Raw genomic sequence first — 57,671 nt, forward strand, 5'->3', positions numbered from 1 at the left:
GGCATTTATTGTAAAGTCACGACGGTTTTGGTCGTCTTCCAACGTGCCGTTCTCAACCACCGGCTTGCGTGAATCGTGACTATAGCTTTCTTTTCTGGCACCGACAAACTCTATTTCCATATCACGGAATTTAACCTGAGCAGTTCCGAAATTGCGGAAAACAGAAAGATGGGCCTTGCGTCCAAGCTTGTTTTTCAGCTCTGAGGCCATCTGAATACCGCTTCCCACCACCACAACATCAATGTCATTCGACGGGCGTTCAAGAAACAGATCCCTTACATATCCGCCAACGACATAGCACTCAATCCCCAATTTATCGGCACATTCCGATATAAGACGGAAAATTTCCTTATCCAATACCAAGGCAAGCTCTTCATTAGAAAGTATTTTCATACAATGCTTTGTTTTCTTTGAATTTAAGAATGCAAAGGTAATTCTTTTTTTTCAGAAAGCAGGCCCCATTCAATCTAACCTGAGAATTTATTTAATCTATTTGCTTTTTCTCAACAAACCCAATATTCCATTATCGGATTTATTTGGCAGAGCCTCCTGCATGCAATGAGTACAGAGAGAAGATTTGTCGCAAAGTTGCTGATAAAGCAAATCCCTCATATCGGACTCGCCCCGAATCAGCAGACATGACACAAGAAAAGCAGATGTTAAAAGTGTATTTAGGCTAAAAACACAGTGTATGTAGGCTGAATACACAGTGTATGTAGGCCAAAAACACAGTGTATGCAGGCCAAATACACTTTTAACACTTGCTGTTTGCTTTCTGCAAGCATGACAGCTTCAGCAAACAGAGGACATGTCCTTGGGGCGCCTGACAAGAAAGCCGCATAATCCCTGCCCCTCGTCACGTTTGTTAAATTAGCCTAAACAAACATTCAAACAATCTGTTAATACAGCATTAATAAGTACTTTTGCCGAAAATATGCCGATAACACATCCGGCTGCAACAACAAATATCCTGTTTTATGAAATATATTTTATTGTCATCAATCACCGCAGTCGTGACATTGTTCTGCTCATGCGGCAATGATACACGCAAAGAAGCGGAAAAACTGTTGGAAACGGCCAACGCCCAATATGTCAACGGACAATACGATAAGGCGTTAAGCATCATCGACTCACTGCGTAGCATGTTCCCGAATTCTGTGGAAACACGTAAACGGGCACTTGAACTATACCAAAGCATTTCCCTGAAGAAAGCCCAGGACGATCTCGCGCGCACTGACAGCATGCTGCAGGCTGTAACCAACGATTACAACTATATGAAGACAAAGGTTGAGAAAGACAGGGCAGAGTTGCGGGCCACAGCCGAAGAGCTTCGAAAACTAAACGAAATGAAAGTCAGGCTCGACTCTCTAAAGGTACGGTTCGATACCGAATGTGCAAAAATAAAATACATACACAAGAAGCAGAAAGAAAAGTAAGCCTAAGACATACATGCCTCTCTTTTTTGGCTATATCATAAATAATGCTTAATTTTGCAGCGTAATTTAATTAAATTATGACAACAGAGAGACTTTCAACCGAAGAACAGTTTGAGAAAGTTATAGAGGAATGCCGCTCACTGTTTGAGAAAAAGCTTCATGACTACGGTGCGTCATGGCGCATTTTGCGCCCGTCATCTCTCACGGACCAGCTTTTCATCAAGGCCAAGCGCATAAGAAGCCTGGAGATAAAGAAGCATTCACTTGTGGGTGACGGCATAAGACAGGAGTTTGTCGCATTGATAAACTATGGCATTATAGGATTAATACAGATAAGCATGGGTTTTGCAGACACTGCGGACATAAGCAACGAGGACGCGATGAAACTTTACGACTGCCATGCCGCAAAATCGCTTGAACTGATGAAGCGCAAAAACCACGACTATGACGAAGCATGGAGAGACATGCGTGTAAGCAGCTATACCGATTTCATTCTTACCAAGATAGAACGCATAAAGGAAATAGAGAACCTTGACGGAAACACATTGGTAAGCGAAGGCATAGACTCCAATTACATGGATATAATCAACTATGCGGTGTTCGGTGCGATAAAACTTAGTTAGATATCTGCAGTATATAATATAGGTGGAAACTTTAAAGAAAGCGGCAGTAAACATTTCCCGTATAGTCATAGCCCTGACATTCATAATATCGGGATTCGTGAAAGCCGTTGACCCGTCAGGCACACAATACAAGATTACAGACTATCTTGAAGCATTCGGCATGCAGGGACTTTTCCCCGACATGCTGATACTCGGTTGTGCGGTGATACTCTCCGCCATTGAATTTGTAACAGGATGCTGCCTGCTTTTCGCCATAAGGCGGAGACTAATATCAAGGCTCCTTCTTCTGGTCATGTCAGGGTTTACACTGCTCACAATATGGCTGGCCATAGCAGACCCCATCAGCGACTGCGGATGCTTCGGTGATGCGGTCAAACTGACGAACTGGCAGACTGTATGGAAAAACATTGTACTGCTCATCGCCACGCTGATTGTATGGCGATGGCCTATGGAGCAAATGCGCTTCATAAGCAAAAGCAACCAATGGATTGTCCTCAACTACGCTTCTGTCTATATCATATTCGTTTCCCTGCACAGCCTGTATGCCCTTCCGCTGTTCGATTTCCGGCCATACCATATAGGTGCAAATATTAAAAAGGGCATGGAGATACCACCGGGGGCACCGCAACCGCAATTCATCACTACCTTCATAATGGAGAAAAACGGTGAACAAAAAGAATTCACCATTGACAACTATCCGGATTCCACATGGACTTTCATAAGCAGCCGCACTATACAGACCGGAGAAGGATATGTACCGCCGATTCACGACTTCTCCATTACAAGACGTGACAATAACGAGGATATCACCGAAAGCGTACTTGACTCACAGGGATACACTTTCCTGCTGATCGCACCGTTCTTGGAACAGGCTGACGACAGTAACCTCGACCGTATCAACGCTGTATATGACTACGCCCAGGAAAACAACTACCCGTTTTATTGTCTGACGGCAAGCAACATGCAGGGTATTGAACGATGGAAAGAAATTACCGGGGCGGAATATCCATTCTGTCTTACAGACGACATTACACTGAAAACCATCGTAAGAAGCAATCCCGGACTCATACTGATAAAAGACGGAACCATTATAAGAAAATGGGGAAACAACAGGTTGCCGGGTGAGGAAACTTTAAACGGCAGGCTTGAAACAATAGAAACCGGAAAATTGCCGGAAGCCAACACAGCAGAAAAGATCTTGTCTATTATATTATGGTTCATAATGCCTCTGACAGTGCTTACTATAGCAGACCGTCTGTGGGCATGGACAAAATGGTTGAAAAACAAAGAAAGATCTAACGGATTATATCAACTTTTAAAAAGAAAAAAAATGAGAAAGAAAATTGTAGCAGGTAACTGGAAGATGAACATGAACCTGCAAGAAGGCATTGCCCTGGCAAAAGAACTTAACGAAACACTGACAGCAGAGAAACCTAATTGTGATGTTGTCATCTGCACTCCTTTCATTCATCTGGCAAGCATCGCGGCATTCCTTAATCAGGATGTTATCGGTCTTGGTGCGGAAAACTGCGCCGACAAGGCCTCCGGTGCCTATACTGGTGAGGTTTCTGCGGAAATGGTAAAGAGCACAGGTGCACAGTATGTAATCCTCGGCCACTCCGAGCGTCGCGGATATTATGGCGAGACTCCTGAAATCCTTAAAGAGAAAGTTTTGCTCGCACTGAAAAACGGTCTGAAAGTTATTTTCTGTATCGGTGAAAGCCTTGAAGAACGTGAGGCAAACAAGCAGAACGATGTTGTAAAGGCAGAGCTGGAAGGCAGCGTGTTCAACCTTACGGCAGAAGAGTTCAAGAATGTAATCATTGCTTACGAGCCTATCTGGGCTATAGGCACAGGTAAAACCGCAACCGCAGAACAGGCAGAAGAAATACACGCATTCATACGCAGTGCCGTTGCCGGGAAATATGGCAATGACGTTGCTGAGGAGACAAGCATCCTCTACGGTGGAAGCTGCAAGGCAAGCAATGCACCCGAGTTGTTCGCAAAACCCGACATCGACGGAGGTCTCATCGGAGGCGCGTCACTGAAAGCCGCTGACTTCAAGGGTATTATTGACGCCTGGAAATAATATTCCGCACAATAGCGAAAATAAGGAAATAAGGCATCCGTATGCCAGACGCATACGGATGCCTGTTTAATAATAACGACAATGAGACAATTCGCCGCGACTATACTATTGACATTATGTGCGGCAGTAAGCACAAATGCACAATCGTTCACTTCACGCCTGCAAAAACCTGTGAAGGGACAAGGTACCGTTACAATACATCACAGTGCCGCAATCGACGAATTGATTAACGGCACCTCAAAAAACAACACTCCGCAAACAACGGCAAGGCAACAGACATCCGCCAACAAACAGGACATTGCAGTAAAGCAGGATGCCGCAGAAAAAAACAAGCACGCCGTATCATCAGATAAGGATGATACGCTGAGAAACAACCGGCAGAAGAATACAGACGGTGAAAAGCCGGACAGCAATACCGGAACGGGCACACCTGACATTCGCAAGAAAGTGATGGCAAACAGCAGGAAGGTAAACGGATACAGGGTGCAGGTATATGCCGGAGGCAATAAAAGAGAAGACCGGCAACGCGCCCAACAGGCCGGTAATGACATTAAGACAAATTTCCCCGATGAGCCTGTATACGTACATTTCTATTCTCCGCGTTGGATATGCCGTGTAGGCAATTACCGCACTTACGAAGAAGCCCACCGCATGCTCACAGAAATACGGAAATTAGGATACAAACAAGCTTCAATAGTTAAAGGGAAAATTAGCATACAATACTAAATGAATCCAGAAACAGAATATCGTGACGGCCTTGATGAACTGGCCTCACACTACAAACACATTCTCACATTATTAGGTGAAGACGCCGGTCGTGAAGGACTGATAAAAACTCCCATGCGTGTGGCAAAGGCCATGCAGGTGCTCACAAGAGGCTACGGCATGGACGCGCATAAGGTACTTACCGACGCATTGTTCAAGGAAGATTACAATCAGATGGTGATAGTCAAGGATATCGACTTCTTCTCATTGTGCGAGCATCACATGCTGCCTTTCTACGGGAAAGTGCATGTAGCCTATATTCCCAACGGATATATCACAGGACTGAGCAAGATTGCACGCGTGGTTGATATATTTTCCCACCGCCTGCAGGTTCAGGAGCGCATGACCCTACAGATAAAGGAGTGTATCGAACAGACTCTGCATCCGCTCGGAGTGATGGTTGTAGTAGAAGCAAAACACATGTGCATGCAGATGAGGGGTGTGGAGAAACAAAACTCCATAACCACCACAAGCGACTTCTCCGGGGCCTTCAATCAGGCAAAGACCCGACAGGAATTCATGAATCTGATAAACAACAAGGCATAAATCCTCACACCACACACATACAGCCGGCTCTATCTTTTTCCTTTGAAAAAGTCTTTCATGAGCTGTGCACACTCCTCCTCAAGCACTCCCTCCACAACCACAGCCTTTGGATGGAGTGCATGAGGAGCATATTTTTTATACCCCCTCTTGGCATCTGAGGCTCCATATACGATTCTCGGAACCTGAGCCCAGCCCAGTGCCCCGGCACACATCGGACAAGGCTCCACTGTGACATAGAGCGTACAACCGGTCAGATACTTTCCTCCAAGCATGTCCGCAGCAGAAGTTATAGCCTGCATTTCGGCATGAGCCGTCACATCACATAAAGTCTCGGTCATATTGTGCGCACGCGCGATAATCCTGTCTCCGCAAACTACAACAGCCCCAATGGGAATCTCGCCTTTCCTGAAAGCTTCCCCCGCCTCGACAAGAGCCTTACGCATATACTGTTCGTCTTTAAGACGCTGTTCATTCATATCCATTTTGCTGATACATCTAAAAATACTATAATAAATACAATACCGGCCAAAGCAATGAAGCTTGGCTGAGATGACGCCTATCTTATGCAAAGATAGTGCAAACCGAACGCAATGAAGCTTGCTTTAAATTGCTGAGGTGACGCCTATCTTATGCAAAGATACAACAAAAACACATCAATACACATTCATGAGGCATAAGTTGTATATATTTTTATTCCACGACTCCATGTTATTTAAATAAATATAGTACCTTTGCTAATAAATAACTATTAAATGTAAGTATCTATGGCCGAACACAATATTCTCGGACATTGGGGAGAAGACAAAGCAGCCGATTATCTGGAGGCAAACGGATACGGTATAGTAAGACGCAACTGGACATCCGGCCACCGCGACATTGATATCATTGCCCACAAGAACGGCACACTTGTGTTTATCGAAGTAAAGACAAGGCGCAACAATCTTTTCACAGAACCCCAAGATGCCGTCAACCACCGCAAGATACGTTCCATCACACTTGCCGCCAATGCTTTTATAAACAGTCAGGATATAGATCCACGGACGCAGATAAGGTTCGATATAATAACAATAACGGGAACTCCTGAAACAGGATTCGCAATAAACCATATAGAGGATGCCTTCATCCCTCTGCCTTATTAACTGTCCGCATATTATTATATGGAAAAGATAAAAATATTAAGAATAGACAGCACAGACTCGACAAACCGCTACCTCCATGACCACACCGGTGAGGAAGGGACGCTTATGACTGTCGTGTCGGCAGATTTCCAGACTGCAGGACGCGGGCAAGGCTCAAACACATGGGAAAGCGAACGTGGCGCCAATCTCATTTTCAGCATAAAGACACACCCTGTAGGAATACCGGCCAACAGACAATTTGTAATGCTTGAGGCCAAGGCTCTCGCCATTAAGGAAACACTCGAGGAACATCTGGCCTCCAGCGCATCCGCACCACTGCAGGATGTTACCATTAAATGGCCTAACGACATATATTATGGCAACAATAAGATTAGCGGCACACTGTCGGAATGTTCAATTCAAGGAGGACTTGTCAAAAGCTGCATAACTGGCAGCGGGATAAACATCAATCAAAAAGAATTCATAAGTGACGCACCGAACCCGATATCAATCCGGCAAATAACCGGCAGGGATACCGACAGGGAGAAGTTTATGGAATCCCTGCTCAACAGATTTGAGAAATACCTGGACCTGGTGAACAGTCATGATTTCGAAACAATAGACAGCCTTTATACACGTTCCCTTTACCGCAACAGCGGAATATTCAGATATGAAGACCGCGATGGAGTGTTTCAAGCAGAAATATGCGGAATAACCCCTGAAGGACACCTGTTGTTGCAGCCTGACCGCGGAACAATAAGAGAATACGAATTCAAAGAAGTAAAATTCATCATATAACAAAACATATTATTATGGCAAAGTATAAAAGAATACTATTGAAACTAAGCGGCGAAAGCCTGATGGGAAAACAGAAATTCGGAATCGATGCAGAACGTCTTGCCGACTATGCCCGGCAGATTAAGGAAGTGAGCGACATGGGAGTACAAATCGGTATCGTAATAGGCGGAGGCAACATATTCCGCGGACTGAGCGGTGCATCGGAAGGATTCGACCGCGTGAAAGGCGACCAGATGGGCATGTGCGCCACCGTGATAAACTCACTTGCACTCAGCTCTGCGCTCGGTGCCATAGGCGTCAAGACGAAAGTTCTAACAGCAATACGGATGGAACCTATCGGTGAATTCTACACGAAATGGCGTGCCATCGAAGCCATGGAGGCCGGATATGTATGTATTTTCTCCGCCGGAACCGGAAGTCCGTATTTCACTACCGACACAGGCTCGTCACTCAGAGGCATTGAAATCGAAGCTGACGTTATGCTGAAAGGCACACGTGTGGACGGCATTTACACTGCAGATCCGGAAAAAGATCCCAGCGCAACAAAATTCAACGAAATCACTTACGACGAGATTTACACACGAGGACTTAAGGTAATGGATCTCACAGCCACCACAATGTGTAAGGAAAACAACTTGCCTATATATGTGTTCAACATGGACGTTGTAGGAAATCTGAAGAAAGTGATGGACGGTGAGGAAATCGGAACGCTTGTACATAACTGATTGAAAATCACTGAAAATGCACATCCATAAGGGAAGAATGCAATAACGAACTTTATAAGCAAGATGGGCAATGTCAAACTTGCTTTAGCATTGTCTCATGGCGAGAAAAGAAATAATAATAAGCGAGCCCTAAAAGTTTCAATGCTTTTAGGGCTCGCTTTATTATTGCCATACACATAAATTTCACAGGAGATTACAATCATCCAAATACAGGCACGAATACTGCTGTTTCTTTTTTCACGCCTTAACTGTAAACCGTTACTTTTTTATTATTATTTTCTTACCGTTACGTATATAAAGACCTGCAGGCAAACTTCCAGTCACCTTCTGTCCGGAAACGGTGTAATAGACTCCGTCTTCCGCACCGTTGCTGTCAACACCGAGGGATTCTATTCCCGAACCGTCCGACTTACGGTATATCTGCACGGCCTTCTCGGCAGCCGGAGAGCATGTGAAGTTTATATTGTCAGCAGTATATCCTATTGTTCCGCCATAATTACCCTGGAATGTAATTGCGGCATTACCGTCAGTAATCGTTATAACGGCAAGAGAATTGGCATCAGCCTTCTTCTGGGTTTTCAAAGTTTTGCCAGAACCACCGCTAAGATATCCGGCAGGAACGACAAAGCCCCAGTTCCGTCCGTTTACTGTCTTCTGGAGCTTAAACACCTGGACATCATCATTGCCGGTCGCCACGCCGTTTTCCACTTCAATATTCACAGCTCCGCGGAACGCCGAGGTCTGTATCATATTTATAGCCATCTTGTCCTCCTCACAAACTATTATGATACTGTCACCCGTTGCCAAAGCATCCACATCTGTCACCTTACTGTATTTCTTTCCATTCACTTCCGCAACAGTAGGCAATGTCCTGTCGATATAATTAAAAGTAATGGTTCCGCCACTATGCTTTATAATCTTATATACCGGAGATGACGTAAGTGTAGTTTTGTCGAACAGCGTAAACGAAGGAATCTGAAACATTCCATTTCCAAACAAATGATCTTCCCTCACATTACGATCTATTTTTGAATTGTCTGCAGTAACAGCCATGGCACGCTTCTGGTTCTGATTAACATTCACCCGATTATACATCCATGATGAAGACGAATACGAGAACCGTGTAAGCAACAGCCCCGACCCGTTTGCCGAAGGATACCATGTACCCGGCTGTCTGTTTTCAAGAATGAAATACTCGTTCCTGTTCTTTGGGTTACGTATCATCACAGCCATCTGCCCGTCATTATCATTCGGATTTGACAAAGTCACAGATGCCGCATCGGCGAGTTCCGGAATATCAAGCCATCCGAGGAAACTGCGCTCATAAGCTGTATATCCGACCGGAGTACGTGCATTATTCACGTATGCACCCGCATCCATTACAGACCAGAATCCAAACGGAGCGTCATTGTCATAACTGTAAGTGGGGTCATAAAAATCGGGGAATCCCAAAGCATGACCGAACTCATGTACAAAAACTCCCATGCCCATCAGCTGGTTGTCATAATAAAGCTCGTTTCCTACAAAATATGAGGCAAACTTATAACCGCCAAGCGTCTGGTTGAAATCAGACTCATGAGGCCATATAGTATTCTCATCGCCTCCCGTGGCCTCTCCTTGTCCGGCATAAAGCACACTCACAAGCGGCACCTTGCCATTTACATAGTATTTACTGAAATCCACGCCCAGGTTCTTTGCTGCCTCAACGGCCTCCTTTATCATGGATCCTACGCGTATGTCGTTGCCATAGGCACTGTTTGCCCCATAATAAGCGTAACCGTTTTTAAGCGTCACTTTAGCCACTACATCAAATGTCGGCACAAACATCCCCCGGCTCTGGTCCTTGAAGTAATCCTTCACAGAACCGCGGCATCCTGCCTCTTCGGCATATCCCTCCTGATTATAGAACCGGGTCATCTTTTCCTTGGTTGTCGTAGATTTAAACTTTGTATCGGCAAACTCTACCATAATGACAGGAATCGTGATATTCCCGATACTGTTCACCGAACCGTTGCCACTCTTGCCATACTGCCCGAGCCCATCGGAAGTCGATGCATTAAGCGCCTTCTGAATACGGTGTGACGCGACAGGATTTTCTGAAACCGCTTCCATTGCCTCTGAAGGCTTCAAACTATATGTGGCAAGAAAAGCGTTCTCAGCCTCAGAACGGGCATCAGCCTCATGTGCGACGACATCTGTCGGACAAAGCCTTCCATCAACAATTTTCGCATAGCAGAGGTCTCCATTCGCATTACGCACAAGCACTTTGTTATCCACTGATGTATAGAACGCGAGAAAACCGTCTCCATTCTTATACACCATTATTGTCGTTCCGTCGCTCTGTGTCAACGGAAAAGCCTTGTGAAGCGGGCGGATTGCAACAGCATTCAAAGCAAAAGCCAGCATCACCGGCAGCAATAAATGTTTCTTTTTCATACGTATTAACCGTTATTTTTTTGCATGCCGCGGATATCTCTCTATGCAATAAAACAACTGGACATCTTTAGGCATATTAGTTATTTTTCTGCAAAGATACGCAGAATTCGCGAAACCACGGCATGGATTAATGAAATTAAAGCTGTATATCGGAAACACTGCAGTAAAACCTATAATGCCGGCAAGGATACCTTTCGCCCCATACAAGACTGAAACGGTTTTTTAGTGATGTCATTCTTTCATTTTCCTTCATGACCACAAAAGGCCATCTGTCTTATACGCGTTATGGCTGTGGCATTCCTATACCGGCATTCTTTTATTCCACACTTGAGCTTACTTTTACTTCCATTGCCATCAATCACCTATACTTTTTATCTCTATTATGTATAAAGCATGTCATTTGTAACCTTTTCCCGCAATTTATTTTCAGGGATATCAGAAAGAACGTTTTCGTAAAGACGGATAAGCCCAAAACAACACCACTTACTGACAATGATGCTACGCCCCATAGTAGTCCTTCTTGTCGTAATTTCAGTATTAGTATTTAGTATTATGTGAAAATAATATATATATTTAATTATGGAGTAAAATATTCGCATAACCCATCAGTAATACAGAAAATTACATTAAATTTGCAACTGGTATAATAACGACTAACCTGCATTAATGACAGCAAATACCACAATAAATTCTTTACACAGCAATTTATCAACAAATACATAATATGAATATTAAAAGAAATGCCTTGTCACTAATCATGACCTTCGGCATACTCAGCTGCCTTGCACAAAAAACATGGAAAGAACCATCTATGATTAACATGCCTCATTACGAGGATGTTTTCAAAGTGACGGAGGTCGAATTCACAGATGCCGAGACAATCATGCACCTGTACATCAAACTGCCGTCAGGAAATATAAGTTTTTCCTCGGAATCTTTCCTTAAGGCCGACAACGGAATGTCGTATTCCATAACAGGAAGCGGGGACACACGTGAAGGAGAGACTAACATAAAGCTCGACTCCTATTTTAAGGTACCGGAAAGCGAAGGGATGAGTATCGCACTTCATTTCAAACCTTTACCGACAGGCATCAAGAGCTTCGACTTCATCGAAGGATATTCCAAAAACGCATTCCGCATCTGGAGCATTACCGATCCTGAATCGGATAAGAAAGAAAGCTTATTCAACAGCAACTGGCGTAACGAGCGGACCGGCGGATGGGACATCGGTTTTTATAAAGACTGTGCCGTATATGATTGCAGATTGTGGCAATACAAAGTCAGGAAGAGCAGGAAAATAGTCTTGACAGACGGCCACGATGACATAGTCATAGCCTTAGGCAAAGAAAAGGACGGGAAACGTCATATTTCCATCAATGGGGAAAAGCTGCCTTATTCACGAATAACATCAAAGTTTCTGCCCGACTATCCTTCCTACGATGAAACACCGTTCAACACATCCCTTACAGAAGGCGAGGCAATCCTCACAGGATGGCTGAAAGACTGGCCGGAAGAACTGGCCGATACCGGCAAGAGCTTCGATATTGAGCTGTATGACGTGCTCACGCACTCCGACAGGAAATGTTCCGCCAAACTTGACTCACTCGGACGTTTCAGCATGAAAGTGCCGCTGACAGGACCACAGGAAGCCTATATGGATTGGCGCCGTTCATCGATATCAACCATATTGGAACCGGGCGAAACTTACTTTCTGATGATTGACAAAAAAGCCGGAAGCACACTCTTCATGGGTAAAAACGCACGACTGCAGAACGAAAGTCTGGCGCATAAGATAAGAGGCAAACATGTTAGTATAGACCGTCAAGGAGAGATGGACAATGACATGATTGTCGAATATAAGAACAAATGGACAGACACCTACAGACAGAATCTTGATAAAGTAAATGCTTGCACAAGGAAGCATCCAACACTGAGCAGACGGTTCCGCGACTATTATTGCGAGAACTTTAAATTTAAGACTTGCGAGAATATAATGCAGACGCAGTTCTATGCTCATGACAGGACACTGCCGGATGAAGTACTGGAATACGTAGGCAAGACTGCAATAATAAATAATGAAGTACCGCTGTCACTAAACCGCGAGCTCAACTGGTATCTGTATTATCTGGTGAATTACTATAAAAACCAAAAGCAGAGAGATCGGATCTTTACTCCCGGCAGAATGCTGTCATTCAAGAAAAAGGGTATTGAATACAGCAAAGACGAATATGAGACGATACGGCAATGGCAGAAACAGATTGAGGAGGCAAAAGGCTATTCAGAACTGGGCACTGACGAAGAACGTAGAGACTTTGTAAAGAAACTCAACGAAAAATATGCTGGACTCGACCAAAAACTGAGTGCCATGCTGAATAGGAACGACATCATGGCAATAATTGACTCACAGACAACAAAGCCATTCCAAATAGAAGAGACAGTAATAGATTCGCTTTTCTCCGACCATACATTACGCGATATCTGCCGCACCCGAGAGCTTCATGAGAACCTCGAACGCACCCATGCTCCGCTGACAGAACCTTACCTCACAATAGCCAACAGTCTGAAACTACCTGCCGCACGCAATGCCATATTGAACGTGCACAACCATTACAAAGAGATTCAGGAAAAGGCGGAAAAAGCCGTCAAGGAATGTATACGTCCGGATTCTGACGTAGAGGGTCTGACCGACGGCAAGGCGATACTCGACAAAATTGTGGAGCCATACAGGGGAAAGATTATCTATATGGATATCTGGGGCACGTGGTGCTCGCCATGCAAGAAGAAGTTGAAGGAGTCGCACAATGTAAAAAAGGCGCTGAAAGACTACGATATCGTATATCTGTATCTTGCAAACCACTCACCGGAAGAATCATGGAAAAACATAATCGCGGAATACGGCCTCACCGACACCAACTGTGTACACTACAGGCTACCTGACGAGCAACAGAAAGCCGTGGAGAAATATGTCAGGCTGACAGGTTATCCGACCTACCGGCTAATTGACAAGAAAGGCAACCTTCACGAACTGCACTGGCTCCATACTGACGACATGGACAAATTCTTGAAAACCATTGAAGACATGAACAACCTGTAGACATTCAAGATCAGCCAACCTCATGGGAACCAATAGCCCATCCGGCTCCCCGAAAAAAGAGAAGAGCCACTCCGACTCCCCAAAGGGGAGAGAAATGAAGGGAATGTGGAAGCATCTGATGAGTATGCGGATGAAAACGCTCATCCACAATGTAGGGACATGCCTTTGGCATGTATCAGACGGAAAACGACCACATACATAAACCCAGGTGTTGTATACATTGGACACATCGCAAAGCGATGCCCCTACTCGGGGAAGGACTATGCAGAAAACGAACACATATATAAGGTATATTAGGGGATACTCATCGGAGAATGTTTTACGCCTGACACGTGCCAAAGGCACGTCCCTACATGGGGAAGAAGCCCCTTCGCCAACAAGAAAGGCACGTCCCTTCTTTTTTTGTTGGTAACATAGAAAGCATGGAAAACAGCAAACGGATGTTCTCGTTAAGCCAAATGATTCAGAGCCGGTGGTGTCAGCCGATTATCGGGTGAGACAAAATAATATCCAATGATCTATCCTCTGACCCAAATTTTCCACTGCTCTCGGGAAACCGCATCATGTATTATAATAATGTCAAGGGGCAAAGTCTATCGACTTTGCCCCCTGAATATAAAGTCGGGATGACAAGACTCGAACTTGCGACCTCACGCCCCCCAGACGCGTGCGCTAACCAACTGCGCTACATCCCGCTCCTCTCATGCCGTTTCCGGCTTAGCGGATGCAAAAGTACATACAAAATGTGAAACAAACAAATTTTTCAATGACTTTTTTATCGCATAATCTAAGGAAAGGTTAATTTTCCTGTTCCTGCTTTGCCGTTACCGATATTATTGCTTACTTTTGCACCGTATGACCATATTATCAGTAACGAATGGCATAAATTTGGCTATGATAAGCTTTTGTTGAATAAAAACAGAGAATATGCAATATTTAATAAAGCCACCCCGTCTTCTCAATACGGTAATAAACCTTCCGGCGTCAAAAAGTATCAGCAACCGTGCGCTTATAATGCACGCATTGACAGGAAACGGCACATTACCTCAAAACCTTTCCGACTGCGATGACACGGAGGTAATGATAAACGCATTGAAACACATGCCGGAGACTATCGACATCAAGGCCGCGGGCACAGCCATGAGATTCATGACCGCCTATCTGGCTGTGACACCCGGATGCCACACGATCACCGGAACGGAAAGAATGAGACACAGACCGATTGCCGTGCTCGTAGACGCACTGCGCAACTTAGGGGCAGACATAACGTATGGGGCCGAGGAAGGATTTCCGCCCCTTATCATAAAAGGATGCAATATTTCCGGAGGAAGACTGGACATTCCCGGGAATGTCAGCTCGCAATACATCTCGGCATTGCTGATGATCGGTCCGATGCTCAAAAACGGACTGACACTGCATCTCACCGGCAACATCATATCACGCCCGTATATCGACCTTACCCTTCACATGATGGGAGAGTTTGGCGCGGACGCGGAATGGACAGACTTTGACACAATAACCGTGAAAGCCCAACCATATAAGACCAAGGAGTATACGATAGAGAACGACTGGAGCGCAGCCTCATACTGGTATGAGATGATGGCCATGTGCGGAAGCCTCAACGACAGCGTATCGCTCACAGGCCTTACCGACGGCAGCAAACAAGGCGACTCTTCCGTAAGATACATATTCAGCCTGCTCGGAATAAAGACATCGTTTGCTGACAGCCGGCAGGGAACACCGACTACGGTAACGCTCAGAAACAGCGGCAGATGCGTGTCAAGGCTGGAATATGACTTTGTCAGCTCACCCGACCTTGCACAGACATTCGTCACATGCTGCGCGGTGATGAACGTTCCTTTCAAGTTCACGGGCCTGCAGACACTGAAAATAAAGGAAACCGACAGGATTGAAGCCCTCAAGAAAGAAATGCGTAAGCTCGGATATGTCATAAAAGACGAAGGAGGACACACACTTTACTGGACCGGAGAACGGTGTGTGCCGATACAGAATCCAATAATAGAGACATACGACGACCATCGCATGGCGCTGGCATTCGCACCGCTTGCCTTCCGGATAAAGGGACTACGCATCGACAATCCCATGGTTGTCACAAAATCATATCCGCATTACTGGGAGGACCTGAGAAAAGCTGGATTTGAGATAGACGAATACTGACACAAGACATAATGCCCATGATTATAATATGTATTGTCATACTGGCAGCACTGATTCTGACAGTCACACTGGCAAAGAGGCTTATAAAACCGGACGATACTGTAGCTCCGGAAAGCTCATGCTCCACATGCAGCGGAAACAATGCCAGATGCGAACAGGCATGTATGATGGAAGCCTCAATAAAGGAACCGGAATACTTTGACGACGAGGAACTCGACAGGTATAAGGGACGCGACTCTGATGCCTATACCGACAATGAGACCGAGGAATTCCGCGAAGTACTCTACACCATGCGTCCCGAAGAGGCCCGGGAATGGAACAGAAGCCTTATACTGCGCGGCATCAATGTGCCAGACCAACTGAAAGACGAACTGATACTGATTATCACTTCCTGCAAAGACATCCACAATACACCAAACACATAGCAAAACAATATCCATGCCGGGGAATGAATGCCCATATTCGGTTAAAAGTATATGTCCGGGACTCTTAATCTGTAATAAAAATTCATACATCGTCTTTACCGTTACATCCCGCGAATCCGATTACCTATAACATATTGATACACAACGCATTAACAACTATCAAAAAGTATACCAAAAATGAACAGGCTATTCACGCTTAATGAATAGGCCATTCTCTTCCGATGAACATGCCATTCATCGAGCATGAACATGCCATTCATCGAGCATGAACATGCCATTCATCGGAAGAGAATTTTACACCCACCTGAAATGTAAATAGATTTCAAAATTTCGCACAAGCCGGAGCTTTTAAAATAAATTAACAGCATACATTGAAATGAAAATGTTTCAACCTGATTTCATCAAACGCTCATTAAAATTAGTTCCTTAAACAATAAAACAGCTGTTTTTCAGTTCTTATAATGTGATAAAAGCTTTTATAAAATACGCATTATTTACATTCACTGTCATTGTGCTGACAATGACAGCAGGATGTTCTACACAGAAAAACACAGGGAAAAGCCGTTGGTGGCATGCTTTTAACGCACGCTATAACACTTATTATAACGGAAAAACCGCATACACCGAGGGAGCTTTGGAAAAAGAAAACGGCAACAAGGATAATTTCACGGAAATAATACCCCTGTATACGGTAGGCAACAAGAAAAGCCGTGACTTAGGAAAAGGAAAGTTCGACAGAGCCATCGAGAAATCGGAAAAGACAATAAAGCTTCACAGCATCAAGCGCAGGCCGGAATGGACAAAGAACCGCCGCAAGACCGCAAAGGATATCGAATGGCTCAACCGGAAAGAATACAACCCGTTTCTATGGAAAGCATGGCTTATGCTCGGAAAATCACAATTCCAGAAAGGAAACTTCGATGAAGCGGCATCCACTTTCTCTTATATGTCAAGGCTTTATTCCACACAGCCGGCAATAGACGGCATAGCACGCTCATGGCTTGCACGAAGCTATGTGGAGCTCGACTGGCTATATGACGCAGAGGACGTGATAAACAAAATGAAACGCGACACAATGCACTATAAGGCCGTGGACGAATGGGACTATGCATACGCCTCATACTATATAAAAAGCGGACGGTATGAGGAAGCGATACCATACCTGAGAAAAGCGATAAGACACGAGAAACGCAAGAAACAGAAAGCACGCCTGTGGTATCTCATGGGGCAGATGTACAGCAGTCTGAACAAAAGGGAACCGGCATACAAGGCATACAAACGCGTGATAAGGCAAAATCCCCCATACGAAGTGGAGTTTAACGCCCGCATAGCCCAAACGGAGGTGATGGCCAAGGGAAAAGGCAAGCAGATGATAAGGAAGTTGCGCAGAATGGCGGCATCGGATAAGAACAAGGATTATCTCGACCAGGTGTACTATGCCATCGGCAACATATACATGGCACAACAGGACACAGCCAACGCCATCAGCGCATACGAAAAAGGCAACGGCAAGGCAACGCGCTCAGGAATAGAGAAAGGCGTATTGCTGCTGAGACTTGGCGGACTGTACTGGCAACTCGAGAAATACAACGACGCACAACGATGCTACGGTGAGGCTATCGGACTGCTTGACAAAGACCGTGACGACTACGAACAGTTGTCGCAGCGCTCAAAGGTTCTCGACGAGCTTGTTCCGTATACAGACGCCGTACACCTTCAGGACTCTCTACAGATTTTGGCGACACTACCTGAAAAAGAAAGGAATGACGCCATAGACCGTGTCATTGAAGCCTTAAAGAAAAAAGAAAAGGAAGAAAAAAGGGCGCAACAGGAAGCTGATGCTGAAAAGCAATTGCAACAGCAGGGAGCCATCGGCAACAGAAACAATATGAAAAAGCCGTCTACGGGCATGAATACGAGCCAAGGGGGAGTATGGTACTTCTATAACCCCATGGCAGTAAACCAAGGAAAAACCGCATTCCAAAGACAATGGGGAAAACGAGAGAATACCGATGACTGGCAACGCATAAACCGTACTGTGGTCAACCTCAACCCGAACACGACCGGAGAGGAAGGCGACACCGTAGACTCTCTTGCCGTCAACGACAGCATACAGCCGGCAAATACGGATTCCGTTGCCACCGACACTGCCGCGACCGACCCTCATACAAGAGAATACTATATGGAACAAATACCGTTTACGGCTGAACAGAAAGCCGCAAGCGACGAAATAATAAAGGACGGGCTGTTCAATTCCGGAGTGATATTCAAGGATAAGCTTGACAATCTGAACCTCGGAAAGAAACAGCTTGTAAGACTGACGTCACAATATACCGACTTCCAGAGGATGGACGAGGCCTGGTATCATCTTTTTCTTCTTTACAGCAGGCAAGGAAACAAAATTATGGCAGACAGCTGTCTGGCAAAACTTCAGGCGGATTATCCGGAGAGCGACTGGACCGTTCTGCTCAGCGACCCTTATTTTGCCGAAAATGCAAAATTCGGAGTACATATAGAAGACTCATTGTATGCAGCCACTTACGACGCATTCAAAGCAGACAGATATGATGAGGTGAAAACGAACGCAGACCTTTCCGCAGAGAGATTCCCGATGGGACAGAACAGGCCGAAATTCATTTTCATCAACGGTCTGGGCATGCTTAACAACGGAGATGCCAAAGGATGTCTTGCGGAAATGAAACAGGTTGTTGAAAAATATCCGCAAAGCGAAGTTGCAGGAATGGCAGGAATGATAATAAAAGGCGTACAGGAAGGAAAGCCGCTGCACGGAGGAAAGTTCGATTTGGGAGACGTATGGACAAGGCGCGCCATAAATATTGAAGAAAGCGACAGTGCCGGCACCGACACGCTCAGCAAGGAAAGATACACGGAATTTATATTCATGCTGGCCTTCCGCCCTGATTCCGTTGACAACAACCAGCTGCTTTACGAAATGGCAAAATATAACTTCACCAACTTCCTTGTACGCAACTTCGACATACAGACAGATACCGATAACGGCATTTCACGCATGATGGTCAGCGGATTCCTCAGCTACGACGAGGCTCTGCAATATGCCCGCCAACTGTATTCCGACACGGATATGGCCGCACGGCTGAAGGGATGCCGGAGGATTATCATAAGCGACACCAACCTGAAACTGCTCGGAACAAGATACAGCTATCTTGATTACGAACAGTTCTTCGAAAAAGCATTTGCCCCGATTACCGTCAGTGAGGAGCAGCTTCTCAACATACCTGAAAATATTGAACAGACGGAAGAAGATGATGATGAAGATGACGGGAAAGAAGAAGAGAACGACACACAGGACATGTTTAACAACAACGGCAACGTGCCGCAACAGAACGGCGGAGTTGACTTTGACGATGATTTCTACCAATGAGCAACGGACTTTTACTTTGGGCTGACGACGAGATTGAGCTTCTGAAAGCCCACATCCTTTTTCTTGAGAAAAAAGGCTATGAAGTTATAACAGTAAACAATGGCAGCGACGCTATAGACCAGTGCCGCAACAATAATTTCGACCTTGTAATGCTCGACGAAATGATGCCTGGACTGAGCGGACTGGAAACCCTACAGAAAATCAAGGAGATTCTGCCGGCCGTACCGGTGGTGATGGTCACAAAAAGCGAGGAAGAGAACATCATGGACCAGGCTATCGGATCAAAAATCGCCGATTACCTGATAAAGCCTGTGAATCCGAACCAGATTCTCCTGACACTAAAGAAGAACATACACCGCAGGGAAATCGTTACGGAAGTGACGCAAAGCGGATACCAACAGAGCTTCCAGCAGATCGCAATGCAGATTAACGACTGCCGCAACTGGAAGGATTGGGTGGAAGTATACAGAAAATTAGTACACTGGGAACTTGAACTAAGCAGCACGGACAGCAAGATGACCGAAATGCTGTATATGCAAAAAGAAGAGGCAAACAACGCGTTCGCAAAATTCATAAAGAAAAATTATCTGGAATGGGTGGATGCTATCACAAAGACACCGCTGCCTGACAGTCCGACGATGAGTCCGGGACTTATGAAGACAAAAGTCTTTCCTGCGCTTAACAACGGAGAGAAAGTGTTCATGGTTGTATTCGACAATTTCAGATATGACCAATGGAAAGTGATAGCCAATGAGATAGGAGACATGTTCGACATTGAGGAAGACCTGTATTGCAGCATTCTTCCGACAGCGACCCAATATGCAAGAAACGCATTGTTCAGCGGACTGATGCCAAACAAAATTGCAGAAATGTTTCCAGACCTTTGGGTAGACGAGAATGAGGACGAGGGAAAGAATCTCAATGAAGGCAAATTAATAAGCACGCTCTTCGAGCGTTACAGACGACATAACACATATTCATATAATAAGGTGAACAATCAGGCTGATGCGGAAAAATTCCTGCAACAGTTCAGACAACTCAGGCGATACGACCTCAACGTCGTTGTATTTAACTTTATCGACATGCTCAGCCACGCACGCACCGAATCAAAAATGGTAAGGGAGCTTGCCAACAACGAATCCGCCTATCGCAGCATTACACTCAGCTGGTTCAGACACTCCGTGGTGTCGGAGCTTTTCAAGATTCTGTCGCAGGACGACTACCGTGTGATTATCACTACAGACCACGGCTCCATACGCACAGACAAACCGATAAAGATAATCGGAGACAGGAATACCAATACAAATCTGCGGTATAAGCTCGGGAAAAACCTCTCATACGACAACAAAGAGGTATTCACGATAAAGGACCCGCGCAAGGCACAGCTACCGTCACCTAACCTCAGCACATCATACGTATTCGCAACAGGAGACTCTTTCTTTGCATATCCGAATAACTATAATTATTATGTGTCTTACTACAAGAACACATTCCAGCACGGAGGAATATCCATGGAAGAAATGATCGTGCCGGTAATAAGCATGAAAGGAAAAAAAAGAATATAATCACATTATGGAAATCAAAATAAACAACTTGGAAAGTATCCGTGAGGCGGCAAAACAGTTTGTTGCCAATATGGGAGAAAGCAATGTATTTGCATTCTACGGAAAGATGGGTGCAGGAAAGACCACATTCATAAAAGCCGTTTGTGAGGAACTTGGAGTCGAGGATGTAATCACATCCCCCACGTTTGCAATTGTAAACGAATACAGGTCGGAAACGACTGACGAACTCATATATCACTTTGACTTCTACCGCATAAAGAAAGTGGAGGAAGTCTACGACATGGGATACGAGGATTATTTCTACTGCGGAGCGCTGTGTTTCTTGGAATGGCCAGAACTGATAGAAGACCTCTTGCCCCAAGACGCCACTAAAGTGACAATCTCCGAACAAGAGGACGGTGTCAGAATAATTTCATTCTAAGTTCTGCTCCTGAAAATCCATATCAGCCTGAGCAACGAAGAAGAGCTCGTCAGGACTGTATGTTCCGCGGCCTTCTTCGGACGCCTTGCCGCATACATAATCCGCAACCTTCTGTATATCGATGTCCACAAAGCCCTCGTCATCAGGCTGTGCGTCCAATACTCCACTGGTGAAGTAATAATCGAGTATGGCATCCATGAAATAATAAATCTCATCTATGTCAAACTTGTCCTTAAGGTCGGCGGGAAGGCTGTCCATTATATACTTCGCCTCACGCGCATTCTCTTCCGCATCAAGGCGAAGCTCTTCATCAAGACTTGCCATAATCACAGAAGTGCCTTGAATTTCTCATCAATCTTTGCCTTTGAAGCAGCACCGACAAGCTTGTCTACAACCTCACCGTTCTTAAAGAAAAGCAGTGTAGGAATATTTCGTATGCCATAAGCCGCGGCAATATCGTCGGCTTCCTCCACATCACACTTTCCTACAGCGATCTTTCCGTCATATTCTTCTGCAAGCTCGCTTATTATAGGAGCTATCGCACGGCACGGGCCACACCATGTCGCCCAAAAATCCACTACCACCGGCAGTTCGCCGTTTTTCAGAGTCTCAAAATTCTCGTTTGTTATTGTTACTTCCATTGTTCTGTTGTTTTTTTGTTTTACACTCGTGTTTATTCTTAATGCAAGGACCATGCCACACTATCTTGTCGGATTTTAAATCAACCGACAATATGCCCCTACTTTCAGCAAATGGCATACATGCATCATCCTATATATATTGCAAAGATACGGGATTATTTATCCTCAACCAAAATGAAATGGTTAAATATAAGTAACTTATATAACCCTTCGTGACAAAAAGATTCAAAAAGAGTGAATTTTAAGCATTGCCGGATACTTATATGCCGGATATCACATTTATTAAAACAAACAGCAAGCCGAACTCGTAAGCAAAATTCATTTTGATTACACCGAGGCGAAGCGTTTATTGAAAACACGCTCTTAAACAATACCATGCCGCAATCACGGACATGCCCATGCCATTACGTCAGTTTATCCTATATTCCATTGACGGACATTGCTCTATATAGCTTATCAGATTACGTTTAACATCCACAGTATACTTCGCGCTCCTGAGAAGGACGTGATTCTTGCGCCCTGAATCATATATCTGAAAAAACAGTTTTGTCGTACCGGGATTGTCGCGTATAATCTCATTAAGTTCAGTGACCTGCTGTTCATTAAGCTCTGCGGTGTCAAGCGAGATTGTTATGCGGTCAATGGATTTTTCCTTTATAGTCTGAAGATATTCTATACTTGTAATCCTCAGATCATAGAAATTGCTGTCACGGAAACGCTGCTGGCACTTTGCCGTTATATACACTGCGCTGCCTTCCGTGAACATGCCCTTCCATTGGCCCCACTCCTCACCGAACAGAGCCAGTTCACCGCTGCCTTCAAAATCCTCTATTGTGACAAATCCGCATGGTTTTCCGGTTTTTGTGAACTTTGACTTTATTCCCGTCACTATTCCGCCTATGGTGATATCCTCACGGCCCTGAAGATTCTCCTTGTCTGAAATCTCCTGACAATGAGTGTTGCACAGATTATCAAGCACAATCTTATATTCATCGAGAGGATGTGCCGAAAGATAGATACCCACAAGCTCGCGTTCCCTGTTAAGACGCTCTATGTCGCTCCACCGCTCTCCGCTGAATATCGGAGGCGTGGCAATCTCCACTTCATTTTCTCCTCCAAACAGAGAATTGCGCATCTGTGACAACTCTGCCTGATACATCTGGCCATAACGCACAAGCGTGTCAAGAAAGACCTCGCCTTTTGGATTGGCTGCAAAATAATCCTCACGCTTCATCTCACGAAACTCATCGAAACCACCGCTAAGCACCAACGACTCCACACATTTACGGTTGACAGCGCTGAGATTTACTCTCTGTATGAAATCAAAGATATTCTTAAACGGCCCGTTAGCCTCACGCTCCGCTATTATGGCGTCTGCCGCCGCACCGCCCACGCCTTTTATGGCACTTATTCCGAAACGGATTTCCCCTTTGTGATTGGCACTGAACTTCTTGTAACTCTCATTCACATCAGGACCGAGTGTAGGTATGCCCATCGAACGGCATTCGTCCATCAGCTTCGTTATTTCAGTTATATTGTCAAGGTTGCGGCTCATAACGGCCGCCATATATTCCGCAGGATGATGGGCTTTAAGATACGCTGTCTGATAGGCGACCCAAGAATAACATGTGGCATGACTTTTATTGAAAGCATACGAAGCGAACTTCTCCCAATCCGACCATATCTTCTCAAGCACCGCCGGATTATGGCCGTTACTCTTTCCGCCTTCTATAAACTTAGGCTTCATCGCATCTACAATAGCCTTCTTTTTCTTACCCATGGCCTTACGCAAGGCATCACTCTCGCCACGGGTAAAGTTGGCAAGCTGACGCGACAAAAGCATCACCTGCTCCTGATATACCGTGATACCGTAAGTATCCTTAAGATATTTCTCCATACACGGTATGTCATATTTTATTTCTTCCTTACCGTTCTTACGGGCAATAAACGAAGGAATATAATCCATAGGTCCGGGCCGGTAAAGGGCATTCATGGCTATTATGTCTTCAAACACCGTAGGCTGCAGTTCACGCAAATATTTCTGCATGCCTGGCGACTCGAACTGGAATGTTCCGATTGTACGGCCTTCGGCGTAAAGCCTGTATGTTGTGGGATCATCTATCGGTATTGTGTCGAGATCTATGACCTTTCCCGTTGTTATACGTATGTTCTCCACCGCCTCCTTTAGTATCGACAATGTCTTCAGTCCGAGAAAGTCCATCTTGATAAGGCCGGTCGACTCTATCACGTGGCCGTCATACTGTGTACAGTGCAGCTTGTGCCCCGGCTCGTTCTTATCCTCCGCAACCGAAACAGGCACCCAATCGCTTATAGGATCACGGCAGATGATAAAACCACAGGCATGGATACCTGTGCCGCGCACGGTACCCTCAAGCATCTTCGCATACGACATGGTGTTATGCAGCTTCTCATCCGCACTTGCCTCCGCTTCCCTGAGCTCGGGTATACACTTTATGGCATTGTTGAGGTTCATTTTCAGACCGTCGGGCAACTTATCGGGAATAAGCTTACACAGACGGTTTGCCGTCTCAAGCGGAAGTTTTTCCACACGGGCCACATCTTTTATAGAGTTCTTCGTGGCCATGGTACCGTATGTAATGATATGCGCACAGTTCTCATGCCCGTATTTGTCCTCCACCCATTCAAGCACCTTTCCGCGTCCGTCATCGTCAAAGTCGGTATCGATATCAGGAAGCGATATACGGTCGGGATTCAAGAAACGCTCAAACAGAAGATCATACTGTATCGGGTCTATCTTTGTAATACCCAGACAGTAGGCCACCACTGAACCTGCGGCAGAACCACGACCAGGGCCGACCATAACTCCAAGTTCGTCACGCGCGGAATTTATAAAGTCCTGCACAATGAGAAAGTATCCGGGAAATCCCATGGTCTTCATGATATGCAACTCAAACTTAATACGCTCGCTCACCTCATCCGACAACGGTGTGGGATAAAGTTTCTCCGCTCCTTCGTACGCAAGTTTGGCAAGATAGTCGGCCTCGAATTTTATACGGTAAAGCTTGTCAATGCCTCCAAGCTTATTTATTTTCTTCTCTCCCTCGACACGCGGCAAGGTATTCTCACCGTTCTCATCTGAAGTAAATTCCAAGAACAGGTCTTCTTCCGTGAATCTCTCACGCCATTGCTCTTCCGTTCCGAACGATTCCGGAATAGGAAAGAACGGCATTATAGGCGCATGCTCTATGTCGTAGAACTCCACTTTGTCCAATATCCCGACTGTGTTTGCCAGAGCCTCCGGCACATCGGCAAACACCTCGTTCATTTCCTCACGGGTCTTGAACCACTCCTGCTTGGAATAGAGCATCCTTGTAGGGTCATCAAGGTCCTTGCCTGTCGACAGACAGAGCAAATGGTCATGAGCCTCGGCATTCTCCTGATCAACAAAATGAGCGTCATTTGTACATACCAGCTTCACGCCATACTCCGCGGCAAGCTCCATTATCACTTTATTTGCCTGTTGTTGCAAAGGGAAAGTCTCGCGGTTGGCCCTCACCTTGGGATCCTTAACCTCATGTCTCTGAAGCTCGAGATAATAGTCATCACCAAAAACCCCCTTATACCATTCCAAAGCCTCACGCGCTCCGGCAATGTCTCCCTTAAGGATTTTTGCAGGCACCTCACCGGCTATGCACGCCGAACATACAATAAGGTCTTCATGATATTTCTCAAGGTCCGCCCTGTCTGTACGTGGACGCATATAAAAACCGTCTATCCACGCATTCGAGACAAGCTTGATAAGATTTTTATATCCGTTATAATTCTTGGCCAACACCACAAGATGATAGCCGCTGCGGTCGCCATGCTCCATCACCTTGTCTTCCTTCCTATGGCGTGCCACGTACATCTCACACCCGAATATGGGTTTGAAAGGATCCTTGCCCTCATCACGCAGTTTTCCGTTTATTTTATTACAATAATCAAAAAACTCCTTTATGCCGAACATATCACCGTGATCGGTTATAGCCATACCCTTCATTCCGTTTCCTACAGCCTTGTCGACAAGCTTGGAAATACTCGACTGACCGTCGAGTATAGAGTAATATGTATGAACATGTAAATGTACGAAATCTTCCATCGAATATAATCTTTTCCGGGATTTTGAGGCGTAAAGTTACGTCTATTGCCTGACATCTCCAAAAGAATAATGATAAAAGTTTGTCAGAATAGCAAAAAAAACGTACCTTTGCAAATAATACTAAAAACAATCACATAGATTACCAAATGGGAAAAAGACTCAGAAAGCTGAAAAAAATAAGAATCCATCGCGAAGGAACCAACACACTTTTATGCACATTGATTGCTCTTGTGGCCATCGCGTCTCTCCTATGGACGATGGAAGACACAAAGATAGCGTTTTGGATATTCACCGTTGTATTCGGTTCCGCATGGCTTATTGTGCTTAATTTCTACCGTTGCCCTATACGCTACTTCAACGGTGACACCGCACGGACGGTCGTCGCTCCGGCCGACGGCAAGGTTGTAGTTATAGAGGAAGTGGAGGAAAACGAGTATTTCCATGACCGCAGGATAATGGTTTCCATTTTCATGAGCCTTTTTAACGTGCATGCAAACTGGTTCCCGGTTGACGGCAAGGTGAAATTCGTAAACCATCGCGACGGCAACTACCATAAGGCTTGGCTGCCTAAAGCCAGTGAGGAGAACGAGCACGCAGATGTGATGATAACCACACCCGAGGGTGAGGATATCCTCTGCAGGCAGATAGCCGGTGCTGTAGCACGCCGTATCGTGACATACGCCAAACCTGAGGAAGAATGCTATATCGACGAGCATCTGGGATTTATAAAACTGGGCTCACGCGTCGATGTTTATCTGCCGTTAGGCACCGAGATATGTGTAAAGATGGGACAGACCACCACCGGAGACCAGACTGTAATTGCAAAACTTAAATGACAATGGCAAACAGCATAACCAAGCATATTCCCAATACAATCACATGCTGCAATCTCTTTTCAGGATGTATAGCGGTTTCATACGCCTTTGCCGGCAACTATGATTTGGCTTTCCTTTTTATCGTTGTCGGAGCCGTGTTTGACTTCTTCGACGGAATGAGCGCCCGTATCCTGGGAGTATCATCGCCAATAGGCAAGGAGCTTGACTCTCTTGCTGATGTGGTCACGTTTGGAGTAGCTCCGTCCGCAATGGTATTCTGCCTGCTTTCCACCCTTGAATATCCCGATACATTATCATCCGTCAGCCATATCCTGCCATATACGGCATTCGTAATTGCCGCATTCTCGGCTCTGAGACTGGCAAAGTTCAATCTTGACGAACGTCAGACCACAAGCTTTATCGGCCTGCCTACACCTGCCAATGCTTTGTTTTGGGCATCACTGATAACGGGAGAACAGAACTTTCTGGCGTCCTCGCCTTATATCCCGCTTGGAATCATAATACTTATACTGACAACAAGTATTACTCTCATTGCCGAAATACCGATGTTTGCACTTAAATTCAAACATTGGGAATGGAGAGGCAACGGACTGAAATATACATTCGTAATATTATGCGTTCCATTGCTGCTCATATTCCGCATGAGCGGGTTTGCCGTCATTATGGCATTATATGTGATACTTTCCGTCTTTTCTTCAAGATTCAATGGCAACCGGTCTTCCGCACAAGGCTAAACAAACAAATCTCTTATCATGCTAAAAGGCCTGCTTTTCCTGTTGGTGATTTTCATAGTAATCATTGCGGTGGTAATGGTTATTGTGTTCAGTCTCATTTTCAAGGGCATAAGGATGTTCAGGAAAATGACGCACGGCAATCCCGGTTCCCCATTCACGTCTGAAGGCTTCGGCCACGACAGCCGTAACTCACAAGACAAAGCGTCATGGACAACCGGAAACGGTGAAACACTTATAGACACACGTGATACGAAACATGCCGGACGCAAGATATTCTCTGCCGATGACGGAGAATATGTCGACTTCAAAGAAAACTAATAAAGAATTGAAAACAAATAAAGCATTTCCTGTAAGTTTGGAAATGCTTTATAAATATCTATAACACGTATGTGATAAGCGAGCAATTGCCCTTTGATGGCATGTTCCTCACATATTTAACCGTAAAACTGCTTTGAGTGTCGTCAGATGAAGCTCCGGATGCGAACCATCGTATTCCGCTTACAGGCTCTGACAATTCCACCTCCTGATAACGTTCCTCAAGGAAACCGGACACCTCTGTATACACTTCCGAGGCTCCATTATGCTCAATCTCCACCTGGATACTGTCCATACGGCCTCCAGCAGGACTGAAATGATACTTCAGATAGTTTACATTCTTCTTTCCGCCCTCAAATGTAGCCGTAGTGTTGGTAGCGGAAATCAGCCTCCTGCGTTCGGCCTTTTTCACCATATTTATGTTATACGAAGCATTGAGTATCGGTTCGCTAAACGTGTTATACCGTGCTGTTACCACCACACCGCAATAAGCCACTTCCGAGCCGCTGACAGCCTTGGCGACAGTAGTACCGACATGATTGCCGGTGACAAGTCCTCCAGAGGATATAGAGGCAATGAAATTGTTGCCTATAGCCCATGTGGCCGCTTCATTGGCACTCAGCTGATACGTTTCACCGGCATGCAACATTATCTCTTTCCTGTTGATTGAGAAATCATCATCGTCACATCCCGTGATAAAGAATGATGCTGCCAGCATCACCGAAGCTGCAATAAAAAACTGTTTCATAGACAATGATATTAAAAAGGAGGTGTTGCAAACACTAATAAAAAGCGATGTCCGACATATTGGATGAACATTGCCGTTTTTATCCGTTTTTGCAACACCTCCATTAACTATATAACAAAATATCCGTACTGAACCGCAGATATATTACCTCACAATAACTTTTTTCGTTGTTCCGTCAGACATCTTGATAATATTCAGGCCTTCCTGCGCACCGCTGATCCGCTGTCCGTTAATATTGTAACGTGCTGTTTCCACAGCGACCTTATCACCAACCGCCGGACCTGAAACAGAAGCGGTATTTCCGCCAAGCTTCACTTCATTGCAGTTGTTGACCCAGGCATCATCTATCGGTGACATCTCGTAAGACGTCTGTGAAAGTATATTCAACATCATCGGACGGCCGATGGTTGCAACAATTCTAATATTCTCAACTTTCCATCCCTCATCAAGCTTAAATGAATAGCTGTTCTCATATTTATTGTCTCCTGTCCAGTTTATTGCATCTCCATAAACGCTCGAACCGCCTCTGCGCAATACGTTATTATGGGTATAGTTCGTTATCCAGCGTCCGTTGTTCAACTGCCTTGCCACAAGACCGTCCTCAACCACGAACACAGTAAGCCTTGCATCCTCACCGACCCAATTCTTGAAATCAGGAAGAGCCTCGCCAGAAACATTTATATTGGCGGTTCTTGTCTCCGGGTCAAATGATGAGGATATATCCACAGAAGCAAAGGCAGGAAGAGAGGCTGTCCATTCTATTATATAATCAAGATATTCCACAAACGGATCCATATATGCCTCATTGATACCTATGCCGAAGGCGATGTCTTTTTCTCCGGGAATCTGATAACGGTTTATCGATGCTGACGGATAACCGCCGGCATTAAACATCTCAAACATTATAAGACTGTCTGTAGTTTCCGTACGATATATATCCGTACCGTTCATATTTCCATGAACAGCCACCAACGCTATGTCGTCACGCTTTGCCGACAACTTATTAAGAATAGTTGTTCCCAACGGGCAGTAAGTACAATATGTTGAGGTAAACTGCTCCACAAGATGCTTAGTATGCGGATACCCCCCCTCAACCAGTTTGAATTCCTGAGCAAGCACACCAGCAGACATGCCGTCTGCCAAAGGCGCCTCACCTTCAATTGTAGACACCTGCACCGTAAGCTTATGACTGCCCTTCGCCATTCCCGCGGGAAGTTCAAATGATATACTGACATCCTGCACCTTTGACGACAGTGCGACCGGAGTGTCGAGCGTCTTCACAACATTTCCGTCCACGGCAATGTCTATAGTATAAGCAGAAGCCAACGGACCTGACCCCTTCACATTAAACTCAACATCACACTCCTTGCCATTCGCAATGAACCTCCTGGCAATAAGGTCGCTCACAATAACATCCTTGGATTTGGCAAAGATGTCTTTCTTTACCACAGCCTGAATACAGAAATTGCCATACGTACCGCCTAAGGTATACCATCCTTTGCCTTGTCCGAGATCTCCATAAACCATGCTGCCGCCATCTACGGTGTTGCTGTTAAAGCCACCGTCCATAGCTAAAGGAAAAACACCCGCCTGCTGGGTGAAGTCAAACGCTATAATAAAATCCGAATCGTCTGTAACCGGAACAGGCGAAGGCAACGTCACATCATTCCATCCCGCAACAGTAGACGGCACGTCGACAGAAGCCACCTCCTGCAAAGTATTTCCTACAGCCATTAATACCGTTATCTTAGACTTTCCTATAGGCCTGCAAAGTCCGAACCGCACTTTTGTAATCGAGCCTCCGGCATAGGGTGCGACCACGTCTCCATAAAACTCAACCCCAACCTGATAGGCTCCCGGATTATTTAGAAATCCCACTCCTTCTGCCGCTGACGGCAGATCGTCTGTGGTATAATATCCCATAATACGCTCATCGGCTTCCATGGCAATCCTGCTCGTTTTTGCCGGAGCTTTCTTTTGCCAGATATTCATCACAGGATTCTCTTTTACCGCAACACCGCGGTCAATCTTGCCCTTTATACCTACAAGAGCCTTTTGAGCCGTTACGTTTGTTACCGTCAGCAACAAAGCCAACAATGGTAGTAAAATTTTCTTCATAAGCCTTATTTATTTAATAACCATTTTACGAACATTTCCATTAAGCATATCTTTCATGATATAAAGCCCCGGTGTCAGCGAACTCAGTTCCTTTTGTGGAACATTCTTTCTTATAAGCATCCCGTTCATACCGTATACATCGTATGCCGCTAATGACAGGCCGGAGGAAACACCTTCAACACCTGAACCGCCCTTGCTATAGATGAAATTCACATATATCGTATGCGCCTCGCTCTGATTTGCGGCATCAAAAACAGTAAGTTTCGTCTTTGCACTGCCTTCCTGCATTATATCATATATATGCAGCTGAACATCCATAGGTTTCGTCTCAACCGTAAAATCCAATGTCAGCGGAAAACCGGGACGGCACATGGAACCAATACACATAGAAGGCACCGCACCGAGAGTATTCTCACATCCTTCTGCCATCTCGTATGTGGCCATGGCACTGAACTTCTCCCCTGAAAGGTTCACGAGCTTAAGCCCTTCTGCGCTTGCTTCAATAAAAATACCATCTTCAATGGCATTGAAATCCAAAGTGGCACCGTCTTCTACCTTTGTTCCATTCAGTTGGAACTCCATTTTCTGTGCATTCACACATGTCAGCATACATACGGCCGACACAAAAGAAAGGAAAAATCTTTTCATATACATTTATCTTTTTTACTATTAATCGCCTTATACATTACTTAATTAATACATCCATATCTCTTTACATCGCAAAGTAGTGTGTATGGTATGTATAACAAATCAGGGGATGTGGGAGTTCACCGCCTGACACATGCCAAAGGCATGTCCCTACATTGTGGATGAACGTTTTCATCGCATACACGCCTGATGCTTCCACTTTTTATCCCTTTTCCTCCCTTTGGGGAGGTTAGGAGGGGCTTTTCTCTCTCCCCCTCTGGGGAGCCGAAGGAGCTTCTATTCTTTATTTTGAGGAACCGGAGGGGCTCTTTAACAATGTCCCTACATATCTGTTGACAATCTAATCCCGTTTATCCTGATTCTGAATTACGGCAGCCTTTGTTACCTGCTGCACACCATTGTCATTATATACAAATGCCACAACAGAGATATTGTGCGGAGTGACAACAGCCTGCGTGATATTATTGGGATTCCACTTATCCGGCAATTTATATTCGTAATCAAACACTTTTTTCTCTTGTGCTATACTGAAGTCATCGCCCCATGGGCCGTTTACCGCATCACGGAAAACATGGTTATGCACATACGCAAGATCCGGCCTTCCGTTAGGCTGGCGCTGATAGCTGACCACATTATCTTCGATAAGCCATAACTGAAGTTTTCCGCTCACCGCCACATCAGTGCCCGATATCGTGACAGAAGTCCTTATTGTATTATTTTCCACATCATACTCATTCCTCACTTCAAGCGTGAGAGCAGACTCCTTCTGAAGCTCGTTACGCACGCTTATGTCCCAATCCTCCCATTTGTTGAGGCCTCCCACACGGTTTACCAATCCCATTGGCTGGTCTGTCACTCCCCAACGTGTGTAGTACTCATCATTGGCAAGCTTTGTTGCAAGTCCCTCATAGCGACTGTCGGCCACAATACCGTTTGCCCCCCCGTGTATGGCAACGGCAATCACCGCACTGTCGCCATATTTCTCTGTAAGGGTATTTATCTCGTTTGTGGCCAAAGGACAAAAAGTACAGTTCTGTCCGGTAAAGTCCTCTATAAGCACCGCACGCTTCACTTCCACCGGACCTACATATATATAGCGGTCTGATTCGCTAACATCATCCGCACATGAATATAAAGCCAACGCGGCAAAAGCTGATAATATATAATGATTTATATTCCTCATTGAAGTGTCTTCTAAAAATTATAATTATATGAAACGGTAAAACCCTTGGTGGCAGGGATAAAGCGGCATACGCCTCCAGAACAGTTGTATCCGGCACGTGTACGGCCATAGCCTATCTGCAGGCGGTGTGCCCCGGCCGTATAAGTCACATATCCCTGATAGTAATGTATATCGGTGACTCCCACATTATACATATCCGATACGGTTATCATGAAATGCGGAAGAACGGAAAGCTCCAGCAATCCGAACGCCCAGTCACGCTCATCATCAGCCGTAGTAAGATATTGTGCCTCACCGCGCAGTGTGAACATATTATTGAAACGATACTTACCGTCGGCTATGAATATGTTGCTGTGTATCATTCCGCCCTTGCCCTCCACGGCTGTCTTATTGTAGAACTGGTTCATATACATAAGGTTCAGCTTGAACGACTTGCTCATTTTTTTCTCCACCTGCACATTGAAATCCTGATAATAACGTTCATTTCCCCATTTCCAGAAAGCAGAGCCGTAACCGTCCGTGCCGTTAAGCACACTTACCTTATCAGAACCTTCGGTATATCCGGCCCTGTAATTCTTGTCCAAGGCGCGTATATACGAGAAATTTGCCTTGACCTTTGTACCGTACTTTCCTCCGAGCAATGTATTCTTCTTGAAGTTATACCCCAGTTCCGCCTGATACGCCCATTCACCGTCAGGCTTGGTGGCATACGGATACAAGGCGGCCAACGCGTATGTATGGTCCATGGTAAAGGCAGGAAGATGGTTTATAAACGAAGATGTTCCTGTAATGCTGCGTTCGGAACGGAATGACATGTTGTCGCTGCGCTTAGCCTGAAGCAGCATGCTGACTCCTTTCTTTGAATAGCTTGCAGAAAGCATTGCCACGGAGCCTTTACGGTATATGTAATGATTATCGGCGGACGGATCCTGCGATTTTCTCGCATATTCGGCAAGCACATTCAACCCGCCCTTCTGCAGACGCACACGAAAATCGTAAGCCTCGACGTTTTCCGGAAGGTTGAGCCTGTAGAACTTTTCCGGTGCAGGCCTGTATTCCGAGCTCTCGTGTTTCATCACGTATGACGCTCCAAGGGTAATATATGTTCCGGTGCTCTGCAACGGCCTTATCCATTCGTCAAGTCCCAGCTCCACATCGCCTCCGGTTATCCACGGCTTGTTCAAATCCCAATATCTGCGCTGACGGCCGGAAAGGGCTTTCATAGTGACACCCTTGAACGGCTTGGCCACGATACGCCCTCCGAGCAAGGAGTTGTCTACGCCGAGAGAACGCTCCTCGTATGTACGCAGGATAAATCCTGAGCCGAACTGCTCATAGAAGTTGCCCACGGTCACGTCCACATCCTTCAGTTTCACTTTCAGGTACATGTAGGGCACCCCCCATCCCGCATAGTCTTTCTCAAACCCGGGCAGCGGATGTTCAAGATATTCAAGACGCGCACCGGCATCGACATACCTGCTGTTGAGATTGAGGTCGACGAAAGTATTGGTAAGAACGTCATCCTTATACTTGTCTGTCTTTATCTTGTTGTCTTCCTCGGGCAAAAGGATATCGCTCTGAATGCTTCCCGAAAGTGTGATTTTGTCATCCTGTGCCATGACCGCAGATGCAGTCACAGACAGGAATAGCAATGATATATATAAAATGTTGGCTTTCACTATGAATACTGTTTAAATATTTAAGACACCGGTAATAACCGGCCGCATACCGCATGCCGGTCATTTCACCAGCTCACGCACTTTCTCTATCAGTTCCCGCTCGGCTCCTTCCGTATAGCCGTTATGCTTGTATACGATGTTTCCCTTGCCGTCGCAGATAATCACGTATGGTATCATCTGTATGCCAAGGGCGCGCTTAAAGTCACTGTTAGGGTCGAGCAGCACGTCATATTCCCATCCGTTGCCGTCTACGAGCGGCTTCACCTTGTTGATGTTCTGTGCCTGGTCGATGCTCACGGCAAACAGCTTCACTCCGGTTTCCTCCTGCCATTCATCATATACTTCACTTATGGCAGTAAGCTCACGGTTGCAGGGCTTGCACCATGTTGCAAAAAAGTCGATTATAAACGGTTTGCCGCCATTGTTAAGAGTATCGGTGGAAACGGTCTTTCCATTGATATCCTTAAGAACGGCTTTGGGAAGTTTCTGCGCATTCGCCATTCCCGTCATAAGAAGAAGAACTGAGACAAATAAGAATTTGAAAACTTTCATAACTGCAATTTCCTATAATAATATTAAAAGTGAAAAAGAGGGCGCATTTCAAAAAGGATGCGCCCTCTTGATCTTATCTAATCAATAAAGATTTTCTCTAAAGAATTATCTGTTGATGAACTTCTTGCCGTTCTGAATCAACATACCCTTAGTATCCTTGCTTACGCGGACACCGTTGAGGTTGTATATTGCAGCATTTTCTGAAGCACCGTCAACTGTTATACCTTCAATAGCGTTTTCACCGCCATTTGCCAGATAATCTTCATAAACCTGCTCAGGAGTATAGTCACCCTGAACAACATACAGCCAATCAGACTCTACGCCCTTGCCTGCTACACGAAGCAAAGCACCGCGACCCTTAACACCGCCAAGAGGCTGGGCCTTGAAAGCAACGAGGTTATAACCGTTCCATCTCTCATAGTACTCAGTGCTAACCATAGTATTTGTTATCCAGCTAATGTCATTTTTACCTGAAACCTCTTCCACTTCATAGTTGGAGTTGTCCATTTCGTCAAACCAATATGTTGCCGTACCGACCAAGGCTCCACCAAGGTCATTATCTGTATTTTCATACTTATATGTACTGCATGTCTGTCCGTCATCAGATATCTTAAGAACATTATAGTTTATATCAGCCGGCTCATTGTTGAAGAAACCGTTCTCAACAACGTCAACTCCGTCAAACATACCGACAAAAGCACACTTCATGGTCAGTCCTGTATACCATGTGACATATCCGGGCTGGTCGTTCAGGAAATCATACGTCTGTACCACGCCATTCACAGCAACATGGTCCTCCTCAGGCATTTCAAGTCCCTGAATACCCAAATCAATAGTGGGTTTATGGAAACCCTTTATTGTTACTGTGAAGTTTCTTCCGGCAGGAATGACAAAAGGCTCGATGGTCTCATTGCCGAAATCGTCAACAGTTCTCTTATAGAACAATACCTTGCCTTTATAATAAGTCACACCCTGATAATTAACCACGCTCTGAAAATCGAGTGTATCTACATGTGTGGCAAAAAGAGTCTCGTATATTTCCTCACCGTCTGTGTAGATTGGCACACCGCTAGTCTTTGAAATAGTAGTATCTACAGAAGTGATATAGGCCCAAAGAGTGTCGCCCTCGGCAATCGGCTGAGTAGTGCTCAGTCCGTCCACGACAAACTGCTCTACATAAAGAGGAGAAGTGAATGCCGCATAAGCCTGCGATGCCGCATAGCTCTTTGTTTCCATTGCTTCTGTATTATAGTCTCCGGAACCATACAGGAAATGCGATCCCAAAGAACCGAAACTGTAAGTGTTTGAATAATACTGACCATTATCCAATGACCATGCATGATCATCGGTAGGATACAGGCACCAAATAGAGTCTGTCAATACAATACCCTGAAGGAAAGCTGCATTCTGTCTCATACCGAAAACATTATTGGCACCGAAATTCCATGTGTCGTTGCCGTTTGCAAGCTCAGGAGCATAAAAAGTTCCACCTGGAGAATAGTTGCCGACATAGTTTCCGTTGGCATCGCCTTCCATTTCTTTGCCGTTTATAGACCACTTGCCGTTTAAAGGACTCCGCATCATATTGACAAACGTATAGTCGGCAAACGGAGCCACTGTATAACAGGAATACCCACGGCCCATTCCGTCAAGACCGAATCCGCTCCAGAGACCGCCCGTAGGAACATAATATGTACCTGTCTTCGCAGACCTACGTATAACAGGCTCGTTAGGATCTGCAAAAGACTTTTTACTCATGTGCATAGGCAACTCTCTTACAGAGGTCACATCAGCTTTTCCACCTGTCTGGGCAAAGCCGGCAGCCGCGAATATAAGGGCTGCAGATGTAAGTAAAATTTTCTTCATAACTTTTAAAATTTAAATGTTTATAAATTATTTCAACGTCACAACAAACCAAAGTTCCGGATTTGCAACAGATATAAGCTTCACCGTAGACAAATTGAATTTGGTCTCGTTCGCTGCCACCGCAAACTTCTGTGCAAGATTGTCCACTACTGTCCTTAATTCGGGCAACGTATTCAACATATTATCACCGGCAGGCTTATCAGATCCCTGAAACTCAAACACCATGCCGTCAGCCTCCTTTACCGCAGCAAATTTGTAATCGACAAAAGAAGTGACACGTCCTCTGTATGTCACACGAAGATAAAGCTGGCTGCCAAGATATCTGAAGTCTATAGTCTGAAGAGTGTTGTTCTTTGCCCTAAATGCATTAGCCAAAGCCTTTATCATCACAGAATATTCATCAGACATCACAGAGTTTTCATTCCACTGCCAGTTTTTTCCCTGCACAGATATAATATCATTGAAGAAGCGCAACGGGTCATCTCCCTCTATATAACATTCCGGATTATCCGTACCGCGGAAAATATCATTTTCCGAATCAAAGCGGAATTCCTGCAAAGTCATGTTGTTGAACTTCAGCTCATCGCGGAAACGGATATAATAGTCATCCGCACGCTTTGTTATAAGGAACGGGGCAAATCCTCCTTGTGAAACTTTATCTCCATCAACAGGATATATACTTGGCAGACCTGCACTTGCATCCTCAAAACGATATACACTGTCGCCTACATGAAGCAAGTCAAACGACGGGCTTTGGGGATTGAACATTTTATTCTGAAAGTCATTCACATCCTGAAGATATGCCTGAAAATCGACATTATCCTGAAGCGGGGTGAGAAGGTTGTATGTACCGCGCTTCTTGCCTTTCAACATCATATAGCTGGCATCTTCAGGAGCATCAACGATTACAAACTCATAGTCTCCTCCGATTCCTGTTCCGGTCTCGTCCTCACTACGGTCTGTGGTAAACGGTAAATCCTCGGGGTCGGAAAAAGCATGCAGACAGTCGTTATAGCTGCTGAATGAAAGAACCGGTCCGTTATCGGTTATGACATCCCATGATGACACATCCTCACGATAAACGTTATTGCTGAGAAGATTGTTCATACCGACCCTGACAGAATGGTCCTTATTAAAGTTCATCAGAAGCAGATAACCGTTTCCGAAAGGAGTCTCATTCTCCTTTGTAGGATAAAGCTGCATGGCCCATCCGTTAGGTGAAGCCATAAGTCTCCCTGAATACAGTTCGCTGGCCGCATTCAGGCGCTGTGCCGCACTCTGGTCGAAAATATCGTCCTCTTCATTCACACATGAGGAAAACGAAAGAGTCAGGCCAAGCAATAATGAAACTGAAAATATTTTGTTCATATTAAAATATATCTAAATTATTATTTCTGTAATTCCTTGTATATATACACTTCATTGCGCAGAGAGTCCATCAGGCTCTTTGAGGGATCCGTAACAGTAGGATATGTAAGACGGTTTATAAGATCTCCATATTGATCTTTCATTAAGCTACCGTCAGGATTTGTCACATACTGGCGCTTCTGTACCTCTTTACGCATCTCTTCAAGGTCGATGTTAAAGCCTGTCTTCAGCCATTCACGCACCATCTCAAGTTTCTGCAGGATTATCGCACGGCCGTCAATACCGTCCTCTTCAAGGAACTGAATCTTTCCGTCTGAGTCCAACAAGGCATAGCCGTTGGCATCACGGGCAATCACTTTACGGTAAACCTTGAACTTACCTCCGGTTGTTTTATAGCTATAGCCAATGGAATCACGATCTGCACCCGGTTTTATCAGATTATCAAACCATGCCTCATCAATATCCTCACGGTCTTCCCAATCGAAGGAAGCCGTATTGAGAAGACGCTCCCACGTAATAGAATCCTTCACAATATAGTTTGCCATCACCTCAACCCAGTCTTCACGCGCCTGCATGGAAGCATAGGGAGAGACAAATCCCTGGGCAGCCGCCACTGAGTCAGGCTTGCTACCCCAGTCTGTGGCATTATAAAGACTACCTGAAATCGTGTTGAAAGAGGTAGGACGGAGATAAGTCTGGTCAAGAATATGCGCAAACTCATGGTGCATGGTCTTAAAGAAATACTCATTCATGAAATCAAGATTACTCGGATCAAGACGGTTTGCCTTGTAAAGTGTAATCTTAAGACCGCCCTCGGCTGTACCCAACGTCTCGGTACCGGTACTTGTGTTGTAAGATGCGGAACCTATCACATGGATGATACGCGGACTGAATTTCTTCAAGAACACTTCCTTTTCACCGGCAATCTTCGCATATACATCATACCAGAGATACTTTGCCAACACAGCAAGGTCTACAGACTTGTCATATTCGGCAGGCACAAGATTCTTCTGCAGGTCGGAACCGATATCCTCCATCTTATAAATATATTTGAGATTATAAGGCTCAAGGAAATTCTTCTTTGCAAAAGTATCCAACGGGAATGTATACAGACTGCGATCCAGAGGATATTCCGTCGTATCAAAAATCGTTTCCGTGAAATCATCGTCAGAACAGGAAACAAATCCTGAACCGACAATCATTGCAGATGCAATAAGCAATATATTTAATTCCAATTTCATAATATATACTCCCTCTTTAATTATTTAACTCTAAATTTCTCAAGGTCAGTACCGTCCTTGATATCATTCTCATCTGTAGACTGCGGACGTGAACTTTCAATACCTGCCGACAAAGCCTCCCATGGAAGTTCAATGGCAAAGCGTGTGTCATTGGGCCTGATAACATATTTGGCACTCTGGAGACCTACCTCATGAGTGTACTCAAAGCCCCAGCGCTTGAGGTCGAAGAAACGCAAGCCCTCCAGCCATGTTTCAAAACGACGCATATCGTTGATTGCATTCATATATGGCACAGCCTCTGCAGGAACAACATAACTTCCACTTATCTGCTGAGTAAAATTCCAGTCTGCAAAGCAGTTAGGATTAGTACTTCTGCCATACCATCTCAGAAGGATATCCTTTGTCGGCTCCGTCATACGGAACTGCTGCTTATCTGCCGGAGAGAACGTCTGACGACTCTTGTCGTATGCAATGATATCCTCCATTGCACCGTCATAGTCGGCTTTCATTATCTTTGCCTCGGCACGCTCAAGGATAAGCATCGAACCAGTGAATGCACGCATTATACCATGGACATATCCGATACCTGAAACTTTGTTTGTATACTGGAACTGTTCTATGATCTTCGACGGGAAGAAACCGTATTCAGAATCTCCGCGATAAAAAGAAAAACCACCGACGATTCCGGTAGGATTAGCTTTCCATCCTGACCATGTAGGTCCGCTGTGATAATAGATGTCACGCAAAGCATTGCTGTTGGTGGAGAAGCGGTATCCGCATGCACGGCGGCTCAAAAGAGAGTAAGTGGATATAAGCATCAGGTTGTTGTTGGCGTCAGGATCCTGCCATACATTGGCAAAGTCTTCGCCTGTCGAACAGTCACCGAAGCCGGAATAGTCCATAAGCATTCTTCCAACATTTTCGATATCTTTGCCGAGCACGGAATCCGCATGCTCTATAACCTTATCCCAATCATGGGTATAGAGATACACACGTGCTGCAAAGGCATGTGCCGCATTCACATTGAAGTGCCACTTGGGCATCTGATAGTTGACATCGGATATAAGGGAGAGTCCCTCTTCGAGGTCTTTCTTTATCTTGGCGTATGTATCTGCGACATTGCCGCGCTCATAGTGCTTGTTCACCACATTCTCCACTTCCGTAACATACGGCACACCTACATCGTTCTTGCTTGCCTGCTCATCCTTATATGCCTGGGAAAACACGTTCACCAGGATAAAATGGTCGTAGGCACGTATAAGCAAGGCCTCACCCTTGGCGGCTTTCAGCTCATTGGAAAGTGCCGCATTATCCGTGCCGCCAAGACGGTCTATAGCCTCAAGCGCATGGTTTACAGAAGCGACAGAACCATAATAGCTGTTCCATACATCACCGGGTGAGTCCTGAGTATTATATGTTGCAGATACAGCCGGCTCAAACTTGAAAAGCTCCTCATCCATACGGTTTCCACTGTAAGTAGAAAGATTATAGTGGGTCAGTTTTTGAGCCGCGTCTCCATCGTATGGCAAATGCGGACAGTTGTTGTCTATAAGATTGTCGCTTGATATCTCTGAAATCCACTGGAAGCTTGAAGACGGGTATGATGTCTTGAGAAGATCTATAATCTTCTTCGGAGAGTCTATCTCTGTGCGCTCATCAGGCAACTTGTCAAGGAAATCGCTGCACGAGGTCAATCCCATTACCAAGGCCATTGATGAAAAGGCTATATATTTGAATGATTTCATATAAAATTCTCTTTTTATTAAATAATGTATATAAATCTATCAGATGCCAAGACGTAGCGTGAAAGTAAACTGCTTGGCAAGAGGAGTGGCTACACCACCCGAGTTTACAAACTCCGGATCCTGTCCGTTAAGCTTGTCGTCCGCATAGAGCAGGAACAGGTTCGTTGCGTCAAGCTTCAATGCGACAGTGTTCAGACCGAGTTTCTTTGTGAAAGTGGCAGGAACATCGTATGTAAGAGATACATTCTTCAAACGGATGAAACCGCCGTCAGCCACACGTGCCGTAGAGTAGTTATACGCGTTATATGCGTAAGAGAGATAAATATCATTATAATACTGACGCACAGATGCAATTGTAGGAATACTTGTGCGGTGTTCGTCACCCGGCACAACCCAACGGTTCTTAAACTCCTTCGGCATGGCACTCATGTCTGAATAACCTGCGGAGAACACAGGATCAAGACGGAGCACGTTTCCGAACGAATAGGTGACGAAGAGGTTCAGACGCCAGTTCTTGTAACGGAACATATTGTTCAGACCTCCGGTAGTTGTCGGCTCGGTCGGACCCTCATATTTAAGGAATCCTATGTTCTGGAACTCCTGGAAGTTGATGTCTGTAGTTGTGATTTCGTTCTTTTCGTTGATAATCATCGGAATACCCTCATCGTTAAGTCCTACGAAAGGTATTGAGAATATTGCACGGTGAGGATATCCCTCAAGTGCGAAACCGCTACCGGAAACGAGGTCGATGACACGGCTGCGCGAAAGCAGGTCGGTGATGGTTGTCTTGTTGTATGCAAATGTGAAGTCTGTCGTCCACTGGAAATCCTTTGTCGTGATATTCTGTGTAGACAACGTTGCCTCTATACCGTGTGAGCGCATCGATGCGACGTTGGCGAACTTCTGAAGGTCACCGCCCACACCCTCTGTATATGTATATCCCATGAGGTCGAAGTTGTCACGCCAGTAGAAGTCTGTGACAAGGTTGATGCGGTTGTTCAGGAAACCGAGGTCAACACCGACGTTGAACTCATGCTTCTTCTCGTACGTAAGTTCTGAGTTTCCAAGTTCATACAGTCCTATACCTGTTTCCTGCTGGTCGCCCTGCGGACGCCAGATGTTCATCGCGCGGAAAATAGGATATGCGTTAGAGGCTGTAGTCTGCTCGCCCACGAGAGAATAGCTCAGGCGTAATGTTGCATGAGAGAAAGCTCCGTGTGTCCTCTGCATCCATTTCTGGAAGAACGGCTCCTCATGTGCGTTCCATGCGAATGACACGTTCCATGTGGGCAGCCAGCGTGAGCTGTTGCTCTTGCCAAGCTGGTTTGAGCCGTCATAACGGGCAGTGAAGTTACCGGAGTAACGTCCTTTATAAGAATAGTTCACGTTTCCGAAGTATGCCAGACGCCTGTTCCACGACTTTGCGAATGAATTGAGAGTAGTACCCTCCTCCTTTGCCTGCTTGTAGAACTCCGGTGTAAGTGTCTGCAGACGGCTCATATCATAATCGACACCGTATACATTCTGTTCCGTAGCGTCATAGTCGGCCTTGTTTGCCTCCATACCCACAAGTGCGCTGAAGATATGTGTCTCATCCCATACATGGTTATAGTTGACCGTACCGCGGAAGTCGAGCTGTGTGACAGAGTTTTTGTTGAGTCTGTAAATACCTCCTGTAGGCATTACCGAGATTGGCAGCGAGTTTGGTTTATCCGGATCGGTATACAGATATGTATTACTGTACATGATATTAGGATTGTCCACTCCCGCACGGTAGGCCTCAGCCTGGTTTGAGCTGTTCATGATGTTGTGCTCACGTGTTGAGCTGTTCACGCGGTAAGATCCCAACAGGTTGATCTCCAGTCCCTGAATGGGCTTATAGTTAAGTTCACCCTGGAACTTGATATCGCTTACGTTAATATCTATATAGTTGTTGTCAAGCTCCTTGAAGATATTGAACGGCGCATAGTTTCTTGTATAAGTCTGCGTGGGGTCAAGTGTACGCGATGTGTTCATTGCGTAGCTGAACGGGTTGATGTCGAAATCACGGCTTACGGCACCGCTTACGACATCGACATTACGGTTGAGTGTACCGGGAGCTTCCTGATTACGGTAGCTGGCATTGGTACGCAATGTCACCATGAGGTTCTTTGTGAGATTATATGATGCGTTGATGTTGGCGGTATAGCGCTCCACCTTGCTGTCGGCCGTCCATCCCGGGTCATACATTGCAGAGAGCGACGCATACATGCTTGACCTGTCCGTACCGGAACTGATGCTCACAGAGTGGTTCTGCACGATATTGTTGTTGAACAGAAGGTCGAACCAGTCGGTGTTGCGGAACTCGGCCTGCTGCAGGTATGCGTTCATGGCAGCCTCGGTATAAGGCAGGCCGAACTGTCCGTTGCTCTGGTTATACTGGTCTATAAGCGAGTACATCTTTCCGTAGAGACCTGACGACGAGCCGTTGGCCAGCTGTGAGAACTCCAGCCATCCCTTTGCCGCCATTTCCTTATATATACCCATCTGCTCCTGAGAGTTAGAGATATTGTATTCGCTGTAGCTCGGCTTCAGGCGGTATGTAAACTCACCGGTGTAATTGATTGAGCTGTGACCGGCGCGTCCTTTCTTTGTCGTGATGACAACCACACCTGCCATCGCGCGCGCACCATATATAGATGTGGCGGAACCGTCCTTAAGCACCTGGAAGCTTTCGATATCATCGGGGTTAAGTCCGGCGATGGCGTTTGCGATAAGCGTTGTGGCGTCTCCTGAAGACAGGTCATCGGCACTCACGCTTACGGCATCTTCCATTATCACACCGTCGACAACCCACAATGGGCTTGAAGAGCCGTAAATGGAGGTTGCACCACGCACACGTATTTTCGGTGCGGTACCGAATGTGCTCGACACGTTCTGCACGCTCACACCGGCGGCACGTCCCTCAAGGGCGCGGCTGACATCGGCCACACCGTCGAGCTTTGCCTGAGAAGCGTCCACTTTTGTCGTCGCACCTGTAAACAAACGCTTGTCCATCTTCTGTATACCTGTCACCACGACCTCACCGACTGTCTTGGCGTCCGTGGCAAGAACTATTTTCATTCCCGGCTTCGGTGTTACTGTCTGGGATATCATTCCGACGTAACTTACCTGAATTTTCTTTCCTGCAGGAACATTCAGACTAAACCGACCGTTTATATCGGTTGTTGTTCCAGTCTTGGTGCCTTGAACTATCACAGTAGCACCGATAACAGGCTCACCGTCATCCTGGGACACTACGGTACCTGTCATCTTTACTTGGGCAAGCGCTACTCCTATCGTCAGGAACAGGCATGCCAAAAGCGTAGTTAATCTTTTCTCCATAAATACTCTCTTGTAACTTTTTAATATTTACATATTACATTTGATTGCAAAATTAATTAAAATATCTTATCAGGCAAAAAAAAACATACTGTTTTTACCAAATAAGCATAAATAACACCAAAAAGTTACGCTTTTATGCAATTTAAATACCAAAAATAAATAAGCGGACCGTTTTTTCAAAACACATTGTAAACGTACACAGCAGCATCTGGAGAGCATTGTCGCGCTTGCCCTACACCTTAATTATATATAAGGTACAGCGATTAAGATTATTTAGGATTGAGAAAAAACAGATGTTAAAAGACCTCATAATCCATACCGCGAATCAACTCGAATGAGGGTGTTCGATTTTCTCCCTCCGTCGGAGAGGTCAGGAGGGGCTCCTCTCTATATCCGCTACTTTCTCTTTTCAACATCCATGACCAATTTGCCCACATATATGCCGTGCTTGCCGTTCTGATCTACAGGCACATCCACTCCATCTGCATTCCTCACCCGTTCCAAACCTTTCATATATGTATGGGAATGGCCTCCGAGCACAAGGTCGATGCCCTTTGTGGACTCAATGAGCCTCACATCATCTATCCCGCGCGATTCCTTCCATCCGAGATGCGACAGGCAAACCACCACATCACATTTCATACTGTCCTTAAGCAACGATGCCGTCTTACGGGCCGTCTCTATCGGATCATGATACTTTGTACCTCCATAACACGAAGCCGACACGAGACCGTCAAGTTGAGGGCCGAGACCGAAGACACCTATCTTAAGCCCCTTACGCTCAATGACAACGTATGGCTTTACAAGTCCCTCGACCTCTGTCCCCGTAAAATCATAGTTGGCACATACTATGGGGAACTTTGCCATACGGAATATCTTCGCCATATTCTCCAGTCCGTAGTCAAACTCATGGTTGCCTATCGTTGCCGCATCATATCCCATCCTGTTCATAAGTCCGATCTCCACCTCACCGCCAAACACAGTATAATAAGGCGAGCCCTGTGAGAAATCACCGCTGTCGAACAGCAACAGTCCCTCGTCTTTCATTCTCTCCTGCCTTACCATGGCTATGCGGCGCAAGAATCCTCCGCGCCCGGCCTTAAGCGTATCGTCGAGATTGACGCCAAGCGGCATCACCGTACTGTGAGTATCATTGGTATGGAGAACCGTTATCCTTACAGCATCACGATCATTCCCCCCACATTGTCCACAACCAGCACAATGCTGAGCCACTGCCAGCAAAGGGACTACGAGGACTGCTATCGAAACAATTATCTTTTTCATATATTTAAATCCATATAATAAATACAAAACAAATCCGGTGAGCCGCCATGCCCGACACAGGTCATTTGACAATAATACGGCCCTCCACCCTACAGTTCACAGCCCTGCCCTCTTTCTCCGCCTGCCGGAAATAGTCCGATATGATATATCGCGTGTTGTTTTCCTCACCCGGAGGAGCCACATAGCCTGTTTTCTTCTTGAAAGCCGTCATGCGGTCGTTACCCTGGGCAAGATAGTCTATTGTAACGATCCTGTATTTCTTATGCGGTTTTATCTCCTTACCGTGAAGCCTCGCGGAAAGGAGCTTTTTGTCTTTGCTTATACACAGTTCCACACCATGGCTCACTCCCTCGCCGCCTACCGAGGCCATCTCGCGGAACAGCTCCATAAGATTATCACCGCTGAGAGTCAGAAAGCTGATCTTATTCTCAAATGGGGCAACATCGAGCACATCACCGAAAGTTACCGGTCCCTTAACAAGGGACGCCCTTATTCCACCCATGTTATATACACCGACCAGCGGTTTCTCGCCATACCTTGCCGATGCCCATACAAGAATATCCGCCAAAAGATTCGACAACGGGCTTTCCGGACGGTATCCTTTTGCATTCACGGCAATATGTCCTACAACGGGACTCATCATGCTGTCCACCTTCTGCCGGTATGGAGCAATGAAGCTGTCAGCCTCCGTGTCACGCATAGTATCATAAACGGAATCGACAAGTATTCGTGTGCGTACCACATTCGTTATGCGGCCTTGCGCATTCGATGTCTCTGCCGCACATACAGCAAAAAGAAGCGCAGCCACAACCTTTAACGTCATTCCGTTACTATTCCTGTTTTTCATCTTCATCGTATATTCTATTGAATCATTCCTGTCTTTTATCTCCACGCAATATTCAAACGAGTTTGACATCGCCCATCCGCCTTACCGCAAATATTCATTTTACCAACCTTCCTAAATGTAGGGACGTGCCTTTGGCACGTGTCAAACGGAAAACATCCCTCCAATGAATAATCTCGGTTGTGGCTGTTCATTACATTGTACACATCGCAAAGCGATGTCCCTACATGGGGCAGGGTCCGGCACACACCTGAGGCGTCAATTTGCCCGTCCGACCTATCGGAAACGTGCTTTGATATGCAAAAGTAACGAAAAAACGGCATACCGCATAAAATAGACATCAAAAATATTGCGGATATTCCAAATTTATAGTACCTTTGCACCGCTTTTCTGCGTAATCGCTGACAGGAAGTTTCGTGTTGCCTGTTATGTTGCGCCGGAACGATAAACAAATTTAATTATAAAAACAACAATGGATTTAATTAAAATTGCTGAAGAAGCATTTGCAACCGGCAAACAGTTCCCGAAATTCAACTCAGGTGATACTGTGACAGTCGCTTACAAAATTATCGAGGGTACAAAGGAGCGTATTCAGCTCTACCGCGGTGTGGTTATCAAAATCTGCGGTCATGGCGACAAGAAACGTTTCACCGTACGCAAGATGTCCGGCACCATCGGTGTGGAGCGTATCTTCCCGATTGAGTCACCCAACATCGACAGCATTGTAGTCAACAAGTATGGTAAGGTTCGCCGCGCTAAGCTGTATTACCTCAGAGCCCTTACCGGAAAGAAGGCCCGCATAAAGGAAAGAAGAACAATTCCTACAGCAAGACTGAAATAAAAAAGAGTCCCGATTGGGACTCTTTTTTTATGGGCTATTCCGAGACCAAAGAGAGAGAGAAGTCCCTCCTGACCTCCCCGAAGGGGAGGAAAAGGGATGGAATGTGGATGCATCAGATGAATATGCAGAAAACTGCCACAGGTAGGGACATCGCTTTGCGATGTGTACAATGTAATGTATGCCACAACCGAGATTATTCGTTGGAGGGAGATTGCCGTTTGACACGTGCCGGAGGCACGGCCATACATGGAAGACTATAATATTAACATTTTAGACAAGCAAATGGCAATATCAAACTCATTTGAATATTCCCATTGCGAAGAAAAATAGAATGAAACCTGCATTCTCATGACCAAGGATATATGGAGGATAATGGCGACATATTGAAAATGTAAACCATTCAGCCAAGAGGCCAAAAACAAACAAATCAACCGTAAAGTGTATTCAGCCTAAATACAGAGTGTATGTAGCCTGAATACAGAGTGTATGTGGCCTAAATACAGAGTGTATGTAGGCCACATACACTTTTAACATTTCCCGTTCATATTACACGTGTAATATATTTACTCAAGAAAAACCTCATACAGATATTGTCATGCACCAACCTTTAATAAAGGTAATAGGGAAAAGCATATATTTTCTCATTATAAAAATATTAAAACGAGTTTGATTTTGCTCATTTGGCCTAAAAGGAACGTGTATTATTATAATATAAGGTGGAAATGTTAAAAATATATTCATACATGAAAAAACATACGCAATTATTTGCATAAGAAGGCAAATGTATATACCTTTACAGTGTACCCCCACACTATTACACTATATACACAAAAGTGAAGAGCCCCTTCTGACCTCCCCGAAGGGGAGGAAAAGGGGTGGAACATGGAAGCATCAGGCGGATATGCAGGAAACTGACACAAGTAGGGACATCGCTTTGCGATGTGTACAATGCAATTGTATGCTAAAAACGAGATTGTTCATTGGAGGGATGTTTTCCGTTTGGCACGTGCCAAAGGCACGTCCCTACATGGAGGATGAAGACAACAGACAAATGTTTCAGGTAAGCCGCATAGACGATATCAAACACATTTGAGCGTTGCCATGACGAAGAAAAACGGATGAGATACAACATAAAGAAATATATAAAAATACAAAATATGATAGAAGTAAACAACATCACTTTCAGCTATCCCGGCACAAGACGGAACATCTTCCGGGATTTCAGCCTCACGCTCAATAAAAACAACATCTACGGACTGTTGGGAAAGAACGGCACCGGCAAGTCAACACTGCTTTATCTGCTGAGCGGAATGCTCAGAGCCAACCGCGGTGAGATAAAGATCAACGGAGTGGACGCACGCATACGGCGCCCCGACGTGATGAGCGAAATATTCATGGTGCCGGAGGAGTTTGACCTCCCTCCGGTCTCTCTCGACACATACGTGAAAACAAACAGCAAATTTTATCCTCGCTTCAACAATGAAGTGCTTGCAAACTGCCTGAAAGACTTTGAATTATCTCTCTCCATAAATTTGAATGAGCTTTCGATGGGACAGAAGAAGAAGGTGTTCATGAGCTTTGCCTTAGCAGCAGGCACAAGCCTGCTGCTGATGGACGAGCCGACCAACGGACTCGACATCCCATCGAAAAGCCAATTCCGACGCGTGATGGCCAACAATATGAGCGACGACAGAATACTGATAATCTCCACGCATCAGGTACATGATGTGGAGTCGCTGCTCGACCATATTCTCATTCTAAGCGAGAGCAACATGATGCTCAACGCCTCCACATCGGAAATATGCAAGAACTACAGGTTCGAATTCCGCTCCCCGTCGGAAATGGACAACAGCGTGATATATGCAGAGCCGACCTTACAGGGCAATGCCGTGATAGCCGGGCGCGAAGCCGGAAGCCCAGAGACGCAGATAAACCTCGAACTGCTGTTCAACGCCGTGGTCAAAGGAATTATCAGATAAACAGAAAACAACCTAAATACACAACCATTCAAACATCAGTCAACATGAACAACACATTTGATATGAAACGCTTCGGAAGGCTGGCCGCATGCCACCTTGCCGACACATGGAAAGCCTTTGTCAAGCAGACACTCGGAATATGCTTTGCCCTTACAATCTCATACTGTTTCACCGTGTGGGAACAAAGGAACCTGTACCCTGCCGTTGCCGGCATAAAACATACGAACCAATTACTATGCGGTTTCACATTACTGGCATTCTACGTGTTCATTACTATCTCCGCAGCCGCAATATTCGCCAACATGAAGACAAAGCAGCAGAGGATTACATTCATGATGCTGCCGGCATCCAACCTTGAAAAATTCCTGATAAGGTTTCTCACCGTCACCATAGGATATTTCCTGTGCTTTACGACGGGCTTCATCATGGCCGACATACTGCAGATGACGTTCCGCACCGCGGTGACAGGAGTCTTCGGGTTCCATTCAATTGTATGGGAAGCAATCAGAACAATATGGGAATTCCTGACGGAACTGTTCAGCTACACCCCACCGGAAGACAGCCCAATTCTGTTGATTAGAAGTCCGCTGCTGATATTACTGACAATCATCATCGGCTATATACACATACACTCGGTATATACACTCGGAGGGGTACTCTTCAGAAAGCACGCGTGGCTTCTGACGACATGCGCCATATTCACTGTCTCATTCATGATAACCATCTTTGCCGGTGACCTCTTCGAAAAGATAATGGAGCTCCCGTTTTCTTTCGGAAAAGAATTACCGGAACATGTCCTCGGCATCTATCTCACAGGGATGACTGTCATGACAGCGCTGTTCTACTGGGCTTCCTACAAGCTGTTCACCCGCATGCAGGTGATAAACAACAAATGGATAAATATATAATCGGATTCAACAACCGGACAAAATATCATAACACGACATATATGACATTCAACAACGACAAGACCATCTATCTGCAAATGGCAGACAGACTATGCGATGAAATTATCACCGGAGCATACGGAAACGACGACCGCATACCATCGGTGAGGGAATATGCCGTGATGCTCGAAGTGAACACCAATACCGCAGTAAAGGCATACGAGTCACTGGCAAGAGACGGCATAATATACAACAGGCGCGGACTGGGCTATTTTGTAGCCGCAGGAGCTAAGGAACATATAATAGAGACACGCAGGAAGGAATTTATCCAGAAGACGCTGGCGGAGCTGTTCAGACAGATGCGCCTGCTCGGAATAACACCTGACGACGTGATGGAGTCGTGGAACAAAAACTCACGGCAAGGACAACCCGACACTAAAGAAACAACCGACATATACAATCATACAAAATGATGATTCACCTTAAAGACATCAACAAGACCTACCACGGGGCACAGCCTCTGCATGTGCTGAAAGGCATCAATCTCGATATAGAGGCAGGCGAATTCGTAGCCGTGATGGGGTCTTCCGGCTCCGGCAAGTCCACCCTTCTCAACATATTGGGAATACTCGACAACTACGACTCGGGAGAGTATCTCCTCAACGGAGTACTTATAAAAGACCTCAGCGAGAGCCGCGCAGCGGAATACCGCAACAGGATGATCGGATTCATCTTCCAGTCGTTCAACCTCATCCCCTTCAAGACTGCCGTAGAGAACGTGGAGCTGCCGCTGTTCTATCAGGGGGTGAGCCGTCGCAAACGCCATGCCATGGCAATGGAATATCTCGACAGGCTCGGCCTGTCGCAATGGGCCGCCCACTACCCCAACGAGATGTCGGGCGGACAGAAACAGCGTGTGGCAATAGCCCGTGCACTGATAACACGGCCACAGATAATCCTTGCCGACGAGCCTACAGGAGCACTCGACTCGAAAACAAGCATCGAGGTGATGCAGCTGCTGAAAGACCTCAACCGCGAGCATGGAATGACTATCGTGGTGGTGACCCATGAGAGCGGAGTGGCCAACGAGACGAACAAGATTATACACATAAAGGACGGGCTCATCGGCAGAATAGAGGAAAATACCGACCACCATGCCTCACCGTTCGGGATAGACGGAATAATGAAATAGCCGACAAAAAACGATACAAAACCATGCGTGACATAATTACAGAGATATGGAGCACCGCCAGACGCAACAAGCTGCGTACCGCACTTACCGGATTTGCCGTGGCATGGGGAATCTTCATGCTCATCTTCCTGCTCGGAGCGGGCAACGGACTGATAAACGCCCAGATACAAAGTGCCGACAGATTCCTTGTAAACTCGATGAAGGTATACGGAGGATGGACATCCAAACCGTATAACGGTCTGAAAGAAGGAAGGCCGATAGATCTGAAAGACCGCGACACCAAGGCAACGGAAGAAGAGTTCAAGGAGAATATCGGTGAGGTGGGCGCGGAGATAAACCAAGGAGGCATAACCGTGAGCTACGGAAAGGAATACTTCACGTCAACACTCAAAGGCGTATATCCCAACCACTGCAAGATAAACAAGCGCGAGATCATCTGCGGACGGTTCATAAACCATATAGACATACGCGACAGAAGAAAAGTGGCCGTGATAAGCGAAGGCAAGGCCAAGGAACTGAGCAAAGACATCAAGTCGCTCATAGGCAAGCATGTCAAGGCAGGAAACACGGCATTCATGGTGGTCGGCATATACAAAGACGACGCCAGCCAGCAGAACGATGAAGTGTTTACGTCATACACGGCCCTGAAGATTCTTTACGGAAAGGGCGACATGGCCGGCAATATCGAGTATTCGTTTCACGGACTGACCACCAAGAAACAGAACGAGGAATTCGAACAACGATACCGCGCACGCATAAACGCCAACCATCAGGCAGCCCCGGACGACGAAAACGCCGTGTGGCTCTGGAACAGATATACAAGCAACATGCAGATGAACACAGGAATAGGTATAATACGTACGGCACTGTGGATCGTAGGGCTGTTCACCCTCCTGAGCGGTATCGTGGGCGTGAGCAACATCATGCTGATAACCGTAAAGGAACGCACCCGCGAGTTCGGCATACGAAAGGCCATCGGAGCAAAGCCATGGTCGATACTGAGGCTCATCATCACCGAAAGCATCATCATCACCACTATATTCGGATACGCAGGCATGCTGTGCGGAATCGCCGCAAACGAATACATGAACGCCACCATCGGACAGACGAAAGTGGACACGGGACTTTTCCAGGCAACAATGTTCGTAAATCCTACGGTAGGAATAGACGTGTGCCTCGAGGCCACTCTCGTGATGATTGCCGCAGGCACCCTGGCCGGCCTCATACCGGCCCGCAAGGCAGCAAGAATACGACCGATAAAAGCGCTGACAGCCGAATAACACGATATATCGGACAATAACCGTAAAAAAACAACCGCTCACATGGATTTAGACAAATACAAGGAAATACTCGACACGATAACCCGCAACAAAAGCAGAAGTTTCCTCACCGGGTTCGGTGTGTTTTGGGGAGTATTCATGCTCATCGCGCTCATCGGAGGAGGACGTGGACTGAAAGAGCTTCTGCAAAAGAACTTCGACGGATTCGCCACAAACTCGGCCATGATATGGGCACAGCCAACAACAAAGGCATATAAGGGATTCAGAAAAGGACGTATGTGGACAATGGACTACAAGGACGTGGACCGGCTCAGACACAACGTTCCGCAACTCGACAAAATCACTCCCGTGCTTTTCTGCACGTCGACATCAGCAGTACACGGCGACCGCAGCACGTCATGCTCGGTAAGGGGCACCACACCCGACATGAGATTCATCAACGACCCCCTGCTCAGATACGGACGCTATCTCAACAGGCTCGACATGACACTGACACGAAAGGTATGCGTAATAGGAAAAAGGATCTATAAGGAACTTTTCCCCGGGGGAGGAAACCCATGCGGAAAAACCGTAAGGATAGACGGAGTATACTATACCATCGTGGGCGTCGACTACCGTGACGGAGGAATAAACATCGGAGGAAACGCCGACACATCGGTGATGCTTCCGCTCACCGTGGTACAACAGGCCTACAACCGTGGAAACGATATAGACATGATTGCCGTCACCGGCCGCGGAGGGGTGAAAATGAGCACACTTGCAGCCGACATACGCAGAACCGTGGCACGGGCGCACTACGTAGACCCCGATGACGAACAAGGCGTGATGGTATTCAACACAGAAGTGCTTTTCTCAATCCTCGACAACCTCTTCACAGGGGTGAACTTCCTTATATGGCTTGTCAGCACAGGCACACTGCTCGCCGGTGCCATCGGAGTGAGCAACATCATGATGGTGACTGTCCGCGAGCGCACCACCGAGATCGGCATACGCAGAGCCATAGGAGCGACACCAAGGATGATTCTCTCACAGATAATATCGGAGAGTGTCATTCTCACTGCCGTGGCAGGAATGAGCGGAATACTCTTTGCCGTGGCCATCCTTCAGATGCTGGAGATGGGCACGACCACCGAAGGCATCGTGGCTGCACACTTCCAGGTGGATTTCCGGACCGCAGCCATAGCCGCCACACTGCTATGCATACTCGGAGGACTTGCCGGCATGGCACCCGCATGGAGGGCGATGAGCATCAAGCCCGTGGACGCCATGCGCGACGAATAAAGAAAAAACATAGAAGAATCTGAAAAATCAAAGAAAAACAACAGATATGAAAAAGTATTCCAAACTTATCATTGCGGCCATAATAGCCGTCATTTTCATCGGAACGTTCGTGTTCCTTTATCAAAAATCACAACCGGTGCCTGTAACCTATAACGAATTTACGCCAAAAGTGACAGACATCTCGCGGACAACCATCATTACCGGAAACATCGAGCCGAGAGACGAAGTGAACGTGAAACCGCAGATAAGCGGCATCATAAGCGAGATTTACAAACAGGCAGGAGACGTGGTGAACACGGGAGACGTGATAGCGAAGATAAAGGTGATACCGGACATGGGACAACTCAGTTCGGCTGAAAGCAGAGTGAGAGTGGCAGGAATAAACCTGACACAGGCACAGACAGACTTTGAACGAGAAGAGGAACTATACAAACAGAAGCTCGTCAGCGCGGAGGAATATGACAAGATAAGACAGACGCTGCAACAGGCACGCGAGGAGAAGGCCGCCGCAGACGATGCACTGCAGGTGGTGCGCGACGGGGTGTCAAAAAGCAACGCCAAGGCAAGCTCCACGCTGATAAGGTCTACAATATCAGGAGTGATTCTCGACGTGCCTGTAAAAGTAGGAAACTCCGTGATTCTCAGCAACACGTTCAACGATGGAACAACAATAGCCACCGTAGCCAACATGACCGACCTCATTTTCCGGGGAAACATCGATGAAACGGAAGTGGGACAGGTTGCCGAGGGAATGCCAATGAGAATTACCATCGGAGCTCTTCAGAACACCAACTTCGACGCCATACTCGAATACATATCTCCGAAAGCCATAGAGAACAACGGTGCCAAACAGTTTGAGATCAAGGCAGCCGTACACCATGTAAAGGACAGCAGGGTACGTTCGGGATACAGCGCAACGGCGGGAATCGTACTAAGCCGTGCAACAAAGGTGCTCAGCATACCCGAGAGCGCCGTCGAGTTCAGCGGAGACACCACATTCGTATATACCGTAAAGACAGACGGCAAAAACAAAACCTACGAACGACGACAGGTAAAAACCGGTCTGAGCGACGGTGTGAACATAGAGATAAAGAGCGGCATCACTGCCAAAGACAAGGTGAGAGGGCCGCAAATTGTAGGCACAGACGAATAAAAACGGCAACAAGCAGACAACCTTACGACAATGAGGAAAATATTCATATCAATAACCGCATTGGCCGCCATATACGCCGCGGCACAGACGACAACGCAAAAAAGGTGGACTCTGAAAGAGTGCATAACACACGCCATAGAGAACAACATCACCATAAAACAGAAAGACAACAGCCGACGGATGCAGGAAATACAACTGTCAACAGACCGCAACAGCAGACTGCCGGGGGTTGACGCATCCATAGGACAGAACATCTCTTTCGGACGCGGACTGACATCACAAAACACATATACGAACACCAACACAAGCAGTACGTCATTCAACATCGGGGCAAGTCTTCCGCTCTTCACAGGTATGAGGATACACAACTCCATACAGCTCGACAGACTGAACCTTGAGGCAGCGACAGCCGACCTTGAAAAGGCAAAGAACGACATCAGTGTGCAGGTGACAGAAGCATACGTACAGATTCTCTACGCAACAGAGATAACCGCAACAGCCCACCGCCAGACAGAGATAGACTCCATGCAAGCCGAAAGAATCAGGATCATGTTTGAAAACGGAAAGGCAAGCGAATCGCAACTGTCACAACAAAAGGCGGCCATGGCACAGAGCACGCTCACGGCCACACAGGCGGAAAACAACCTGAAAATGGCCGTACTGACACTGTCGCAACTTCTCGAACTGCCGTCGCCCGAAGGATTTGCGGTGGAACCTCCAGACACAGACAACACTCCCGGAACGGCAGACATACGCAAAAACACATTGCCATCACCCGACATGATATATGCCGAGGCGACAGCGATAAAACCGGAAATACGGGCAGAGACACTCAGACTGAAGGCTTCCGACAACAGAATAAGGATAGCACGGGCCGCCCTGTATCCGCAACTGTCGCTCAACGGGGGAACGGGCACGAACTACTACACCACATCGGGACATGAGACCGATGCCTTCGGGAAGCAGATTAAAAACAACTTCAGCCAATATATAGGCCTGAGCCTCAACATCCCGATATTCAACAGGTTTGCAACACGCAACAGTATCAGGGCAGCGAAAATCGAACGCGAGAACCAGATTCTGCTACTGACCAACACACAAAAGAATCTATATAAGGAAATACAACAGGCATACTACAACACCATTGCAGCAGAAAGCAAATACAACAGCAGCATGACTGCCGAAAAGAGCAGTCTTGACGCCTTCACACTTACAAAAGCAAAATATGAGAACGGCAAGGCCGGAATAACAGAATTCAACGAAGCCAAAAACAACTGGCTCAAAGCACAAAGCGACATGATACAGGCAAAATACGAATATATGTATCAAAAGAGCCTCATCGAGTTCTACAGGGGAAAGAACATTTCCTTCTAAAGAGAAAGTCTTTTGGGACGCCGATTTGATTGCCGCCCCAAAAGACTTTCATGAATTAATATCACCGGAAACGCCCGTAAGGCATCACCCGCGGTGTTTTATTTTCCCTTAGCCAGATAATTCCTGTCCGTTCTCACGGAAACAGAAGCACCGCGCTTGACAAACGTAACCATATCCATACGCAAAGAGTGGTTGGCATGGTCGAAAATCTTCCCCGGGTCAAAATGCGAACCGTTAACACGGCATTCGAAATGAAGATGAGGCGTAGTGGCACGTCCCGTCTGACCGGTAAGCGCGATCACCTGACCTGCCCTGACCCGTTCTCCTGTCTTTACAAGATTCTTTGAGTTATGGCTGTAATATGTCTCCAGACCGTTGGCATGCCTTATCCTGACAAGATTGCCGTATGCCGCATATCTCTGCGACATCGTCACGACTCCGTCAAAAGCCGCAAGAATCTTGTCGTTTGCTTTTGTCTTTATATCCACACCTGTATGGCTTCTTCTGCCACGACTCCCGTAGTTGCTTATCACCTTGGCTCCCTGCAACGGGTAGCACCACTCATCAGGACTAAGGTCAGAAAGGTTAATGACAAATTTTCCTTTTCCGCCAAAAGGGTCTCTTTTATAGAAAGAATCATCTGCGACATCGATATTCTTCCCGCCGGATACCACACTCATGTCCACATGGCCGTCAGACTTGCGGCAAAGTATGGTCTGCTTGAACAGACGGTGGCTGCGCAAGCCCAGAAGCGTCCCGGGATTGATACGTCCGCCG

General features: G+C 46.1%; 47 protein-coding genes and 1 tRNA gene (2 of these 48 cut by a window edge). 26 read left to right on the forward strand and 22 right to left on the reverse strand.

All coding sequences use genetic code 11. The annotated features are described in order from the left end of the window. A protein-coding gene (locus HPS56_RS05825; protein WP_172275223.1) for a CCA tRNA nucleotidyltransferase crosses the window boundary here: on the reverse strand, window positions 1-393 show its start. Its footprint begins 1,032 nt before the window's first position; only the first 393 of its 1,425 coding nucleotides appear in the window; the start codon lies at window positions 391-393; its stop codon lies beyond the left edge, outside the window. Between the two features lie 584 nt (window positions 394-977). Here HPS56_RS05825 and HPS56_RS05830 point away from each other — a divergent pair. From HPS56_RS05830 to folE, 5 genes are all read left to right on the forward strand, one after another. After that, window positions 978-1,436 carry a hypothetical protein gene (locus tag HPS56_RS05830; RefSeq protein ID WP_172275224.1) on the forward strand — a complete coding sequence of 153 codons (459 nt, stop codon included), beginning with the start codon at window positions 978-980 and terminating at the stop codon, window positions 1,434-1,436. A gap of 77 nt (window positions 1,437-1,513) precedes the next feature. Then, complete coding sequence (locus HPS56_RS05835; protein ID WP_172275225.1) at window positions 1,514-2,059, forward strand: DUF1599 domain-containing protein; 546 nt, start codon at window positions 1,514-1,516, stop codon at window positions 2,057-2,059. A gap of 22 nt (window positions 2,060-2,081) precedes the next feature. Continuing rightward, complete coding sequence (locus HPS56_RS05840) at window positions 2,082-4,148, forward strand: BT_3928 family protein (RefSeq protein WP_285822024.1); 2,067 nt, start codon at window positions 2,082-2,084, stop codon at window positions 4,146-4,148. 81 nt (window positions 4,149-4,229) lie between these two features. After that, window positions 4,230-4,874 carry an SPOR domain-containing protein gene (locus tag HPS56_RS05845; protein WP_172275226.1) on the forward strand — a complete coding sequence of 215 codons (645 nt, stop codon included), beginning with the start codon at window positions 4,230-4,232 and terminating at the stop codon, window positions 4,872-4,874. After that, window positions 4,875-5,459 carry a GTP cyclohydrolase I FolE gene (gene folE / locus HPS56_RS05850; RefSeq protein ID WP_172275227.1) on the forward strand — a complete coding sequence of 195 codons (585 nt, stop codon included), beginning with the start codon at window positions 4,875-4,877 and terminating at the stop codon, window positions 5,457-5,459. 29 nt (window positions 5,460-5,488) lie between these two features. Here the strand turns inward: folE and HPS56_RS05855 are convergent, their stop codons facing one another. Beyond that, entirely contained in the window at window positions 5,489-5,935 is a 447-nt protein-coding gene (locus tag HPS56_RS05855; protein WP_369800277.1) for a nucleoside deaminase, read from the reverse strand. A 288-nt stretch (window positions 5,936-6,223) separates the two neighbouring features. Between HPS56_RS05855 and HPS56_RS05860 the strand changes: the two genes are divergently transcribed. The 3 genes from HPS56_RS05860 to pyrH are packed head-to-tail and all read left to right on the forward strand — an operon-like array spanning window position 6,224 to window position 8,100. Next, window positions 6,224-6,598, forward strand: coding sequence for a YraN family protein (locus tag HPS56_RS05860; RefSeq protein WP_172275229.1), 375 nt, complete (start codon window positions 6,224-6,226; stop codon window positions 6,596-6,598). An 18-nt stretch (window positions 6,599-6,616) separates the two neighbouring features. Continuing rightward, window positions 6,617-7,375 carry a biotin--[acetyl-CoA-carboxylase] ligase gene (locus HPS56_RS05865; protein WP_172275230.1) on the forward strand — a complete coding sequence of 253 codons (759 nt, stop codon included), beginning with the start codon at window positions 6,617-6,619 and terminating at the stop codon, window positions 7,373-7,375. Window positions 7,376-7,389: 14 nt separating this feature from the next. Next, entirely contained in the window at window positions 7,390-8,100 is a 711-nt protein-coding gene (gene pyrH / locus HPS56_RS05870) for a UMP kinase (protein WP_172275231.1), read from the forward strand. Window positions 8,101-8,358: 258 nt separating this feature from the next. Here pyrH and HPS56_RS05875 read toward each other — a convergent pair whose 3' ends face one another. Continuing rightward, window positions 8,359-10,536 carry a M6 family metalloprotease domain-containing protein gene (locus tag HPS56_RS05875; RefSeq protein ID WP_172275232.1) on the reverse strand — a complete coding sequence of 726 codons (2,178 nt, stop codon included), beginning with the start codon at window positions 10,534-10,536 and terminating at the stop codon, window positions 8,359-8,361. 724 nt (window positions 10,537-11,260) lie between these two features. Between HPS56_RS05875 and HPS56_RS05880 the strand changes: the two genes are divergently transcribed. Further along, window positions 11,261-13,630 (forward strand): TlpA family protein disulfide reductase, encoded by a 2,370-nt coding sequence (locus HPS56_RS05880; RefSeq protein ID WP_172275233.1) that lies wholly within the window; start codon window positions 11,261-11,263, stop codon window positions 13,628-13,630. A 10-nt stretch (window positions 13,631-13,640) separates the two neighbouring features. Here the strand turns inward: HPS56_RS05880 and HPS56_RS05885 are convergent, their stop codons facing one another. Together HPS56_RS05885 and HPS56_RS05890 are read right to left on the reverse strand one after the other, a co-directional pair. Next, window positions 13,641-13,778, reverse strand: coding sequence for a hypothetical protein (locus HPS56_RS05885; RefSeq protein WP_172275234.1), 138 nt, complete (start codon window positions 13,776-13,778; stop codon window positions 13,641-13,643). Window positions 13,779-14,251: 473 nt separating this feature from the next. Continuing rightward, window positions 14,252-14,325, reverse strand: a tRNA-Pro gene (locus HPS56_RS05890). A 232-nt stretch (window positions 14,326-14,557) separates the two neighbouring features. Here HPS56_RS05890 and HPS56_RS05895 point away from each other — a divergent pair. The 5 genes from HPS56_RS05895 (at window position 14,558) to tsaE (ending at window position 21,622) form a co-directional block, all read left to right on the forward strand. Further along, window positions 14,558-15,808: a 3-phosphoshikimate 1-carboxyvinyltransferase gene (locus HPS56_RS05895; protein WP_172275235.1), complete on the forward strand. Its 1,251-nt coding sequence runs from the start codon at window positions 14,558-14,560 to the stop codon at window positions 15,806-15,808. An 11-nt stretch (window positions 15,809-15,819) separates the two neighbouring features. Continuing rightward, complete coding sequence (locus tag HPS56_RS05900; RefSeq protein WP_172275236.1) at window positions 15,820-16,233, forward strand: hypothetical protein; 414 nt, start codon at window positions 15,820-15,822, stop codon at window positions 16,231-16,233. Window positions 16,234-16,753: 520 nt separating this feature from the next. Next, a complete protein-coding gene (porW, locus tag HPS56_RS05905; protein WP_172275336.1) occupies window positions 16,754-19,636 on the forward strand; it encodes a type IX secretion system periplasmic lipoprotein PorW/SprE in 2,883 nt (960 codons plus the stop codon). Then, the gene (gene porX, locus HPS56_RS05910) at window positions 19,633-21,201 is read left to right on the forward strand and encodes a T9SS response regulator signal transducer PorX (RefSeq protein WP_172275237.1); all 1,569 of its coding nucleotides are present in this window, start codon (window positions 19,633-19,635) and stop codon (window positions 21,199-21,201) included. Before porW ends, porX begins: the two co-directional genes overlap by 4 nt. Window positions 21,202-21,208: 7 nt before the next feature. Further along, a complete protein-coding gene (gene tsaE / locus HPS56_RS05915) occupies window positions 21,209-21,622 on the forward strand; it encodes a tRNA (adenosine(37)-N6)-threonylcarbamoyltransferase complex ATPase subunit type 1 TsaE (RefSeq protein ID WP_172275238.1) in 414 nt (137 codons plus the stop codon). On the opposite strand, the gene HPS56_RS05920 is transcribed toward tsaE, so the two are convergent. The 3 genes from HPS56_RS05920 to dnaE form a co-directional block, all read right to left on the reverse strand. Next, the gene (locus HPS56_RS05920) at window positions 21,614-21,946 is read right to left on the reverse strand and encodes a hypothetical protein (protein WP_172275239.1); all 333 of its coding nucleotides are present in this window, start codon (window positions 21,944-21,946) and stop codon (window positions 21,614-21,616) included. The genes tsaE and HPS56_RS05920 overlap by 9 nt on opposite strands. 2 nt (window positions 21,947-21,948) lie before the next feature. Then, window positions 21,949-22,263: a thioredoxin gene (trxA, locus tag HPS56_RS05925; protein WP_172275240.1), complete on the reverse strand. Its 315-nt coding sequence runs from the start codon at window positions 22,261-22,263 to the stop codon at window positions 21,949-21,951. Window positions 22,264-22,672: 409 nt separating this feature from the next. Continuing rightward, window positions 22,673-26,383: a DNA polymerase III subunit alpha gene (gene dnaE / locus HPS56_RS05930; protein WP_172275241.1), complete on the reverse strand. Its 3,711-nt coding sequence runs from the start codon at window positions 26,381-26,383 to the stop codon at window positions 22,673-22,675. 146 nt (window positions 26,384-26,529) lie between these two features. Between dnaE and HPS56_RS05935 the strand changes: the two genes are divergently transcribed. The 3 genes from HPS56_RS05935 to HPS56_RS05945 are packed head-to-tail and all read left to right on the forward strand — an operon-like array spanning window position 26,530 to window position 28,271. Next, a complete protein-coding gene (locus HPS56_RS05935; protein ID WP_172275242.1) occupies window positions 26,530-27,219 on the forward strand; it encodes a phosphatidylserine decarboxylase family protein in 690 nt (229 codons plus the stop codon). A 2-nt stretch (window positions 27,220-27,221) separates the two neighbouring features. Then, on the forward strand, window positions 27,222-27,953 hold the full coding sequence (pssA, locus tag HPS56_RS05940) for a CDP-diacylglycerol--serine O-phosphatidyltransferase (protein WP_172275243.1): 732 nt from the start codon (window positions 27,222-27,224) through the stop codon (window positions 27,951-27,953). Between the two features lie 18 nt (window positions 27,954-27,971). Further along, window positions 27,972-28,271, forward strand: coding sequence for a DUF4834 family protein (locus HPS56_RS05945; RefSeq protein WP_172275244.1), 300 nt, complete (start codon window positions 27,972-27,974; stop codon window positions 28,269-28,271). 58 nt (window positions 28,272-28,329) lie between these two features. On the opposite strand, the gene HPS56_RS05950 is transcribed toward HPS56_RS05945, so the two are convergent. From HPS56_RS05950 to HPS56_RS06010, 13 genes are all read right to left on the reverse strand, one after another. Next, the gene (locus HPS56_RS05950; RefSeq protein ID WP_172275245.1) at window positions 28,330-29,016 is read right to left on the reverse strand and encodes an Ig-like domain-containing protein; all 687 of its coding nucleotides are present in this window, start codon (window positions 29,014-29,016) and stop codon (window positions 28,330-28,332) included. Between the two features lie 144 nt (window positions 29,017-29,160). Further along, a complete protein-coding gene (locus HPS56_RS05955) occupies window positions 29,161-31,134 on the reverse strand; it encodes an Omp28-related outer membrane protein (protein WP_172275246.1) in 1,974 nt (657 codons plus the stop codon). A 9-nt stretch (window positions 31,135-31,143) separates the two neighbouring features. Further along, window positions 31,144-31,782, reverse strand: a complete 639-nt coding sequence (locus tag HPS56_RS05960; protein ID WP_172275247.1) for a hypothetical protein — start codon at window positions 31,780-31,782, stop codon at window positions 31,144-31,146. Window positions 31,783-32,122: 340 nt separating this feature from the next. Next, the gene (locus HPS56_RS05965) at window positions 32,123-32,965 is read right to left on the reverse strand and encodes an Omp28 family outer membrane lipoprotein (RefSeq protein ID WP_172275248.1); all 843 of its coding nucleotides are present in this window, start codon (window positions 32,963-32,965) and stop codon (window positions 32,123-32,125) included. Between the two features lie 11 nt (window positions 32,966-32,976). Next, window positions 32,977-34,584: a DUF6029 family protein gene (locus tag HPS56_RS05970; protein ID WP_216655763.1), complete on the reverse strand. Its 1,608-nt coding sequence runs from the start codon at window positions 34,582-34,584 to the stop codon at window positions 32,977-32,979. 120 nt (window positions 34,585-34,704) lie between these two features. Next, window positions 34,705-35,196, reverse strand: a complete 492-nt coding sequence (locus HPS56_RS05975) for a TlpA family protein disulfide reductase (protein WP_172275249.1) — start codon at window positions 35,194-35,196, stop codon at window positions 34,705-34,707. A 105-nt stretch (window positions 35,197-35,301) separates the two neighbouring features. Next, window positions 35,302-37,062 (reverse strand): hypothetical protein, encoded by a 1,761-nt coding sequence (locus HPS56_RS05980; protein ID WP_172275250.1) that lies wholly within the window; start codon window positions 37,060-37,062, stop codon window positions 35,302-35,304. A gap of 27 nt (window positions 37,063-37,089) precedes the next feature. After that, entirely contained in the window at window positions 37,090-38,430 is a 1,341-nt protein-coding gene (locus tag HPS56_RS05985) for a DUF4302 domain-containing protein (protein WP_172275251.1), read from the reverse strand. A gap of 20 nt (window positions 38,431-38,450) precedes the next feature. Next, window positions 38,451-39,671: a substrate import-associated zinc metallohydrolase lipoprotein gene (locus HPS56_RS05990; RefSeq protein WP_172275252.1), complete on the reverse strand. Its 1,221-nt coding sequence runs from the start codon at window positions 39,669-39,671 to the stop codon at window positions 38,451-38,453. Between the two features lie 20 nt (window positions 39,672-39,691). Further along, window positions 39,692-41,416: a RagB/SusD family nutrient uptake outer membrane protein gene (locus tag HPS56_RS05995; RefSeq protein ID WP_172275253.1), complete on the reverse strand. Its 1,725-nt coding sequence runs from the start codon at window positions 41,414-41,416 to the stop codon at window positions 39,692-39,694. Window positions 41,417-41,455: 39 nt separating this feature from the next. Next, a complete protein-coding gene (locus tag HPS56_RS06000) occupies window positions 41,456-44,779 on the reverse strand; it encodes a SusC/RagA family TonB-linked outer membrane protein (protein WP_172275254.1) in 3,324 nt (1,107 codons plus the stop codon). A gap of 396 nt (window positions 44,780-45,175) precedes the next feature. Further along, window positions 45,176-46,063, reverse strand: coding sequence for a bifunctional metallophosphatase/5'-nucleotidase (locus HPS56_RS06005; protein ID WP_172275255.1), 888 nt, complete (start codon window positions 46,061-46,063; stop codon window positions 45,176-45,178). Window positions 46,064-46,124: 61 nt separating this feature from the next. Further along, on the reverse strand, window positions 46,125-46,979 hold the full coding sequence (locus HPS56_RS06010) for a 5'-nucleotidase C-terminal domain-containing protein (protein WP_253952399.1): 855 nt from the start codon (window positions 46,977-46,979) through the stop codon (window positions 46,125-46,127). Between the two features lie 400 nt (window positions 46,980-47,379). Here HPS56_RS06010 and rplS point away from each other — a divergent pair, with 400 nt between their 5' ends. The 9 genes from rplS to HPS56_RS06055 all read left to right on the forward strand — a co-directional run bounded on the left by rplS (window position 47,380) and on the right by HPS56_RS06055 (window position 56,894). After that, window positions 47,380-47,748, forward strand: a complete 369-nt coding sequence (gene rplS, locus HPS56_RS06015) for a 50S ribosomal protein L19 (protein WP_172275256.1) — start codon at window positions 47,380-47,382, stop codon at window positions 47,746-47,748. Window positions 47,749-48,905: 1,157 nt separating this feature from the next. After that, complete coding sequence (locus tag HPS56_RS06020; RefSeq protein WP_172275257.1) at window positions 48,906-49,727, forward strand: ABC transporter ATP-binding protein; 822 nt, start codon at window positions 48,906-48,908, stop codon at window positions 49,725-49,727. A gap of 62 nt (window positions 49,728-49,789) precedes the next feature. Next, a complete protein-coding gene (locus HPS56_RS06025; protein WP_172275258.1) occupies window positions 49,790-50,635 on the forward strand; it encodes a hypothetical protein in 846 nt (281 codons plus the stop codon). Between the two features lie 41 nt (window positions 50,636-50,676). Continuing rightward, window positions 50,677-51,087 carry a GntR family transcriptional regulator gene (locus HPS56_RS06030; RefSeq protein ID WP_172275339.1) on the forward strand — a complete coding sequence of 137 codons (411 nt, stop codon included), beginning with the start codon at window positions 50,677-50,679 and terminating at the stop codon, window positions 51,085-51,087. Further along, window positions 51,087-51,806 carry an ABC transporter ATP-binding protein gene (locus tag HPS56_RS06035; protein WP_172275340.1) on the forward strand — a complete coding sequence of 240 codons (720 nt, stop codon included), beginning with the start codon at window positions 51,087-51,089 and terminating at the stop codon, window positions 51,804-51,806. The genes HPS56_RS06030 and HPS56_RS06035 overlap by 1 nt, the downstream gene beginning before the upstream one ends. Before the next feature lie 23 nt (window positions 51,807-51,829). Then, on the forward strand, window positions 51,830-53,086 hold the full coding sequence (locus HPS56_RS06040) for an ABC transporter permease (protein WP_172275259.1): 1,257 nt from the start codon (window positions 51,830-51,832) through the stop codon (window positions 53,084-53,086). A gap of 42 nt (window positions 53,087-53,128) precedes the next feature. Then, window positions 53,129-54,367: an ABC transporter permease gene (locus tag HPS56_RS06045; protein ID WP_172275260.1), complete on the forward strand. Its 1,239-nt coding sequence runs from the start codon at window positions 53,129-53,131 to the stop codon at window positions 54,365-54,367. Window positions 54,368-54,413: 46 nt separating this feature from the next. Continuing rightward, window positions 54,414-55,520: an efflux RND transporter periplasmic adaptor subunit gene (locus tag HPS56_RS06050; RefSeq protein ID WP_172275261.1), complete on the forward strand. Its 1,107-nt coding sequence runs from the start codon at window positions 54,414-54,416 to the stop codon at window positions 55,518-55,520. Between the two features lie 30 nt (window positions 55,521-55,550). Further along, window positions 55,551-56,894 carry a TolC family protein gene (locus HPS56_RS06055; protein WP_172275262.1) on the forward strand — a complete coding sequence of 448 codons (1,344 nt, stop codon included), beginning with the start codon at window positions 55,551-55,553 and terminating at the stop codon, window positions 56,892-56,894. Window positions 56,895-56,992: 98 nt separating this feature from the next. Here HPS56_RS06055 and HPS56_RS06060 read toward each other — a convergent pair whose 3' ends face one another. Continuing rightward, window positions 56,993-57,671, reverse strand: the 3' portion of a protein-coding gene (locus HPS56_RS06060) for a M23 family metallopeptidase (protein ID WP_172275263.1). It continues 485 nt past the right edge of the window; 679 of the gene's 1,164 nt are visible here — the last part of the coding sequence; its start codon lies off the right edge, out of view; the stop codon is at window positions 56,993-56,995.

Origin of the sequence: Xylanibacter muris (assembly GCF_013166605.1) — a bacterium.
Lineage (GTDB): Bacteria > Bacteroidota > Bacteroidia > Bacteroidales > Bacteroidaceae > Prevotella > Prevotella muris.

Bases quoted from the DNA above. Each gene is read 5' to 3' on its own strand.
- HPS56_RS05830 (WP_172275224.1), top strand. From the start codon at position 978: ATGAAATATATTTTATTGTCATCAATCACCGCAGTCGTGACATTGTTC.
- HPS56_RS05835 (WP_172275225.1), top strand. From the start codon at position 1,514: ATGACAACAGAGAGACTTTCAACCGAAGAACAGTTTGAGAAAGTTATA.
- HPS56_RS05845 (WP_172275226.1), top strand. From the start codon at position 4,230: ATGAGACAATTCGCCGCGACTATACTATTGACATTATGTGCGGCAGTA.
- folE (WP_172275227.1), top strand. From the start codon at position 4,875: ATGAATCCAGAAACAGAATATCGTGACGGCCTTGATGAACTGGCCTCA.
- HPS56_RS05855 (WP_369800277.1), bottom strand. From the start codon at position 5,935: ATGAATGAACAGCGTCTTAAAGACGAACAGTATATGCGTAAGGCTCTT.
- HPS56_RS05860 (WP_172275229.1), top strand. From the start codon at position 6,224: ATGGCCGAACACAATATTCTCGGACATTGGGGAGAAGACAAAGCAGCC.
- HPS56_RS05865 (WP_172275230.1), top strand. From the start codon at position 6,617: ATGGAAAAGATAAAAATATTAAGAATAGACAGCACAGACTCGACAAAC.
- pyrH (WP_172275231.1), top strand. From the start codon at position 7,390: ATGGCAAAGTATAAAAGAATACTATTGAAACTAAGCGGCGAAAGCCTG.
- HPS56_RS05875 (WP_172275232.1), bottom strand. From the start codon at position 10,536: ATGAAAAAGAAACATTTATTGCTGCCGGTGATGCTGGCTTTTGCTTTG.
- HPS56_RS05880 (WP_172275233.1), top strand. From the start codon at position 11,261: ATGAATATTAAAAGAAATGCCTTGTCACTAATCATGACCTTCGGCATA.
- HPS56_RS05895 (WP_172275235.1), top strand. From the start codon at position 14,558: ATGCAATATTTAATAAAGCCACCCCGTCTTCTCAATACGGTAATAAAC.
- HPS56_RS05900 (WP_172275236.1), top strand. From the start codon at position 15,820: ATGCCCATGATTATAATATGTATTGTCATACTGGCAGCACTGATTCTG.
- porW (WP_172275336.1), top strand. From the start codon at position 16,754: ATGACAGCAGGATGTTCTACACAGAAAAACACAGGGAAAAGCCGTTGG.
- porX (WP_172275237.1), top strand. From the start codon at position 19,633: ATGAGCAACGGACTTTTACTTTGGGCTGACGACGAGATTGAGCTTCTG.
- tsaE (WP_172275238.1), top strand. From the start codon at position 21,209: ATGGAAATCAAAATAAACAACTTGGAAAGTATCCGTGAGGCGGCAAAA.
- HPS56_RS05920 (WP_172275239.1), bottom strand. From the start codon at position 21,946: ATGGCAAGTCTTGATGAAGAGCTTCGCCTTGATGCGGAAGAGAATGCG.
- trxA (WP_172275240.1), bottom strand. From the start codon at position 22,263: ATGGAAGTAACAATAACAAACGAGAATTTTGAGACTCTGAAAAACGGC.
- dnaE (WP_172275241.1), bottom strand. From the start codon at position 26,383: ATGGAAGATTTCGTACATTTACATGTTCATACATATTACTCTATACTC.
- HPS56_RS05935 (WP_172275242.1), top strand. From the start codon at position 26,530: ATGGGAAAAAGACTCAGAAAGCTGAAAAAAATAAGAATCCATCGCGAA.
- pssA (WP_172275243.1), top strand. From the start codon at position 27,222: ATGGCAAACAGCATAACCAAGCATATTCCCAATACAATCACATGCTGC.
- HPS56_RS05945 (WP_172275244.1), top strand. From the start codon at position 27,972: ATGCTAAAAGGCCTGCTTTTCCTGTTGGTGATTTTCATAGTAATCATT.
- HPS56_RS05950 (WP_172275245.1), bottom strand. From the start codon at position 29,016: ATGAAACAGTTTTTTATTGCAGCTTCGGTGATGCTGGCAGCATCATTC.
- HPS56_RS05955 (WP_172275246.1), bottom strand. From the start codon at position 31,134: ATGAAGAAAATTTTACTACCATTGTTGGCTTTGTTGCTGACGGTAACA.
- HPS56_RS05960 (WP_172275247.1), bottom strand. From the start codon at position 31,782: ATGAAAAGATTTTTCCTTTCTTTTGTGTCGGCCGTATGTATGCTGACA.
- HPS56_RS05965 (WP_172275248.1), bottom strand. From the start codon at position 32,965: ATGAGGAATATAAATCATTATATATTATCAGCTTTTGCCGCGTTGGCT.
- HPS56_RS05970 (WP_216655763.1), bottom strand. From the start codon at position 34,584: ATGGCACAGGATGACAAAATCACACTTTCGGGAAGCATTCAGAGCGAT.
- HPS56_RS05975 (WP_172275249.1), bottom strand. From the start codon at position 35,196: ATGAAAGTTTTCAAATTCTTATTTGTCTCAGTTCTTCTTCTTATGACG.
- HPS56_RS05980 (WP_172275250.1), bottom strand. From the start codon at position 37,062: ATGAAGAAAATTTTACTTACATCTGCAGCCCTTATATTCGCGGCTGCC.
- HPS56_RS05985 (WP_172275251.1), bottom strand. From the start codon at position 38,430: ATGAACAAAATATTTTCAGTTTCATTATTGCTTGGCCTGACTCTTTCG.
- HPS56_RS05990 (WP_172275252.1), bottom strand. From the start codon at position 39,671: ATGAAATTGGAATTAAATATATTGCTTATTGCATCTGCAATGATTGTC.
- HPS56_RS05995 (WP_172275253.1), bottom strand. From the start codon at position 41,416: ATGAAATCATTCAAATATATAGCCTTTTCATCAATGGCCTTGGTAATG.
- HPS56_RS06000 (WP_172275254.1), bottom strand. From the start codon at position 44,779: ATGGAGAAAAGATTAACTACGCTTTTGGCATGCCTGTTCCTGACGATA.
- HPS56_RS06005 (WP_172275255.1), bottom strand. From the start codon at position 46,063: ATGAAAAAGATAATTGTTTCGATAGCAGTCCTCGTAGTCCCTTTGCTG.
- HPS56_RS06010 (WP_253952399.1), bottom strand. From the start codon at position 46,979: ATGTCAAACTCGTTTGAATATTGCGTGGAGATAAAAGACAGGAATGAT.
- rplS (WP_172275256.1), top strand. From the start codon at position 47,380: ATGGATTTAATTAAAATTGCTGAAGAAGCATTTGCAACCGGCAAACAG.
- HPS56_RS06020 (WP_172275257.1), top strand. From the start codon at position 48,906: ATGATAGAAGTAAACAACATCACTTTCAGCTATCCCGGCACAAGACGG.
- HPS56_RS06025 (WP_172275258.1), top strand. From the start codon at position 49,790: ATGAAACGCTTCGGAAGGCTGGCCGCATGCCACCTTGCCGACACATGG.
- HPS56_RS06030 (WP_172275339.1), top strand. From the start codon at position 50,677: ATGACATTCAACAACGACAAGACCATCTATCTGCAAATGGCAGACAGA.
- HPS56_RS06035 (WP_172275340.1), top strand. From the start codon at position 51,087: ATGATTCACCTTAAAGACATCAACAAGACCTACCACGGGGCACAGCCT.
- HPS56_RS06040 (WP_172275259.1), top strand. From the start codon at position 51,830: ATGCGTGACATAATTACAGAGATATGGAGCACCGCCAGACGCAACAAG.
- HPS56_RS06045 (WP_172275260.1), top strand. From the start codon at position 53,129: ATGGATTTAGACAAATACAAGGAAATACTCGACACGATAACCCGCAAC.
- HPS56_RS06050 (WP_172275261.1), top strand. From the start codon at position 54,414: ATGAAAAAGTATTCCAAACTTATCATTGCGGCCATAATAGCCGTCATT.
- HPS56_RS06055 (WP_172275262.1), top strand. From the start codon at position 55,551: ATGAGGAAAATATTCATATCAATAACCGCATTGGCCGCCATATACGCC.